Genomic DNA, 52,536 nt, shown 5'->3' on the forward strand with positions numbered 1-52,536 from the left:
CCGAAGAACTAGTGCGAGGGGTTGTTGCCTCGCTACCCTCGGTACATGCCGATCGCGCCGGAATACCTGCACCTGATCTACCCGGGCGAGGAGTTCCCCGCCTACCTCTACGGCCGCAACAGCCACGACCCCACCAAGAAGGGCCGCAGCGTCGGCGACCAGCTCCACGAGGGCCAGGATCTGTGCGACCGGCATAGCTGGCCCGTCGTCGGCGTCTTCGACAAGGACGTCGACCGCTCCGCCTCCCGCCACGCCAAGAAGGCCCGCGACGACTTCGAAGCCATGCTCGAAGGCATCGCCGCGAAGAAGTGCCGCATCGTCGTCGCCTGGGAAGCCAGCCGCTACTACCGCGACCTTGAGGTATACGTCCGGCTCCGCCGCGTGTGCATGGAGGCTGGCGTCCTGCTCTGCTACAACGGCGTCGTCTACGACCTCAGCAAGAGCGAGGACCGCCGGGCCACCGCACAGGACGCGCTCCAGGCCGAGAACGAAGCCGAGGCGATCCGCGACCGGAACCTCAGGACGCAGCGCCGCCTCGCCGAGAAGGGCAGGCCCGCCGGCCGTACCCCCTACGGCTATGTCCGCCGCTACGACCCCAGCACCGGCGACCTCATCGACCAGGTCCCGCACCCCGCGCGGTCGCGGTACGTCGTGGCGATGTTCGAGCGATGCGCGGCCGGTAGCACGCTCTACAGCATCGCCGCCTGGCTGAACACCGAGCCCGAGGCGCGGCAGACTTCCGGCAGGCCCTGGTCGCACGACAAGCTCACGATTCAGCTTCGGAACCGGGCGTACATTGGCCGTCGGGTCCACCAGGGAAAGGACATCGGCGAGGCACTGTGGGAACCGATCGTCCCCGAGGAACTCTTCTACGAGGTGCAGCGCATCCTGGACCGGCCCAGCCGGCGCACCCAGCGAGACTCTCGCGTCCGGCATCTCCTGTCGTTCATGGCCCTGTGCGGTGAGTGCGACAAGGCACCGCCGCACGTGTCATACAGGACCCCCGGCTCACAGCCCGTGATCGTGCCCGAGCTGGAGGCCAGGGCCGCCGACTACGACGACCCCCGCTGCGTGACCGTGCACCGCCTGTACATCGCCGGATACCGACCGACCATTCTCCAGGTGGTCACCGCGGTCGGCGAGGCCCACGACCCGATCAGCGACGCGGAGGCCGAGCGTCTGCGTGGCGAGGTCGAGCAGCGCGAACCTGACTTCGCCCGGTTCCGGCCGATCCCGCCGCCTATCCTGAAGCGGATGAAGTCCAACGGGAAGAGCAGCTACCTGTGCACCGCCCGAATGGACACCGGCATACGGGCGGACGAGCTCGAAGCCTACGTCGTGGAGGGCGTCCTGGAGTGGCTGAGGTCGGACGCCGCAGCCAAGGCGTTCGAACGCGACCACGATGACGCGGACATGGAAGCGGCCCGGGTGCAGCTCCTGCGCCTGCAAGCCCAGTTGGACGAGGCGCGCGAGCTGGCCGGGGAGTTCGGGCCGGACGGGGCACCGAAGCTGTCGGTGGCATCGCTGGCGGCGCTGGAGAGCCGCCTCCTCCCGCTGATCGAGGACGCGCAGGCGAAGGTCGAGGTGACCACTTCGGCCGGCATGTCGCCGTTGCTGCGAAGCCTGGCCGGGCGCCCGGATGCCGTGGCGCGGTGGGATGCGCTGGAGCTGCCTCAGCAGCGGGCGTTGCTGCGGGAGATCGTGACGGTGCGTCTTCACCGCGCGTTCGTCGGAGGTGCGCCCCGTATTGGGCCGGAGCGGATCCGGCTGTCGTTCGTGGGCCAGCCAGGGTTTCTCAGCGGCTGACGTCGCGGCCGCGAGACTGCTCGACTTCGGCAGGGTGCTGAGCGGGGAAGGGGATCACGACGTCCCGGCTGCGGTCGCGGCCCTGGGACGGGGTGGGCAGCCCGTGTTGCAGCAGTTCGAACGATGTCGCGAACGTGCGGGCGATCAGATCTGACCGCTCGGCATCGAACTGATCCTGCATCTTCCGCCGCTCGGAATCCAACTGGCGGGCCATGGCTGCGGCGGCCATCTCGGTGTCGCGCCGCATGCGCTCACGCTCGGCTGTTTGGGCGGCGCGGCCGGCGACGTATCGGTCGTACTCGTCGTCGGCCCGGCGGGTGGATTCGGCCAGGCGTGCCCGCTCGGCTGTGGTGTCGGTGACCCATCCGCGGATCAGGTGCAACGCAATGAGGGCGGAAGCTGTGAGGGCGAGGCATGCTCCGGCGATGGCGCGGGCAGGCTCTTCGAGCCACACGCCCCACAGGATGACTGTGATGCCGATCGGGAGGACGACCGCGGCGACGGCGGCGGTGGTCTTGGTGCCTGAACGCATGGGCCCCCACACTCACTTCATTGTTCGGCTGCCACACCCCCGCCGTGGTCAGAGTCGGGGGTCGATTGGTCCTGTTGCCTCCGGAGTCGCTCGACCACCCCGAGGAACATCTCGCGCCCGTAGGGGTCTGTGATGCCCAGTTCCTCCGCCGCCTGTGCGGGGGTGGTGGGATGTGAGCGTACCCGTGATGGTTGAGTTTCAGACAGTGATCGAAGCGTTTCAGGCGAGATCAGCCCGGCTTCTACGAATAGCTCGAAGGGGTTGACCCGGATCGCCTTGGCCAGCGGCTCGAAGAACTGGGGATCGGGCAGGCGCTTGCCGTCGAGCATGCGGCCGATGGTGGTTGGGCTCATGCCGGTATCGCGGGAGAGTGCTGCTTTGCCGCCGCGCCCGTCGATGTCGTAGCCAGCGCTGCGCGCTGCATCGGCGACTCGCGCGCCGAAGCGCTCTGTGGGGGTGGAGCCGTCGGTGGGTTGCGTCATAACCGCAGGTTAGCTCGCTAGCAGGCAAGTCGTCACGTACTTGCTTGCAGGCAAGGTTGCAGGTCAAGCCAGGGTTCGGCATTCGGCCAGCATATCGCCAGACTCGAACGTGTGCTCGGTTTTCATCATCACCCTTCCTCCATGCAAGCTTGCTTGCCAGCAAGCTAGGTATCAGCGTAGTGTTGTGGCCAGCGAGCAAGAAACGCTCGCTGGCCAGCAATGACCATGCCTGCAAGGGGGTGACCCATGCCTTACCGACTGCGCATCTCCCACCTGCTCGACATCGCTGCGCAGAAGGGCGACACCACCGGCTATGCCATCGCAAAGCGGACCGGCTTGAGCGAGCCGAGCGTGTCGAAGTTGCTCAACAGCAAGACCAAGCCTGGCGTGAAAACACTCCTCCTCTTCAAGGAGGCGTACGGCGGCACCGTCGACGACCTGATCGAGATCGAGGCAGCCGCGTGACGGCCGAAGAGCGCCGCGCGCTGCTCGGTGACGAAGCCGTCGAGTCTGCCCGAGCGCAGGCACGCCGCGCGATTGCGACCGCGCCTCCGTCTGCGGAGGTCATCGCTCGACTCCGCCGCATCCTGACCCGCCCGGCACTCGCCGCGGAGCCCATCGCGGCTCCCGCCTCGGCAACGCCGGCGCCTGCTCAGCCCCAAGCCGCCGACAAGCCGGCCGCCTGACATGCCGCGGGGCCGCCCCGGACGCGCATCCGGAAGCGACCCCAGTTCCACAGCACCTCACACCCATGGAAGCGAGGCTCTCTGTGAGCACCCACATTACCGATCGGCCACCGCGCCTGACGATGGGCGATCAGGCCCGGGAGATCGTCGCGCTGGCTGGTCTGGCGGCGGAGTACGCCGACATGCCCGCCGCGTTCATCACGGTCTCGGACGTCCCGGGCGCCCTGCACATCGACCTGCAGCTCGACTCGCCGCAGGACTTCGAGGTCTGGCGGGCGGCGCTCGGCATCGACCCGCAGTCGGTCCTCCTCCGCCTGAGCGGCCGGGACTCGTGGCTGTCGACGGAGGCGGGAGAGTACCGGGGCGTCTCGGTTGGACTCGCCGGCTTCGGCGTCGAGCTGACGCGGGAGCAGGCCGACGAGCCCCGCGAGCTGCGAGCGGCGGTGGCTGCATGAACGCCCCGCTGAGCCCTGAGGAGTTCGACGAGATCCGCGCCTCCGTAGCGCGCGCCCCGCACCCGGCGCCCGGCACGTGGGCGGAGGGCCTGCGGAAGCTGATCGGCGAAGTCGACCGCTTGCACCTGCTGCTGAACGCGCAGCCGGCCGCGCTGTCGGAGGCGCAAATCGAGGCGTTGTCCGACGCGGGGAACGGCGCGCTGAGCGACTTCTACCACGACCGTGCGTGCGCCTGCCGTGAGTACCCGGAGGGCTGCGTGACGGACCCGCGGTACCGGAAGGCGTTCGGCAACTGGGATACGGGCGCGTTCGGGATCGGCATGGCTGCGGTGATCGGGCTGTGGGAGTCGATGCGGGTGGCGACCGGCGGCGGTGAGCGGTCGTGATCTACGCCGCCGACGCCCTCGTGCTGCTTGCACTCGGCCTCGCCGCCCACTTCGGCGGCCGACTCCCTCACCCCCGCCCCGTCCGCCCCGCACGCGGCGCGCACGCCCGACGCCGCTTCACGATCAAGGGGAACGCCCGATGAGGCACATCACCGCCACCACCACCCCGGACCACCACGGCGTCGAGCTCGACATCAGCCGCGACGCCGAGCGCATCCTCGACCAGGTCGCCGCCCTCTTCTCCGCCGACCCCGACCGCGCCGAGGACATCCTCGTGCGCCTCGGCTCCGCCGTCGGACACCGGGACGACGCCCGCGCCGAAGGCGAGGACGCCCGCGCGGACTTCGCCGGCTCGCTGGCCGACTCCCTGCGCGACGAGCTGCTGCACGCCATGGGCGAGGTCGGAGCGCACCACCCGGTCACGGTCCGCCTGTCGGCGAACGAGGCTGCGGACCTCGCCGACGAGACCCGCGCGGCAGCCGACCGGACGGTCATGCCGCCAGCGCGGCCGGTGCACGACATCGACCGGGCCCCGTTGACCGGCGGCCGCGGCCGGGTCCCCGAGCAGCGCCAGGGCGGTGCTGCCGCATGAGCGACAACGACGACGTCAGCATGGTCGCGATCGACGGCACGGATGCCCTGGCGTTCCTGATCATTCGCCCCGGGAAGACCCAGGGGTCCGTCAGCATCGAGTCGGGTGCGCGCGGCATGACCCACGAGACCGCCGCGTACGTCCTGCGCCAGCAGGCGAACGTGTGGGACCGAGGCGCATTCCTCGCCGAGCACCGCGGCAACGTCCTGCGTGAGGCACGCGAAGCACTCAGCCACTTCTTTGAGGCCACGTCCGAGGACAAGCCGCGCCGACAGGGCATCGCGTTCTCGATCGGTGTGCTGCACGGGCTGGAGATCGAGCAGCCCAAGGGGCACCTCCGGGATGCCATGCCGCGCCGAGTCGGCGCCGAGAAGCGCCGGGACGTGCTGCTCGCGGCCATGAAGTTGGCGGGCGGCGAGTGGACGACCGGCCGGGTCAGGGCGATGTACAAGCGGCTGATGCCGCACAACCTGTACCGGGCGGCGATCCGTGGGGACTTTGCGGACCTGTGCCGGCGGGGCTACATCGAGGCGCACGACGGGCCGCGCGGCCGGTACTACGTCCTCGCTGGCAGCGCCGCCAATGCGGCGGTTGGGTTCTTCGAGCCCGGCCGGACCTACGGCGACGTGGCCGAGTGGGCGTTCCGCTGCGACACGATCACCACCAACCCGGCGGACGGCGAGAAGACCGCGCTCGGGTGGCGGCACTTCAAGGGCCGCTGGGAGCCCTTCGCTTACCACCAGGACGACTGGGAGACCATGCAGGTCTTCGGCTGGTGCACGCCCGAGGGCGGTGATGCCGATGCGTAGGACCGTCGACGCCCGGTTCTGGGCGAAGGTGCTCGGCGGCAACGTCGAGACCTGCTGGCTCTGGACCGCGCACGTGCTGGACACCGGATACGGCCAGTTCCGCGATGAGCACGGCCGCCTCGTGCGGGCCCACCGCTGGTCGTACGAGCAGCTCCGCGCGGAGATCCCCGACGGGCTCGTGCTCGACCACACCTGCCGCAACCGGCGGTGTGTGAACCCCTGGCACCTGGACCCGGTCACCAGCCGCACGAACACCCTGCGCGGCGAGGGTACGGCGGCCCGGAACGCGACCAAGAAGCGCTGCCTGCACGGCCACGCCTTCACCCCGGAGAACACCTACGTCCGGCCGAACGGCTGGCGCGAGTGTCGCGCCTGCCGCCGCGGCGAGGGCGCCGAACTGATCGAGGTGATCGCGGCATGACCACCAAGACCCGCGCCCGGCGTCGTCCCGGCGCCGAGCCCCAACCGCTGCGGCAGCCCCGCCTCGACGTGTGGCTGCTCGAACCCTGCCGCCGCACCGGCTGCGGCAAGGAGGCGCACGCCGGCCGGACCCCGGACGGCTGGACACGGATCACGGTCGGCGGCTCCGGTGAGCCGCCCCGCATCTACTGCTCCGGCCTGTGCGCCACGAAGGGCATCGCCCTCGCCGAGATCCGCACCGCCCCGAAGGGAGGGACCCGGTGACGACCACCGCGGAACCCACCACCGTCGAGGGGCCCGGCCTGTACCCGGACCTGCCGGCTGAGGAGTACCACGCCGATCCGTTCCGGGACCGTGGCGGCAGCCTGTCGTCGACGGGCGCCCGCAAGCTCGTGCCGCCGTCCTGCCCGGCGCTGTTCCGGCACTGGGCGGACACGCGTCAGCCCCCGAAGCAGGTTTTCGAGTTCGGCACCGCCGCGCACAAGCTCGTGCTCGGCCCCGGCCCCGCCCTGGCCCGCCTCGACGTCGACGCCTACACCACCAAGGACGCCAAGGCGAAGCGCGACAAGGCCCGCGCCGAGGGCAAAATCCCGCTCAAGGTCGCCGAACACGAGCAGCTCGACGGCATGGTCGCGGCTCTCCGGGCGCACCCCTACGTGCCGGCCCTGTTCGACCCGGTAAACGGATCCCCCGAGCAGTCCCTGTTCTGGACCGACGAGCAGACCGGCGTGATGCGGCGAGCCCGCCTCGACTGGCTGCCGACACTCGGCCCCGGCCGGCTGATCGTCGCCGACTACAAGACGTGCGTGAAGGCCGACGACGTCTCGATCGCGCGGGCCGTCGACGAGCACGGCTACCACCAGCAGGCCGACTGGTACCTGTCCGGGCTCCGGGCGTTGGGCCTGGCCGACGGTGAGACCGCGTTCGTCTTCGTGTTCCAGGAGAAGACGCCGCCGTACCTGATCAACGTCGTCGAGCTCGACATCGTCGCGCTCCACATCGGCGCCGCGAAGAACCGCCGCGCCCTGCAGACCTACGCCAAGTGCACCACCGACGGCGTGTGGCCGGCCTGGAACGACGACGTCCGCCTGCTCCCGCTCCCCGCCTACGCCGAGCGCCGAGACACCGAGGAGTACCTCACGTGACGACCTACCCCGACACCGCCCTCGCGGCGCCCCGTGGGGCCGCCTCGCAGGCCACGCAGATCGAGCAGTCCCGCGCGGTCGCCGAGGTGCAGGCCGCGATCCTGATGGCCAAGCAGTGCCCCCGCTCGGTGCAGCAGGCCATCGCCGACATGCAGCAGGCATGCCGCATCAAGTCGCTCGCCGACCGGGCGTTCTACAGCTACACCCGCGGCGGCTCGAAGGTGACCGGCGCGACGATCCACCTGGCCCGAGCGCTGGCCGCGATCTACGGCAACCTGCAGTACGGCGTCAGCGAGCTGTCCCGCGACGTCGCCGCCGGGCAGTCCGAGGTACTGGCCTACGCGTGGGACCTGCAGGCCAACACCCGTGTCGCGAACATCTTCATCGTCCCTCACCTGCGCGACGCCCGCGGGGAGAAGAACCCGCTGCCCGAGCTGAGGGACGTCTACGAGAACAACGCGAACCAGGGCGCTCGGCGGGTCCGTGAGGCGATCCTGTCGGTCCTGCCGGGCTGGTTCGTCGACGACGCGAAGGAACTGTGCACGGCCACGATCCGGGACGGCGGCGGCGTGCCGCTGCCGCAGCGCATCGCGAAGGCCCTCAAGACGTACGAGGACTTGGGCGTGACGGCGGAGCGGATCGAGCGGCAGATCGGCCGGGTGTCGGACAAGTGGACGGCGCACGACCTGGCCGACCTGACGATCACGCTGCGGAGTATCCAGCGGAACGAGACGACCGTCGAGGACGAGTTCCCGTCGCAGGTCACCTCCGCCGAGATCCTCACCCCGACGACCACCCCGGTCGCGGCTGTCACTCCGGCGCCGGACGACGCGGAGCAGCCGGCCGCCCCGGCCGCGGTGTGGCCCGAGACGGCGAAGCCCGGATCGGGGGCCCGCCGATGAGCCAGCACCCCGAGTTCTTCGACCGGTTCGTCGACCTCGCCGAGTGCGACACCGCCGTCACCATCCGCGACGGCGGCACCGTGGAACTGCGCGGCAGCGGCTGCCCCCTCGACATTGCCAGGATCCTGGCGGTGACCGCCGCGCGCCTGATCGCCGACGTCCACAACCACGACGACGAGGACGGACCGCACGACCACCCCGACGTCGACCCCGGATCGTGGGTCGACCGCGAGGGCCGTGTGTGGGAACCGATCGGCATGCGCGACGCCGTCGGTGAGGAGCTGCTCCGCACCCCGGGCGTCGTCGACTCCATGCCGCGCAGCGCCATCGACGCCGCGTTCGGCCCGCTCACCCCGGCTGGGGGTGACGGGGCATGAGCGTCTACTTCGACGACGGCACCGTGCGCCTGCTGCTCGGCGATGCCATCGAGCAGATGCGGACTCTGTCGGACGGCTCCGTGAACTGCATCGTGACCAGCCCGCCTTACTACGGGCTTCGCGACTACGGGACTCAGGGGCAGTACGGACTCGAAGCCTCGCCGGCCGAGTACGTCGAGCGGATGCGGCAGGTGTTCTCCGAGGCGCGGCGCGTGCTGGCCGACGACGGCACGCTGTGGCTCAACCTCGGCGCCTCACTGCACCGCGACTGACCCACCCCCCGAAAGCGCCCGCGGGCCGGGGTGACCGACACATCCCCCGGCCCGCGCAGGCCACGGACACCGCACACAGGAGAGACGCAGCATGGCCGACAAGGACAAGCGCACCTACATCACGGTGCACGACGGCATGCCTGATCACCCGAAGGTCGTGGCGGCGGGGGGCATGGCGGCGTGGCTGTACGTGTGCGGACTCGCCTACTGCTCCCGGCAGCTCACGGACGGGCGCATTCCGAGGGCGATGGTGACCCGTCTCGTCGACCTGCCGGAGCCCGAAGCACTTGCTTCGGCGTTGCTTCGCGTTGGGCTGTGGCACGCTTCGGGCCACGACTGCGATCGCTGCGAGCCGGTCGAGCCGGACGAGTACCGGGTGCACGACTACGACTTGCACCAGAAGACGGCCGACGAGGTCGCCGAGCTGAAGGAAAAGCGCGCAGCCGCAGGTCGGAAGGGTGGCGTGCGGTCCGGAGCGACCCGGCGCGCGGCCTCGAAGACCCCCCGCACCGAAGCAAACAGCGAAGCAAATGCTGAAGCACTTGCTTCGGGTTTGGTGAAGCAAACGCGAAGCAAAACCGAACCACCTACACCTACACCTCTCTCTCCTACGGAGAGAGAGCTAGCTAGCCAGCAGGACGTGCCGCGCATCGGTGAACGCCCCGACATCCCGGCCGCGTCGCTGCCCCTGATCGAGAAGCTCACCGCCTCCGGGATCGTCGTCGGCTGGGAGCTTGCTCCCGCCGAGTGGTTCCTCATCGAGGCCCTCATCGGGAAGTGCGGCATCGACGTCCTCGTCGAGCACGCCACCGCCGCGTTCCAGGCGGCTCCCCGCCGGCCGCGCTCCGGCCGGTACTTCCTGCCCGGCTGGAAGTCCCTGCCCGACGTGCCCGCTGGCGGCGGCAGTGCCCCGCTGCGCGCCGTGTCCGGCGGCTATCAGCCGTACTCCAACCCCACCGACGCCACGGCGTACGGGAACGGATGGTGACGACCGTGTCCACGAAGGAACCCATCCTGGTCGGCGAGGCCGCCCCGGACCGCAGCACCGAGACGGGCAGCGCCCTGGCCCGCATCATGGCGGGCGTCCAGCAGCGGCAGGCCGAGGGCGTCGAGCCCGGCCCGATCGACGACGAGCCCAGCCCCGACGAGCCCGGCCACCCGGAGTACCACCGTCGGCGGCGTGCCGAGTGGGCGCTCGACCGGTGGACCACGGCGACCCCGCCGCGCTACCGGAAGTCCGACGCCACCCACCCCGGCGTGACGGCGTGGGCGGACCGGGCGGCGGCGGACCCGGAGGACGCCGGGTCGCTGCTGCTGACCGGGCCGACCGGCACCGGCAAGACGTACCAGGCATACGGCGCAATGCGCCGGATCGCCGCCTCGGGGCCCCACCGGTACGAGCTGCTCGCCACAACGGCGGCCGACCTGTACGGGCGGCTCCGGCCGAACGGCTCGCAGGCCGGCACCGAGCACGAGCTGAAGCGGCTGGCCCGAGTGCCGCTGCTGCTGCTCGACGACCTCGGCTCGGCGAAGGCCACCGAGTGGGTCGAGGAAGTCACCTACCGGCTGATCAACGAGCGGTACAACGCGTGCCTCCCGACGCTGTTCACGAGCAACTTCCCGGCGCGCGCGAACCGGGACGACCGCGGGAACCCGCTCGGCCCGGACCTGGCGCAGATCCTCGGCGAGCGGATCGCGTCGCGATTGGCGGAGATGACGACCGTCGTCCCGATGGAAGGCGTCGACCGGCGCCGGGTGCGGCCGTGACCGCCCTCGACTGGGACGGGATGTCCGAGGCCGACACCGAGGCCCTGGTCGACCTGACCGACGAGGAACTCGCCGAGCTGTACGACCTGTACGGCGAGCCCGGACCGGAGCCTGACCCGGACCCACTCGCCGGGTACTCCCGGCCGGCGACCCGCGGCCCGGTGCACGTCGACCCGCAGCGCGAGGTCGTGACGGCCGCCGCGGTGGATGACTGGCCGGGCGGTGCCGCGTGACTCAGGACCAGGGTGTTTTCGTCGGCGCTGCTCTCGCCGGTTCCCCGACCGCCTGCGCGCTGCTCGTCGTGGCGGCGTGCGTGATCCGCGACCACTGGCGGGCCGTGCGCGGCTGGCTGGTCGTCGCCCTCGCCATCGCGGCTCTGCTCGCGGCCGCCGCCCTCATCGACTGACCCGCAACGAAAGGACCGATCGACATGACCGCCCGCACCTTCACGCCGGACCTCACCCACGAGGACGGCTCGATCACGATCACGATGCAGCGGTGCTGCAACGGATGCGGCCAGAAGCTCGGCGACGTCGAAGACCGTGACCTCGACGACCACGGCAACCTCACTGACGTCCGCGGCGAATGCGAGAACTGCCGCCCCGTCGTCGAGCTGGAGGCCGCGGGCTGCACCACGTGGCAGCTCACCCCGCGCAACTACGCCCGCATCGATCGCGAACTCGACAGGCTCGGCGTCTTCACCAAGCAGTTCACCGAGTCCATCGACGACCACGTCACCACCGTCGGGATGCGTATCGGCATCAAGCCCGGCCACGTCGTCGCCCGCTTCGGTGACTGGATCATCCGCCACCGCGACGGCGGGTTCACCGTCCACAAGGCGCCTGCCGACGCCTGACCCACCGCCCGATACAACGCGGCCGCCCCGGGCGGAATCCGGGGCGGCGCACCACGAGCCTACGAGGGAGACCCGATGTACCCGAAGCTCTTCAGCACACCCGGTCTGGCGAACTTCGCCGAGGCCGTCGACCAGGAACGGCAGCGGCAGCTCGCGAAGTTCGGCGAGCAGCGCCACCGGGATGGCACGAGCGCCGCCAATGCGTCCTGGGCTGACCACGCCCGCGCGCGGTGCCAGGAGGCCGCCGACGCGGAAGCCCAGACGTGGGGCGCGATCCTCTACGAGGAGTTCGCCGAGGCCATGGCCGAGACCGACCCGGCGCAGCTCCGCGCCGAGCTGGTGCAGATCGCCGCGGTGTGCGCCGCCTGGATCTCCGACCTCGACACCCGCGTCCGGCCCGCGCCGGCTGCCACCCGAGCGCCCGTCGCTTACCAGTCCCGCGGTGGCCGGCTGCTCCGGTGCCTGCGGCACGCGCCCGGCCGGTCGGTGCTCGACAGCGGCGACATGGTGCCGGTCACCTCCGACGACCTGCCCGACGGCGGGATCTGTACGTACCCCGACTGCGGTGTGGACGTGCTGACCGCCGCTCTCGACGACCGCATCGCCGCCGCCGTGGCGCAGGCCATTCCGGCGGCGGACCCGCAGTGAGTTCCGTCCTGTTCGCGATCGTCACCAGCCTCGACGCCCATCACAGGAAGGCCCGAACCGCCATGACCGAGCAGCCCACCGCCCCTGGCCTCCCGCCGACTGAGCCCTGCACGAAGCACACCGGCGACGACCGCGCCCTGTACGGGTGCAGTGGCCCGGACCCGGCGCAGGCCACGCCCGGCACCCCGCCGAGCGGACCGGCAGGCGCCAGCAGTGCGCACACGCCGGAGGCCGCGCAGACCGAGGACATCCTCCGCGACCGCGAAGCCCGCCGCGGAGCCATAGACGTCCTGCTCGCCCGAGGCGAACGCCGCCAGACCCTCACCGGCGACGAGGCCGCACTGCTCCGCAAGCTCGTGCTCGCCGACCGGGCGGACCTTGAGCACGAAGCAACCACCGCAGAGCTGGCCATCGAACGTGTCCGGCTACTCGGCCCCACCCTCGACTTCGAGGCGACCGACGTCTGCACGGCCGGCCCTGCCCGCGACGTGCTGCGCGACGCCTCCCGTCGAATCCGCACCGCCCTCGACGGCACGTGGCAGGTGACCGGCTGCGTCCTCCGCTCCCGCCTCGCGGCCGCCCTCGTGGTCGAGCACCGTCGCCGGGCCGCAGCACGGATCGTCGCCAGCCCGGAGGAACACTCCGCCGCCATGGCCGAGGTCGTCGTGCTCGCCCTCACCGACCCCGACCTGACCGGACCCGCCGATGCGTAGCGCCGTCCTGTCCCTGCTCATCGTCGCGGCACTCGCGGGCGTTGGCTGGCTCGTGCTGGCCGCGCCCGCCGCGATCGCCCCGCCCGTCCACGTGCCCACCACCCGGGAGCCCTGATGCCCGAGCCGATCACCGTGGCCGCCGACCTCCGCGCCCAACTGGCCGAAGCCGCAGAAGCGCTGTGCGCAGTCGGCAAAGCCGCCATCGTCGTACAGCCGACGCTCGACAAGCCCTACCCCCACGCCCCCCAGTGGACGCCGTGGACCCGCTGGATGCAGCGCCCCGCCCGGCAGGCATACAACCTCGGCACGCTGCTCCGGCGGCAGCTCGGTCTCGCCGTCCCGACGCCCCACTACCAGAGCAACGAGGCCACCCGCCTGTACGACGCCGCCCGGCAACACGCGAACGAGACCGTCGGCCACGCCGAAGGCTGCGAATGGCACACCAAGAGCCACGCCTACTGCACGTGCCTGCTGTGGCTCGCGGCCCGCGCCGGAGTCGACGCCGCCCTCGAAGCCCTCGGCGAGAACACGCCCTGAAACGACGGCGGGGCGCCCCCATCCGGCCAGATGTACGGGGCGCCCCTCGGCGGGACCAGCCTACGCCCCACCTGCACCAACAGGAGCGCCCGCCATGCAGAACACCGCCCGCACCACCACGCCCGACGGCGACCTGCAATACGTCCTCGACCACTGGGACCGGCTCGACGACCTGCTCGACTCCAACGCTGGCACCACCTGGCCCCCGCCCCGCCGTGAGCAGCCCACCGACAGCGAGGACACCGAGCCCCACCGCCACGCGCAGCACCTCAGGACCGTGCCGCTCGGCGAGGACCGCGTCGCCTACGAATGCGTGCACTGCGACTACGTCGGCGACGGCGGCGACCACACCGCCCGACCCGATCGCGACCCCGCGCAGCTCGGCGTCCGGCCCGTACCCATCCGGCTCGGCATCGTCGACACCGCCGTCGCCATCGAGACCGCCCTCGTCGCGTGCGCCGACGCCATCGCCCGCGAAGTCCAGCGCGAGCCGATGCCCATGCCGCGGCCCCGCCGGGCCGCCGTCGTCCGAACCCGCGCCGAGCGCGTCGAGTGGGAAGATCGCGCCCGCCGCATCGAGCAGGCCCGCGCCGACTCGGCCGACCCGAGGCGCTGGCACTCGACCGGCCGGCGAAGCGCCGTGCAGGCGGGGGAGTGGCTGCAGGACCGGCTCGCCGGAAGCCCCGGCCCGTTCCAGCCCCTGACCGACGGGCACCGGGCGCACATCGCCATCGCTGCTCGGGAGACGGCGCGGCTGCTCCGCATCGCGATCCGCGACGAACGCACGCAACGCGTCCTCGACGGCATGCCGTGCCCCGGATGCAAGGGTGAGCTGATGTTCCACCAGGGCGGCGGCGAGCCTGACATCGTGTCCTGCTCGGCCGGGCTGACCGAGTGCAGCGCGCGGGCGCCGTGGCACCCGGACACCCGGCGGCGGGAGTGGGACGGCGAGGGTCTCGTCGAGCTGTGGCAGAGGCTTGACCGGGCGATGGGCGAGCAGCGTGCCCGGCAGGTGCAGCAGGCCGAGGAAGAGCGGCGGGCGCGCCGGACGGAAGCGCGCCGGCGGCAGCGCGCGGCCGCGCGGGAGCGGGCTGGAGGGGCGGCGGCCGCATGACGATGGCCCCGACCTGGCAAGGTCGGGGCCATCGTCATCCTGGGCAACTACCGGCGAGACCGTGCCGACATGCCCGCCATCGCGAACACCGGCGACACGAACCAGCCGGCCTCCGGAGTGGTCGCGTGGCCGGTGACGATCAGCAACGAGCCGATCAACAGGCCCGAGAGCGCCAGTGCGACCGTGGGCCAGTCAAGCGACGGGCCCGCGGGCGCAGTGGCTGCGGTCGCAGCCAGTGCCCTACTCTCGTCCATAGGACGTTTTCCTTTCATGGGGTGAACAGTCCGCCAAGGCCCCTCCACCGAAGCCCGCGAAGCAGTCGGTGACCCGAGGGGCCTTTGTGCGTGCTCCCATTTTGCACGCTCTAGCTGCTCCAAATTGGCGGTGAGCAGCAGTTGAGCCGCGAATCGGCGCTCGCCGAGGCACTCGGCGTGGGTTCACTGGTTGGCATACTTTTACGTTGCGCACGTGAGGCTGGATGACCCGCTGCATACTTATGCCGACAGGCTCTCGGGAAACTTCTCAAGATTTTTCCGGGCCCTGACGGCGTTTCACGTGGAAAATTGCAGTATTCGTTCGGCCGTTCGAGCTGCGTGACCGCGGTGCCTGGCGGCGTCCATAATTTCGAAGACGTCAGCGGCCCCCGTCCTACCTCCACGTGGACGGGGGCCGCTGCGCCGTTCGCCTACTGCTCTTCGCCGTCGACCTCACGCGCGTCGTCGACCTGGTCGTCCTCCGACTGCTCCAGGTCGGTGCGCTTCCCCTGCCGGATGTTGGCCTGCCGCTCCGCCCAGTACTCGTCGAACCACGCGACGGGGTACTCCGGCCGGGTGCTACCAGGGCGGAACGACGGGGCAGGCCAGCCTTCGGCCGGGTTCTGAGCCAGGCGGTGGATGAGAGTCCGGCTCTTGCCGACACGCTCGGCGAGCTTCGGGATCGTCATGGTCGACTTCTCCACCTCCTGAGGTTCGGGGGGCGGCGGCATGGAGCCATCCTCTCAGCGAAGTGTGGACAATGTCCACACCTCGCGCTACGGTCGTACCGAACGCGGAAAACCCCGGCCGGCGCTGGAACGCCACATGGCCGGGGGGATCCGCCTGACCTCCCAGTCGAAGGGCAGATCCGCTATGGATCGTACCGACCTGCTCAGCAGCCAGCCCAGCCCCACGCCCCGCGCCGACGAACACCGCGACGACACCGGGACGATCGTCCTGCCCCGTCCCGGCCGCACCGTCGCCGCCGTCGGCCTCATCCGCGGGGGCGTCCTCGTCGCCCGAACCGCCGAGGGAACCGCCGGCCTCCGCATCACCCCCCGAGCCCTGCACGACGCGCGCCGCTCCCTGGCGACCGCCGAGCAGTGCCTCGCCCGACCCGGGGTCAACAGCCTCCGCCGCTGGCGCCTCGGCCTCACCGTCGACTCCGCCCGCGCCGCACTCCGTGCCGGGACCACCGCATGAGCGACACCACTGCGCACACGCACGGCCCGAACTTCGGCCGGCACGTGGCCGACTGCCCGCGGTGCGCCGAACTCAAGGCGGGCGCCGAGCCCGTCCGCTGGAACCGCCCGCGCACCGAGCGCGAGCAGACCGGCGGCTACCCCACCAGTCGCGAGATCACCGACCACTTCGCCGCCGGGAGCCCGCACTCCCGCGGCGACTGCGGCCCCGTGTGCACCTTCGGGGACTGGTGACCATGACCGCCGCCGAGGAACTCGCCGCCGCCGCCCGTGACTACGCGGAGAACCAGCGGTCCACCCCACCGCCTCCGCCGCCCCACGAGGCCGAGGGCCGCGACGAGCAGTAGCCGCCCGACCGGCCGGGCCCCGTCATCCCCCCCGCGGGGCCCGGCCACCCCCAACCGAGAGGAACCCCGTGACCGAGCGCCAGACGCTGACGCCGATGCAGCGCCGCTTCGTGTACGCGGTCGCCGCCGGCGCCCTCATCATCGCCGCCGTCGGATTCGCCGGCTCGTACACCGCCGTCACCGACGTCGCCGAGAACGAGGGCTTCGGCTGGTTCGCCCGCGTCCTCCCCGCCGGGATCGACGCGGGCATCGGCGTGCTGCTCGCGCTCGACCTGCTCCTGACGTGGCTGCGCATGCCGTACCCGCTGCTCCGCTACACGGCGTGGCTGCTCACGATCGCCACGATCGTCTTCAACGCGGCCGCCGCCTGGCCCCGCCCGATCGGTGTCGGCATGCACGCCGTCATCCCCATCCTGTTCGTCATCGTCACCGAGGCCGCCCGCCACGCCATCGGCCGGGCCGCCGACATCGTCGCCGACCGCTCGATGGACTCCATCCGGCTCGCCCGCTGGTTCCTCGCCCCGGCCGCGACGTTCGTGCTGTGGCGCCGCATGAAGCTGTGGGAGGTCCGCTCGTACGACGAGCTGATCCGCATCGAGCAGGACCGGCTCGTCTACCGCGCCCGGCTCCGCGCCCGCTACGGCCGCGCGTGGCGCCGCAAGGCACCCGTCGAGATGCTGCTGCCGCTCCGGCTCGCCCGCTACGGCGTGGCGCTCGCCGACGCTACGGCCGCCATCGACGGCGCTACGCCCGTCGCCACGCCGGCCGCTACCGCCACGCCCGCCCGGCCCCGCCGCCGTAGCGCTCCCGTCATCGACACCGCCACGGCGCCCGCCACACCCGAACTGCCCGCGGCCGCCATCGCCACGGCCGTCGACGAGCCGCCCGCCACGGCCCGCGAGCGCGTGCTCACCGGACTCGGCATGGACGCCACGGTCCCGCCGCCCGTCGAGCCGGACCCGGCACCGGAGCCCGAGGCCGCGCCGATCGTCACCGACTACCAGCCCGGCACCCCGCAGTACGTCGTCCACACCCTGTGGCTGACCCTCGGCCACCAGCCCGGCGGCCGGGACATCTCGACCGCCCTCGGCAAGGAGGGCCTGCCGAACAGCGAGCAGCAGGCCCGCAAGATCCGCGCGCAGGTCCGCCGCGAGGTCGCCGACCTTCCCGGACCGCGTGCTGCCTGACCCGTGGCCGCCTGTTGTTGTCGCCCGGCAGCAGCAGGCGGCACGCCTCCGACAGCACCGGCAACACCCGCCCGACCAGCACAAACGACGGCGACAACAACGACAACAACAACAGCCCGGAGGAGGGCAACACCCCGTGAGCGCCACCACCGCACCACAGACCGCCCCGGCTGCGTCGCCCACGACCGCAGCCGCGCCCGCGCCTCCGGCCCCCGCCGACGACCCGCACAGCAGCCTGACCGCGACCCTCGCCGCCGGCGGACCCGCCGTCGCCCTGATCTTCGGCTGCTGGCTGCTCCACGAGTTCGGGCCGTGGCTGCTGCTCGGCGCGATGCTGCTCGCCGCGGTCGCCCTGGCGGTCACCATCCGCATGTGGCTCCGGGCTCGCCGCCGCTCCCTCAGCCCGCGGCGGGCAGGCGGCGCCACGCGCGGCAGTCCCGCCACCCGTAGCGCGCGGCGTGGCGGCGGGGCGACACGGAGCGCCACCGCCACGGGCACCGGTAGCGGCCGCCGTAGCGCGGGCCGCAGCAGCGGCGGTAGCGCCACCCGGACCGCTCGTAGCGCGAAGCGTGGCGCCACCAGTAGCGGCCGTAGCAGCCGCGCCACGACCAAGCCCACCGCCACGACCGCCACACGCCCCGTGGCGCCCGCCCCGCGTAGCAGCGCCACGAAGCCGACCGCCACCGGTGGCGGTAGCGCCACCCCGAAGAAGCGCGCCACCGCCACCCGCACCCCGGCCGCACGCCGCGCAGCCCAACGCGCCGCCGCGGTCCGCCGGAAGAGCAACCCCACCACACCCAAGACCCCGCGGCGTCAGCGGACCACCACCGCGACCGGCCGGACGAAGACCGCGATCCCGCGCGCGGCCGCCGTGAAGGCGAGCCGGCTCGCCCGCACCCGCCGCGCCACCGTCCGCCACAGCAGCAAGGCGGCATCCGCCATGGCGCGCCGCATGCGCCGAGCCAGCACCAGCCGCGCCGCCGCCCGCGTCCGCCGCTACGGCACCGCCGCCTATCGTGGCGCCCGCCACGCCGGACGGACCGTCCGCCGCGCCGGATCCCCGTTCCTCGTCCACGGGTTCCTCGCCGCCGGACGCTCCCTCACCTGGGCGCGCCGCCACATGCTGCGCCTGGCCGCCGCCGACGGCGCGAACTGGTTCGCCCCCATCGCCCGGTGCGCCGCGCTCGGACTCGGTGGCGTCCTCCGCACCGGCCAGTGGGTCACCCGGCGCCGGACGGTCGCTGCCTGGATGCTCCGCCACCACGTCGCCACCAACGGCGGCACCCTCGGCGCCGCAGCCGCGCGCGCCGGACAACGACTCATCAGCCTCGCGCAGGCACCGACGGCACGCCCCGGCAAGCCCGTGCGGATCCTCGCACCCCACTCACCCGCCGCATTCCTGGGAGCAGCCATGGGCGCAAGCCAAGTCGACGCCATCACCGAGGCCATGGAGCAGTTCGTCGGCCAGTACGAGCCGCCGTCCGTCAACGACCTCACCGAGCACCTGCAGCAGTTCGCCCCGCTGTTCGAAGCGTTCGCCGGGTCCTTTGCCCGCCTCGCCGACCGCCTGCAGGACGACTACGCCGTCGAACCCGGCGTCGTCGACATGCTCCAGCAGCTCGGCAGCGCGAACGCCGGCATGACCGACCTGTGCAACGACGTCCTCGCCGCCTGGCGCACCGAGCAGGAAGCCGACCTCGTGCGGCACGAGGAGCCCCGCCCCAACGAGGGCGAGTTCTGGAACTACAAGTCCGACGGCGAGTGACCACCGCCGACTCCGCCAGACCACCGAGAAGGGACCGAGCAATGCCGAATGCCACCCAGCGGCCCGCTGACGCGTGGAAGCGCGGCCGCGCCGCCACGATGCCCACCGCCGGGGCGTGGGTGTGGGCGGCTGGCGCCGTCCTCAACAGCGCCGCCGACTTCACCCCGGGCAGCAACGGCAACATCGTGCTCGGCGGCGTCGCCCTGGCCGCCACCGCGGCCACCGGACTCGGCGCCTGGGCCAAGGGCGTAGAGGAGAAGCGCCAGGGCCTTCCCGGCATCAACATCTGGCAGGGCGCCTACCAGACCGCGTGCACCTGCGCCGCCGGGATGTGGGTTACCTGGGCCGCCGGCACCAATCCGTTCGGCCCGTACACCGTCGGGTCGCTCGTCGCCGGGACCCTGGCCGCCTGGCTGATGTACCCCTGGTACCGGCACTCCCGCCGCGCGGCCATCGCGCACGACGCCGCGAAGCGGACCGCGGAGGACGCGCCGACGGCCGAGGGCGACCTCACCGACTGGGAGCGCATCCTCGCCGACGCCGGACAGAAGGGCGTCCACGAAGCCGACCGCATCGAGACGCCCGGCGGGTACCTGCTGCGCCTCTCGCTGCCCGAACACGGCCGCGTCACGTACAAGACGATCGAGCAGTCCCTCGACCGGATCGCCGTCATCGCCGGCCGCCGACTCGGCCTGCGCAGCGGCGGCATCCGCACCGAGGAAGGCAGCAACCCGTCCGAGGTGCTGCTCCACATCACCGAGCGCGACGTGCTCGCCGAGCTGATCCCGCTGCCCCACGACCTCGCGCTGATCACCTCGAACGACCCGTTCGACATCGGGGTGTACGAGGACGGCACGCCCATGGAGTGGGACTTCCTCGCCCACGGGATGGTCGTCGGCATGACGGACGCCGGGAAGTCGAACTTCCTGAACGTCCTGGTCAAGAAGGGCGCGCAGATGGTCGACGTGCTGCTCGCCGTCATCGACCCCAAGGGCGGCCGCTTCATCAAGCCCTGGGTGCAGCCCCTGCTCGACGGGAAGATCCGCCGCCCCATCATCGACTGGGCCGCCACCAACACGGGCCCGCGCACCGAAGGCAGGCGCAGCCCCGACGAGTGGCACGCCATCCTCGACTACGGCTGCAACGAGATCGACCGGCGCTCGTCGCTCGGCCTCGGCGGCACCGAGAAGGCCACCACCTCACCCGAACTGCCCCGCATCGTGATCATCGTCGACGAGTGCACCGACGTCGTCACCGACCCCACGCTGCTCGCCAAGGTCACGTACATCGTCCGCAAGGGCAGGTCCGAGGGCGTCATCATCATCCTCGCCGGGCAGCGCGGCACCGTCACCATGTTCGGCTCCGGTGACCTCAAGAGCCAGATCCGCAACCGCGCCGGCCTCGGCATGACCAGCCAGACCGACGCCAACTCGGTGTTCCCCAACGCACCGAAGCTCGGCCGACTCGCGACCGCGCTCACCCACCAAGGCACCGTCCTCGTACAGCGCGGGCCCAAGGGCCGCATCCTGCCCGGCAAGAGCTACCGCATCGACCCCGAGCGCGACATCGAGCCCCTCACCGTTGCCCTCACCGGCCGACGCCCCGGCCTCCCCGAGGACGCCGCGGCTTACCACGGCCCTGCCTACACCGGCCGCTGGTCGACCGACCGCATCCGGCACCTCTACGCCACCGATACCGCCCACCTGCAGAGGACCGACACCCCCATGCCCGCCGCCCCGAAGCCCGACACGCCCGCCCACCCGGGCGGATCCACCATCGGCAGCACCGCGGCCCGCCTCGGCCTGCCGCCGTCCCGGATCCTCAGCGACCTCGGCATCGGCAAGACCGTCCCGCCCGAGCCCGAGGTGTCGCCCGAGGCCGAGCAGCTCGCCGACGAACTCGGCCAGTTCCTCCGCGAGCAGGCACCCGCCCCCGAGCCCGCGGGCCCGGTCGACGAGCGCCGCGTCTACATCCGGCGCCTGGTCTACGAGGCCGGCGCCGACGGCGTGCCCACCACCGAGATCTTCGCCCGCCTCCGCGGCAAGTACGGCGAGGGATGGAACCGCACCGTCGTACAGACCTGGCTCAGCGACGACGTCGCCGCCGACCGCATGCACCGCCCCCGGCAGGGCGTGTACGCACACGGCCCCAAGCCGACCACCACCTCGACGAACTGACCGGGGGACACCCATGGACCCGCACCGCACCGAGCCCGCCCCGCTCCTGCCGACCGCCGTACACCCCGCCACCGACATCGCCACCGCGCCCGACGACACCCGCGTCATCGGCTACCAGCAGTACGCCGGGATGCTCATCCCCGTCATCGAGCAGCGCCCCGACCCGTGGGCCTACGCCCGCCCCGCGCCCCGCGACCTGACGCCCCGCCCGCTCATCGACCCGATCGCCGCACGCCTGCTCGCCGGAGGCGTCGGCCTCGGCGCAGCGGGCGCCGGCGTCGGCTGGGGACTCGGACAGGTCGTCGCCGGCCTCGCCGTCCTCGTCAGCGGCGGCAGCCTGCTCGCCCTCGCGCTGCTGCTCGCCGTGATCCGGCTGTCCGGCAGCAGCTCGTCGACGACACACACCGAGACCCACATCCACAGCCGCGGCATGTTCAGCCGAGCCAACACGACCATCCACTGACCAGGGGGAGCCATGCCCAGCACCGCCCGCGCCGCCGCCCGCAGTCGGCAGGCACTCGGCACCACCGGCAGCCTGGTCGCTGTCGTGCTCGTGCTCGGCGTCGTCCGATGGCTGCAGCAGCACCAGGCCGTCGCCTGGTCCCTGGCCGCGCTGCTGCTCGCCGCCGCGGCCGCGAAGGTCACCGTCGCGGTGCGGAAGTACCGCAAGCGTCGCCGGAAGGGCCGGGCGACCGGGAAGTACCTCGCCCTCGACGCCGGGCGGTTCGAGCAGGCTGTCGCGGCCCTCATGTCGACGAGCGGCGCGACCGGCACGCGCATCATCGGCGGCTCCGGCGACCTCGGCGCCGACGTGATCGGCTACACCCGCAGCGGCCGCAAGGTCGTCGTGCAGTGCAAGCGGTACGACCGGAAGCCCGTCGGCAGCCCGGACGTGCAGCGCTTCGTCGGCACGGCCGTCCCGCACCACCACGCGGACGTCGCCGTGCTCGTGACGACCAGTCGGTTCACCGTGCCCGCGCTGCGGTACGCCAGCGAGCACAGCGTGCTCACCGTCGACGGCGAGCAGCTCGCCGAATGGGAGCGGACCGGGTATGTCGGTTGGTTGTGAGGGACGCGCTCGAAGGCCGATGTCCCGCCGCGACGGAGAATGGCGGTGGGACATCGTGCGTACACGTCTCCTGAGCTATGGCCGACCAGGCTCTTGGCCGTTTCGCGAGGCCAACTCAATTCCGCGGATTCCGCGGAGCCATGTGGCCAGCATGTAGAGAGCGCCAGCGCATCCCGCGCACCAGCCCCACCCCTCGGTCACCAGGGTGTGGAACCCGTCGTGTGCTTGGATGTAAATCACCAGAGCACCCACGCATACGGCGATGGCCGAGTTAGTCCTTGTCTTTGCCACGAGCAACCAGTCGATCGGACGCCACAGCGGCGAGGCAACATCGTGGGCGCGGAAGCGAAGCGCCGCGAGCACAAAGCCCGCCGCATCTACGACCCTGCCGAATCCCCCTACGACAACGCCTGCTTCAGGAGCGCCCGCCAGGTGCGCGCGCCACTCGTCAGCGACCCCACTGCGGCGCTCACCAGCGACAATCACGGCCAGATCAGTCAAGCGCGAACTGAGGGAGTTAGTGAAGGCGTTTCGCAGCCACTTGGCTACCCGCGCAGACGGCACCTGCGCTGCCTGGCTCTCGTATCGGCCCCAATCCGCAACGTACTTGCTAGTCAATTCCTCCCAGCGACTTTTCAGTACCTCGTGCTCGGCGAAGTGCAAACTCAGGAATTTCATTCGGTCGCCGATTTCTACGGACCGTACGACGCCGCCCTTATGGGAGGCCCAGCCAGGGTTTGCGATGGCCAAGCGTTCCGCCTCTGCGTTCAGTTCCTTGAGCTCCCGCTGCCACCTGGCGAAGGAGACTTGCACCGCAAAGTGAGCTTCAGTTGCCGCGCTGCGGCTCGCTTTCGCTGTGTCCATGGCTCGTGCCATCTTGAAAGTCGGGAACGCCTCAACCTGCAAGGCCACGATTGGTAGCACCACGACAGCCATGCGTACCACCGTGGTGAGTGTTAGGTCGTGGGTAATATCACGCAATGCCACAATGAGGGAAACCGCCGAGACCCCCAACGCAATAACGTATGTCACCCGTAGCAAGTTGTAGCGATGTTTCTGGAGCAAACTCTTCACGCCACGCCTCCGGAGAAGCGCGGGATCCCAAATCGACGGGCGTGGCGCGCATCAAGGGCGGTGGTGGCCTGAAGGCGACCAGCCCCCGTCAACGAGTAGTACGTACGGGGAGGGCGACCGGGGTGGGGCTCGGCCTCGATCCTGGTCTCGACCCAGCCGAGCCCCTTGAGTCGGTCGAGGATTGGGTACACGGTGCCGGAGCCGAGGTCTGCCTCACGGCAGATGCTGAGGCCCCATGCCGGCGAGTCGTCCGTCGAGGCTAGGAGAACCTCCAGCACGGCGATCGTCGGCTTCGTCAGCCTTGGGACTGTCATGCCGTCAGTCAACCATGTGTCGAGTACGAGTGTCGAGTACGAGAGATGACCCGCCGTCGGTCGGCCCGTCAGACGTTTCTACATGTCCAACGAGCGATACCGGCGGTCGATCCGCCAGGTGCGGAAACGGTGCAGCAGGCCCGGCGGCGGCGGATCGAGATCAGGCATGCCATCCAGGTAGCCCTTGGCGTTCTCGATGAAGTGCTCGACGGTGTCGACAAGATCAGCATTCCGGCGCACGTACACAGCGCGCAGCCGTGTGGCCTCGGTCCCGTTGGACAGCACTTCCGCGACCCAAGCATCCAAGTCCGAGCGCACCCCGTTGAGCACCGACAGGAAGCTGTCGGCGGTAGCGGCCTCAGTAGCAGTCACCGAGAGCCGCAGCACCGACTGCTGGTGCCACAGGGCCTTCATGGAGTCGGTGAGCGCGGCTTTCGCTTCCGACGGCGTCTCAAAGGGCTGCGTCGGGTGGGCCAGCATCACCTCAGTCACGGCGGCGAAGTGGGCCATGGCACCCCGGGCCTGCTCAACGGCGCCAAGGAACGCGGCATAGGCGTCGCGACGGACCTGCCAAGCCGCCTCATAGCGCTGGCCTCGGGCCTGGACGATGACCGCTTTCAGCGCCGCCTTGGCCTGCACTCTCGCGCCGGCGACCCCGATGATGGCGCCGAGAGCCGTGGCGCTGGCGCCGATGTAGGCGCCCTTGATGGTTGGGTCCACGGCCGAAAGTGTGCCGCACTGCCAAAGGGGCGCAGCGCCCGCCCAGGTAAATCGGCGCACCGATACCTCAACCTGACTTGACGTACAGCGATCACGTGTCGCACCCTTGGGGCAGACCGGCATGCCCGGAAACAGGCATTGCAACGGCCCCCGCCCACCAGCGGGGGCCGTTCGCGTTTCCAGACCCCCGCCGTCCGGTGGGCCCCAAGCGCACGGACGTAGACCCGTGGGGGCGTCTCTGTCCACCGCGACCGGACGGCGGGCCCCTAACACCTGAGGAGTCACCATGCACCGTGCCGCTGGCGCGGCCCTCGTCGCCCTGCTCGCCCTCGGCGGGCTCACCGCCTGCGCGGACGACGACAAGCCCGACCCCAAGCCGACCCACACCACGACACCGCGGCCGTCTGCGACGCCGACACGCCCGAGCCCCAGCTCGACGCCCACGCCGACCGCTGAACCCAGCGCCGAGCCCACGCCCACCGCGCCCGAGAGCGGCGGCGTCGCAGGCACGGTGTAGCGGCGCTCCTCACTCGATCACGACCTGGACAATCCGCCCCCCGGTCGCCCCGGCGTACGGGATGCTGCACCCCACACCATCGAGGGGGAGCAATGCCCGAGCCCAGCTACACCGACATCGAGCGCGCCGTACGCACCGAGAAGCGACAGCTCTGGACTGCCTGGTTCTGCGGCGGCGTCATCTGGCTGATCATCGCCTACGCCACCAAGGACGTACCGGTGCTGAGCGTCATCACGCAGGTACTGTTCTTCGCGCTCGGCATCGCCTTCACCGTCATCGCGATCAAGATGAGCCGGGCCCTCAACCGCAAGGCCAGCACAGCCCGCCGGCGCGTCCTCGGCGACGACTGACCCCCCGACACCCCGCGGCCCCGCACCCCACCGGGTACGGGGCCGCAGCCGTGCTCGCCCCCACCCGAGAGAGGTCCCCATGCCCGCGTACCTCGACGTGCTCCTGATCCCGCCGTTCAGCGGCGACGGGGAACGCTTCGCGCTCGTGCTCTCCGGATGGGACGGCCCGCCGCTCCCCGACGAGTACACGCAGCGCATCAAGGAGATGACGGGCGCGTACGCCGTGCTCGTCTTCGCCCACCCGGTCGCACTCGGCAGCCCCGACGTGGTCATGCCAGAGGCAGCCCCACACCCGCTCGACCAAGCAGACGGCGCCATCACCCTCAACGTGCACGGCGCCCCCGACCCCACCGAAACCGCCCGATACATCGAACGCGCCATCGGCCGGAGGCGGGGCCCAGGCAGCGCTGACCGGTCGTAGCGTCATGGCCGGGAACCCGCGCAACGGCCGCCCGTACAGATCACTCACCGCCCGGCAGCGCGCCAAGGGCCTGCCCTGCTGGTGGTGCGGCCAGCCCATCGACTACACGATCGTGGGCCTCGCAGCCCAGCGCAGCGCGGCCGCGTTCACCCTCGACCACGAGCTGCCCCTCAGCCGCGGCGGCGACCTGCTCGACGAGGCCAACGCCCGGTCAGCGCACCGTCGCTGCAACAGCGCCCGCGGCAACAGGCTCTCCGCCGCGCCGACCAAGACCTCGCGGAGGTGGTGACCATGGCCATAGGCAACATCCCCGTCACCATCCAGTGCCCGGCCTGCGACGCCACACTGCAGATCCCGACGAGCGCGCGGCAGACCGGCCTCGGCTACGCCGTACTCGACATCGACACGTCCGCCGTACGAGCCCACATTGCGCGGCACGAGCGGAGCCTCCGCTACCGGCTCACGCGATGGCTGCGCCGTCGAACCCGCCGCACCGCGACCGTGCGCCTGGTCAACAGCGAGGCCCGCTTCACCCCCGACCAGCCCCTCACTCCGTACTTCACGGGCGACGAAGCGCCCCCGTCCGAACCTCGGCCATGATGTCGGCATGACGACGTACAACGGGCCTGCCACGGTCGTAGCCAGTGGCACGGAATACCCAGTCACGGCCGAACTCACCATCTCCACCGACGGCGCCATGAAGGAATGGCGCGGCACCATCACGGCCCAAGACGAGGCAGCCGCCTGGGAGATCTTCAACACCGACAGCCCCAAGCTGCGCATCGATCCTGATGGTCAGGAACGCGACTTCATCACCTGGACCTACGACGCTGATGCTGCAGACGTGAGCATTCACGGCAGCGGTCCCGCGCCCTTCGGGAACTGACCCCATCCACCCGGCCGGGAGGGCGGTGACACACCGTGCTCTACGTCGTCACCGGCCCACCCGGCGCGGGCAAGTCGTCATGGATCCGAGCCCACGCCAAGCGCCGGGACGTGGTCATCGACCTCGACCTCATCGCCATCGCACTCGCCGGCCCCGGCAACGACGACCGTGACTACAGCGAGACGCTGCTCAAGGTCGCCCACCGCGCACGGCAAGCGGCGATCCACGAGGCCGAGCGGCACCTCGACCAGGCCGACGTCTACCTCATCCACACCATGCCGCAGGCCAAAGCCCGCGCGCACTACCGCAGACTCGGCGCCCGCATCGTGGTCGTCGACCCCGGCCGGCGCATCGTGGAGCAGCGCGTACGGGACATGAGACAGCCAGGCATGGACGCAGTCGTCACCCGCTGGTACTCGCAGCAGGCACGACAACGCGGCGCACAGACGACCGCAGCGCAGGCCTCGCGCGATTGGTAACTCAACGCGAACAGACGCGACACGAGGGGAGTCACCATGCGTCACGCCTCCTCAGCACCCCTCGGCAGCACTCGGAACCGTGATCGACGCGGCTTCGGCTCGCACGGAGGGGGCATGGGCATCCCGGCAGGGGTAGCGGTACGCGCCACCCATCGCAGGTCCCGAGGCTCGGGGCGTGAGAGTGGATCAAAAGTTCAGCGAAGGGGCGGGCGACCCAAAACGCCCTTGTCGCCCGTCTTTTTGCGTGAGCCGAAGCGATCTTGACCCATCCTCCGATGGATGCACAATTAGTGACTCTCCGTGATGCCCGTGCGCCATGCATGCATGTCACGCTGTGTCACTCGGCTCCCGCTATTTCCCCGACCGTAGGTGGTTGCCCAAATAGCGAGCGGGGGTGGCGACCGTGGGTGAGGTCGAGCAGGCCACCCGCGACGAGGTGATCGCCCTGAGGGTGTCGACCGTCGCACCCGGGTCCGTCGCCGTAGCGATCAAGCTTGCTCGCGAGATGGACGGCGCCGAAGGGGGCCCCCTCGCCCGAGTCGCCCACGAGTGGCGCGCCGTCATGGCTGACCTGCGCAGGCTCGCGCCCGCCGACCGGAAGGGGGATGTGGTCGATGGCATCAACGATGACCGAGCAGAGCGCAAGGCCCGACTCCGGGCCATCACATCCTCCGGTGAGTGAGCCCCTGTTCGGCCACCAGCGGCCTCGCATCACGACTGTCCCGTCGACGTTCGTTTCCAGTGCCGGGCAGGAGGCGATCGACCTAGCGCGACACGCTGGGCTGAAGCTCGACCCGTGGCAACAGCTGGTGCTGCACCAGGGCATGGGAGAGAACGCGGCGGGCGATTGGTCGGCGTTCGAGGTCGGGGTCAACGTGCCGAGGCAGAACGGCAAGGGCGGGATCATCGAGGCCCGCGAGCTGTGGGGCCTGTTCGTCGGCGGCGAGGAACTGATCCTCCACTCCGCGCACGAATTCAAGACCGCCAAGAACGCCTTCCGCAGGATCGAGCGCCTTATCAAGGGGTGCCCTGACCTGCACAGACGCGTCAAGCGGTACTGGCAGACGACCGGCGAGGAGTCGATCGAGCTGCACACCGGGGAGCTGCTCCGATTCATCGCCCGCTCGAAGGGGTCGGGCCGTGGCTTCACGGGGTGGACCAACATCCTCGACGAGGACATGATCCTCGGCGACGACGAGATGGATGCGCTGCTACCGACCATGGCGGCCGTGGCCAACCCGCAGATCTGGTACCTGGGGTCCGCGGGCATCGGGGCCCTGTCGGTGCAGCTCGGGCGGCTACGACGCCGGGCGCTGCAAGCCCTGGAGAAGGGTGTGCCGGATCCGAGTCTGGCCTACTTCGAGTGGTCCATCGACCCGCACGTCGACGAGTGCCGCCCGGACTGCGCGGACCATGATGACGCGGGCAGCGACGAGGCGATCCTCAAGGCGAACCCGGCGACCGGCTACCGGCTGTCGCTGGAGAAGTCCCGCAACGAGCGCCTGACCATGAGCACCGAGGGCTTCGCTCGCGAGCGGCTGGGGGTCGGCGTGTACCCGTCGGAGGAAGAGGACACCTGGTCGGTCATCGACGAGGACGCGTGGCGGGCGCTGGAGGACGGCACAAGCCGCCCCAGCGACCCGGTGGTGTTCTCCATCGACATGCCACCCGAGCGCTCACACGCAGCGATCTGCGTGGCCGGGCGGTCTGGCAAGTCGGTGCATGTCGAGGTCGTTGAGCACCGACCGGGCATCGGCTGGGTCATCCCGCGGGCCGTCGAGCTGGCCCTGAAGTGGGACCCGGCGGCGTGGGTCATCGACGGCGGCGGCCCAGCCGGGTCGCTCATCTCGGGACTGCAAGACGCGCTGAAGGCGGCGGCTGCCGAGCAGGGTGTCGACCTGAAGGCGCTGGAGGTCACGACCCCGAAGGTGCGCGAGATCGGGCAGGCCACGGGCCAGTTCATCGACTCCGTCGCTGACCAGACGACCGTGCACCTGGGGAACGCCCCGCTGACGACGGCGCTGGCCGGCGCCGAGCTGCGCCCCCTCGGGGACGCGTCCGCGTGGGCGCGGCGCGGCGTGGACGTCGACATCAGCCCGCTGGTCGCCGGGACGCTGGCCCGCTGGGGTCTGGTCACGCTGCCGGAGGAAGAGGATGAAGGAGCGCCGAACCTGTGGTGAGCGACGAGGAGAAGCGCCGCGCTGTGCCGTGGCTGACGCTGCTGGAGACGGCGTTCCTGCTGCTCGGACTGGTGGGCGTGGCGATGGTGTACGTCCCGGGCGCAGTGATCCTCGGGGCGGTACTGGGCGTGTGGGCCTGCGAGCGGGCCGCCGCCGACAAGAAGCGTGCTGCGGTGGTGCGGCGCGGTGATGGGGCGGGAGGTGAGCGGCAGTGAGCCTGTTCGGGCTGTTCGAGGATCGGGCGAGCATCGAGAGCCCTGCCACGTCGCTCACCTCCACATCGCTGCTGGAGTACCTCGGCGGCCAGCAGGTGGACTCCGGGATCTCGGTGTCGGAGAAGTCCGCGCTGCACATGCCGGCGGTGTGGCGTGCGGTGTCGGTGATCGCGGGGGTGGCGTCGGCGCTGCCGATGCCGGTGTACAAGACGGGCACGAAGGAGCGGGCCGAGTCGCCGCTGCTGGCTGATCCGCACCCTGATCTGACGCCTCTCGAACTGTGGCGGCTGACGTACGGGCACCGCGTCCTGTGGGGCAACGGCTACATCCAGAAGGTCCGGAACAACGCCAAGCAGGTCAAGGAGCTGTGGCCGCTCACACCGGACCGGGTGCAGGTTGACCGGGAGCGGCCGACCGAGGGCAACCCGAGCGGCAAATGGTTCTGGGTCACGGACGACTGGGGCGCGGTGTGGCGACTGACGCCGAACGACGTCCTGCACATCCCGGGCCTCGGGTACGACGGCATCACCGGTTGCTCGCCGGTCCGGCTCGCGGCGCAGGGCATCGGCCTTGCGCAGGCGGCGGAGAAGTCGGCGGCCCGCCTGTTCGGCTCGGGCAACATGATCGGCGGCGTGCTGCAGACCGAGCAGCGTCTCAACCCGGACCAGGCCGAGGCGCTCAAGCAGCGGTGGAAGTCCAAGATGGCCGGCCTGCAGAACAGCCACGAGGTCGCCGTGCTCGACAGCGGCGCGAGCTTCAAGCCCGTGACCATGCCCAACGTCGACGCGCAGTTCCTGGAGTCCCGGGAGTTCCAGGTCACCGAGGTGGCCCGGATGTTCGGCGTCCCGCTGTTCCTGCTGATGGAGACCGCCAAGTCCACGAGCTGGGGGACCGGCCTTGAGCAGCAGGCACAGGGCTGGGTCACCTTCGACCTGGCGCCGACCTGGCTGACCCCGACCGAGCAGCGGGTCACGAAGGAACTACTGCCGGGCACGCAGCAGTACGCGAAGTACCAGCTCGGTGGCCTGCTCCGCGGCGACAGCGCGGCGCGTGCCACGTTCTACCGGGCGATGCGCGACGTCGGCGCCTACTCGGCGAACGACATCCTCGACCTCGAAGACCGGCCGCCGATCGGTGCCGAGGGCGACCTGCACCTGCAGCCGCTGTACATGGCGCCGCTGGGATCCGACCCGCTGGCCAACAGCTCAGGTGGTGGCGCGGCCGGCGGCTCCAACGCGGCGCGCGCGGCCGCCCTGATGGCGGAGGCACACCGTCTCCTGCAGACCCCTGACGAGCCCGAGGAAGGCAGCCAGACATGACCCTGACGAGGACAACGAGTGAGGAGCGCCGCCGTCTGCCGTTGTCCACGGCAGAGGTCTCCGTACGCACAGACGAGGGCGACACGGTCGGCGCCCGCTTCAACGGCTACGCCGCGGTGTTCAACTCGCGGACCGCGATCGGGAATCCCCTCCGGTGGGGGTTTTACGAGGAGATCGCACCGGGCGCGTTCACGAAGACCCTGCAAGAGGGCGACGCCCGGATGCTCATCGACCACGACTCGTACTACGTGGTCAGCCGCGTGTCGGCCGGCACGCTGGATCTGGCCGAGGACGGCAAGGGCCTGGCGGTCGACTCGGCCCTCGACCCGGAACTGTCGTACGTCTCCGACCTGAAGGCGAACGTCCGCAACAAGAACATCACGGGCATGAGCTTCGGGTTCTACGTCATCAAGGACGACTGGACGTTGGAGACCGTCGAGACGTCCGACGGGCAGAGCGCCGAGGTCGAGGTGCGGCGCATCCTCGAAGCCCGCCTGATCGAGGTGTCGGCCGTGACGTTCCCCGCGTACGTCGACACCGAGGCCGAACTTGCCAGCGTCTGCAGCGCACTCGTGCACCGCGGCGACCGCGCCGCGATCGAGAAGCGCGCGGCGTTCCGTCCCGAACTTGGCGACCTGCTGCAGGTCGTCGACCCACAGGGGACCCGGCGGGACACCGCCGCCCCCGCCGATAAGCAGGAACAGGTCACCGACCGCGAGCCGGGTGAGTCCACTCGCGAGGACACGACCGAACCCGAGGCCACGACCACCGAGCCGGCAGCGACCACTCGGCGGAACGACGACTCGGTCGACATCCGTATGCGGGCCCTGGCGGCGCGCTACAACCTGCCCCGCCGATAGCCCGTACTCACCCCGCCGACCCGGCCACGGCCGGGCGTTCGGCATGCCCTGAAGGAGCACCCACCCATGAGCGAGCGGCTCAAGAAGCTGATCGACGAGCAGAACACCCTGTGGAACCGCATGCAGGAGATCCAGTCCGCAGGCGAGGCCGAGGGCCGTGACTGGACCGCCGAAGAGCGGACCAACTGGGACGCCGCCGAGGCACGGCTCACCGAAGTGTCCGGCGACATCGACCGCCTCAACCGCGCGGCGCACCTCAACTCCATCGACCGCGGCCAGATCGTCACCACGACCGGCGACCAGGACGACCGCCGTGAGGGCGGCGACGACCGGAAGAAGCGGTACGCCGACGCGTTCGGCCTGTACATGCGCGGCGGCATGGACCGCCTTTCCGTCGAGCAGCGCCTGCTTCTCGCCGACGGCCAGGTCGACATGCGCGCCATGGGTGCCAACGTCGACACCGCTGGCGGCTACCTCGTGCCCGACGAGTTCCGCGGCACGATGACCGAGGCGATGAAGGCGTACGGCGGGCTGCTGAACCTGGCGACCGTCATCCCGACGTCGACCGGCGCCGACCTGTCGTGGCCGACGAACGACGACACCGGCAACGAGGGTGAGATCCTCGGCGAGAACCAGCAGGCCGGCGAGCAGGATGTGCAGCTCGGCGGCCGGAAGCTGAAGGCGTTCACCTACAGCTCGAAGACCGTGCGGGTCGCGCTGACCCTGCTGCAGGACTCGGCGTTCAGCCTCGACACGTGGCTCCCGAAGAAGCTGGGCGAGCGCATCGGCCGGCGCGCGGCCCGCTCGTTCATCACGGGCACCGGCGTCGACCAGCCCGAGGGCATCACCACGAACGTCACGGTCGGTAAGACCGGCGCCAACGGCCAGACCACATCGATCATCTACGACGACCTCGTCGACCTGGAGCACTCCGTCGACAGCGCCTACCGAGCAAACGCGAAGTACCTGATGGGCGACACCGCGCTGAAGGTGATCCGCAAGCTCAAGGACGGCCAGCAGCGCCCGCTCTGGGTTCCGATCCCGGCACCCGGATTCCCCGCCACGATCAACGGGTTCGAGTACGCCCTCGACAACGGCATGCCTGCTCCGGCCGCGAACGCCAAGAGCCTGGTGTTCGGCGACATCGCGGCTGGCTACCTCATCCGGCAGGTGCTCGACGTGCAGATGATGCGGCTCACCGAGCGCTACGCCGACTATCTGCAGGTCGGGTTCCTCGGCTTCGCCCGCTTCGACGGCATGGTCGACGACACGCAGGCGATCCGCGCGTACGCGCACTCCGCGACCTGATCCATCCCAGCCCCATGGCCCGGAGCCGCGTGGCTCCGGGCCCGGCACGACATGAGAGGAGCGCGTCGTGAGGGACGCGTACAACAACGTCACAGAGCGCGAGACGCTGGCGATCGTCGCGCGTACCGCCTCGGCGAACGGCACCTCGGTGGACCGCAACGTCAACGGATGCATGTACCAGGACGCCACGGTCGTGGTCCACACGGGCACGATCACCGACGGCACCCACACCATCGAGGTGCAGGACTCCGACGACGGAACGAACTTCACGGCCGTCGCCGACTCCTTCCTGCAGGGAACCGAGCCGGCGATCGCGGCGACGGACGACAACAAGATCTTCGAGGTCGGCTACAAGGGCGGGAAGCGGTACGTCCGGGCCATCGTCACCGCGGCGGGCACCACGTCCGGCGGCATCTACGGCGCGACCGTGCTGCTGTCGAACCCGCGGGTCGCCCCGGTGGTGCACCCCTGATGGCGCGCATCCGCGTACTGGAGGGGGTCGCCGGCGACGACTTCTCGTGGGCGCCGGGCGACCTGGTCGACCTGCCCGATGACGAGGCTGCGGCGTGGGCCGACGGGCACCGCGCGCAGTGGGCCGACGCCGAGCCGGAGGCCGGGCGGGTCGAGGCACACCCGCGCGTCGTCACCACCAACGGCGACGAACTGGTTGTCGTCGAGGCGGTCGTCGAGCCGGTCGAGGACACGGGCGCCGACCCGGCCCCGGTCCGCTGGCTCGTCACCGTCGAGGCTCCGACCGCCGCGCCGAAGGACGGCGAGGACGACGTGCCCACCAGCGGCGAGCCGTTCGACCCGAGCGAGCACAACGCGGCCGACGTCCTCGGCTACCTTGCCACCGTTGGCGAGGCCGAGGCACTCCGTGTGCTCGACGCCGAGGCTGCGAGTGCGGCCCCCCGCAAGGGCATCGCGAAGGAGCGAGACGCGGTCCTGGAGCAGGCCCGCGCCCGCGACGCCGAGCAGGCCGCCGACGAGCAGCAGGCAACGGAGAAGGCCGCACAGGTCTCGCGCGGTGGGGGTCGCGGCGACGAGCACGAGACCCGGTGAGAGGGGTGGTGAGCCATGCCGTTCGATCTCGGTGACACCGTCCGTCTGGAGGCCGAGTGCCACAACGCGGGAGGCGTGGCTACCACCGCCGCCACCGCGACGCTGACGGTCACCTTGCCGGACGGCACGACCACCACGCTGGCCGTCCCCGCGCCGGGCGCGGCCGGGCAGTACCGGGTCGATTACGTCCCGGAGCAGCCCGGCCGCCACGCCGTGCGCTGGGTGTGGACCGACCCGGCCTGCGCGTACACCGACGCGTTCGACGTGCGCGAGCAGACCCCGCCGATGATCCTGTCGCTGCGGGACATGAAGAACCACCTCCGGATTACCAGCACCAGCACGGACGACGAACTGCGCGGCTGGATCGAGAGCGTCACGGAGGACATCGAGGGCTTCGCCGGGGTGTGCGTCCGCCGCACCTTCACCGAGCGCATCGACGTCCCGGCTCACGGCTCAACCACGCTGATGCTCCGCAAGCCGCCCGTGCTGTCGCTGACGTCGCTGGTGGCGATCCGCTCGGGCGGCCCCGCCTACGACCCCAGCGAGTTCGACGTCGACTCCTCGGGCGTAATCGAGCGCCTCGACGGCGGCCGTATCTACGGGCCGCTCCGCGCGGTCTACGTGGCCGGCCGGACCATCATCCCGCCGACGATCCGCGACGCCTCCAAGCTGATCGTGCAGCACCTGTGGCGCACGAAGTACGGCGGCAGCCGAGCGACGGCAGGCGCGGGCGAGGACTTCCTCGTGACGGAACCCACCGGCGGGTTCGGGTACGCGATCCCGAACCGTGCGCTGCAGTTGCTGGAACCGCACCGCCTGCCGCCGGGGATGGCCTGACATGGCAACGTCTGCGGCACCTGCCGCGATCGACGCGCTGCTCGCGATCCTGACCGCGGCAAAGGCACGGCCCGACTCGGCCCTCGCCGACGCCGAGGTCATCGACGGGCCCGCGATCACCACGCTGCCGGGCGAGGCGGTCTACGTCGGCTACCAGCCCGACGGCGACGCGGCAGTCGGCATCGAGCAGCAATTCGCCTCGGCCGGGGCCCGCCGCCGCGACGAGGCCCTCACGATCAGCGGCTACATCGAGGTGAACTCCGGCGACACCGAGATGAAGCCGATCCGCGACCGGGCGTTCGCGATGCTCGCCGTCATCGAGACCGAGCTGCGCGCCACCGACCTGACCCCTGACGCGCCGACGCTGGGGGGCGCGGTGCTGTGGGCGCACCTGACCGCGGGGAACCTGCGGCAGTACCAGAGCACTGAAGGCGTGACGGTGGGCCTGGCGTTCACCGTGTCCGGTCAAGCCCGGCTCTGACCCATCCCGTTCGCAGCCTGCCGCTGGCGGGCTGCTCGCCATGCCCTGAAGGAGATAGAGCCCATGGCACGAGTCCGATTCGTCGGCCCCGAGCCGGTCACTGTGCCGGAACTCGGTGACCGCGTGGTGGAGCCCGACGAGGTCGTCGAGGTCCCCGATCAGCGGTTCGAGGCCTACGTCTGCCAGACCACCAACTGGGAGTCCGTCGAGGAACCCAGGTTCGTCGACGAGCCCGCGCCCGCACCCGCGAAGAAGACTGCGGCCAAGACCCTGAAGGGAAGTGACGACTGATGGGCATCGGATCCGGTCTCGGCGCGCAGCTCGGTTGGGCGGCCGAGAGCAGCTACGGCACCTACGTGGCGCCCAGCAAATTCCCCGAGTTCACCAAGGAGTCCCTCGTTCTGCGGAAGCAGACCGCCCAGAGCGCGGGGATCGCGGCGGGTCGGCTGCTGGCTGGGGCCTCGCGCCGGGTGGCCACCACCCGGGACGCCGGCGGCTCCATCGACCTGGAGGTCCCGAACAAGCTGTTCGGCTTGATCCTTCAGGCGCTGATGGGCACGACCGTGACCCCGGTGCAGCAGGGTGCCGGTCCGGCGTACCTGCAGACTCACACCCTGGCGGACGTGGCGGGCAAGTCGCTGACGATCCAGAAGGGCGTGCCGCTGACGACGGGTGTCGTCACGGACAAGACGTTCGTCGGCTGCAAGGTCATCAGCGCCGAGTTCTCGTGCGAGGTCGGCGGCATGCTGGTCTGCACGCTGGAGATCGACGCGAAGGATTGCGACGAGACGCAGACCTTGGCGGTCGCGTCGTACCCGGCGTTCTCGCCGTTCCACTTCGCGCAGATGGCCTGCAAGATGGGCTCGTTCGGGACGGAGACCGCGCAGGACGGCATCCGCAAGGTGTCCGTGAAGATCGAGAGGCCGCAGGCCACCGACCGCTACTACGCGGGCGCGAACGGGCTGAAGAAAGAGCCGATCTCGAACGAGCTGGTGAAGATCAGCGGCACGATCGAGATGGACTACGTCGACACCACGATCGACGACCTCCACACCAGCGACGCCGGCACCAGCTTCGTGTGGGAGTTCATCGGCCCGACCATCGCGGCGACCTTCAAGGAAACGATCAGGTTCACCCTGCCGGTGATCAAGTTCGACGACGCTCCGCCGCAGGTCGAAGGGTTCGCGGTTGTCAAGCCCAGCTTCAATTTCACCGGCCTGTACGACGGCACCAACCTGCCCAAGATCGAGTACATGAGCACCGACGTCACGCTGTGAGGTGACCACGTGCGCGACGTACGGATCACCGGCACCGGCCAGTTGCTCGAACTCCAGCGGAAGCTCCGAGCTGCTGGCCACGAGAACATCCGGGCGTCGATGCAGCGCCGAATCCGCAGGGCCGCCGAGCCGCTGCGGGACGGGCTGCAGGACCGGGTGCGCACCCTGCAGATCCGGAGCCAGGGCCGCCGGGTACCCGGCGGCCCCAGCCCGAACACCCGACCCCTGCGCATCACCATCGCCAACGCCATCCGCATCAGCGTCCGGAACACCGGCACCCCGGGCGCCCGGGTATGGGTCGACAAGTCCGCGCTCCCGCCCGGCATGCGCAACGTCCCGGCCCGGCTGGACGAGGGCCGCCTCCGGCACCCGGTGTTCCGCAACCGGCGGCGCTGGGTGTCGCAGTACGCCGACCCCTGGTGGGACTCGACCATCCGCAAGCACCGGGCGCGCATGGAGCGCGAGGTCGAACGGGTCCTCGACGACGTCCGCCAGCGCCTGAACTGACAGCCCCCTCGAAGGAGAGAAGCCCCCATGATCGTCACGTACACCCCCGACGGCGGCACCCCCGAGCAGGTCTCCACCGAAGACCTGTCCGCGATCGAGTCCGCCGTGATCGAGTCGGCGACCGGCCTGGAGTGGGACGACGTCGAGCGCGCCCTGAAGTCGCAGTCGCCGACTGCGATGCGTGCAGTGCTGTGGGCGTTCCGGAAGCGGGCCGAGCCGACGCTGCGGTTCTCCCAGTGCGACGTCCCCGGCTGGAAGCGCCGGCTGAAGGCGCGGCTGGAGTCGTCGGAGATCGTCGAACTCGTCGAGGCACTGCGCGACGACGATGAGGCGCCCGAAGGGTCCGCCGCCTTCGAGGCGATGCTCGGCCACCTGCGCACCCTGGCGCAGGACCCCGCCGACGTCGAGCGCGCCATGCAGCAGACGGCCCCAAAAGCGCCGGCCCCGGCCGTCGTGGCGGCCGAGGCGCCCGCGGCCGACGAGCCGACGGACCCGGAGGAATCAGCGGCGACATCCTGACGTACCGCTGGCTGCTCGCTCACCTGCTGCACATCCGGCCGTGGGAGATCGACTGCCTGTCCCGCGAGGAACTCGCCTCCGCCATCGCCTGGATCAAGGTCCACATTTCCCAGCAGGCTCAAGCACCCGGGGGTGAGTAGTGGCTACGACCATGACGTTCGTCCTGGAGGGCCGGGATCGCCTGTCCCGCGTCCTCGACGGCGCGGGCAAATCGGCGTCGACGCTGGAGAAGCGGCTGCTCGCTGTCTCGGCGGCGGCGCCGGCCGCTGCCGCGCTGGCGCCACTGATCGCGCAGACCGGTGCGGCGGCGGTCGCGGTGGCTGCGTTCGGTGCGGCGGTAGTCCCGCAGGTGCTCGCGCTGGGTGAGGCGTCGGAGGCGCAGAAGAAGTACGAGAAGGCGGTCGCGGACAGCGGAGCCCGCTCGAAGGCGGCCGTCGACGCGCAGGAGGACTACCTGCGGACGGTCGCCGACATGCCCTCCGACACTCGCCGCGCGGCCGCCGCACTGGGTGAGCTGAAGGACTCGTACAAGGGCTGGTCGGACGCCCTGTCCGGCGACACGATGCCCGTGTTCACGCACTCCCTGGCAGTCGCGGAGAGCGTGCTGCCGAAGCTCACCCCGATGGTGAAGGGCGCCAGCGCCGAGCTCGACCGCTTCATGACGCTGGCGGCCGGCGGCGTCGAGAGCGACTCGTTCGACCGGTTCGCGGACCGGTTCGCGGACTTCTCCTCCGGGTCGCTGAAGAGGGCGAACGACGGGCTCGTGCACTTCACGCGGCTGCTGGCCACTGGCTCGGCCGACAGCAGCATCAGCCGGTTCATGGACTACGCCAAGGCTCAGGGCCCGGTCCTCGTGGACACGCTGCGGCAGATCGCGTCCGCCGCGGTGAACCTGTTGACCGCGGCGGCGCAGTCCGGCACTGGGCTGCTCGCGCTCGCCGGGGCGCTGGCCGGAGTGGTCGCCGCGCTCCCGCCCGACTTCATCGCGCTGCTCATGCAGGCCGCGCTCGCCCTTCGCGCTGTGCGGATGGCGATCAGCGGGGTGCAGTTGGCGGCGGGCGCTTTCGCGCTGGTGCGGACGCAGATCGTCGCGGCCAGTACGGCGGCGATCGGCGCGTCCGGCAGCATGGCCACGCTGCGCGCTGCGTTCATGGCGATGTCGCTGTCGGCTCGTACGGCGGTCGCGGCGACGGGCATCGGCCTGCTGGTGCTGGCGCTGGTGAAACTCTCCGGCATTGGTCGGCAGTCGCCGCCGGACATCGACCGGATGACGACGGCCCTCGGCCGGCTCGCGCAGACCGGCAAGGTGTCTGGCGAGGCAGCGCGGGTTCTGGGCTCGAACCTGTCCGGGTTGTACGACGCGGTGCGGTCGTCGACCGACCCGTCCGGCGTCGACAAGTTCCAGCAGTCCTTGGTCAAAATCTTCAGCCTGGGCATGGCCGACTCGACCCCGGTGAAGGAAGCCGCAGCCAACCTCGACAGCGTCGACAAGGCGCTCGCGAACCTCGTGCGAGGCGGGCACCCGGAGCAGGCCGCGGCCGCGCTGGAGATGCTGAAGACCGCCTACGGCAAGGGCGGCCACGACGTCGCCGGGATGACCGAGAAGCTGGACAACTACCAGTCCGCGCTCGACGACGCCCGCTTCGAGCAGGAGCTGACGGCCCGCGGGATGGGCCTGTTCGGCGAGCAGGCCATCCGCGTACAGGGGCAGCTCGACGCGCAGAAGCGGTCGGCCGATGGTTTGAGGCAGGCCATTCAGGCGCTGAACGACGTGAACCGCAGCGCCTATGACGCGCAGACGAAGTTCGAGGCCGCGATCGACGCGACGACGAAGTCGATCGCGGACAACGGCGCGACCCTCAACGTCCACACGGAGAAGGGCCGCGCCAACCGCGACGCACTCAGCCAGCTCGCGGCGGCCACCGACGACCTGGCGGCGAAGAAGCGCGAGGAAGGCGCGTCGTGGACTGAGGTCGGAAAGGTCTACGACCGGGGCCGCGAGAAGCTGATCGCTGCCGCGATGCAGATGGGCGCGACCAAGGCGGAGGCCAAGCGGCTCGCCGACCAGATCCTGCAGGTCCCGAAGGAGAAGACCCTCACGATCCGCGGCAAGCTCGACGACCTGCAGGCCAAGTTGGCTCAGGCGAAGGCCGAGTTGAACCGGGTGCCGGACTCGCGCAAGGCGAAGGTTCAGGCACGGATCGACCAGCTTGAGGACGCGATCCGGCGGGCGCGCGGCGAGGTGGCGTCCCTGGACGGCAAGACGGCCACGGTCCGGATCAACACCTACAAGCGGACGTACGACTACGGCGCGGTGGCGGCCGGCACGGCACGGTCCGGTCTGGCCACGGGTGGCCCGGTGCGGGGCCCGGGTACGGGTACCTCGGACGATGTGCCGATCATGGCGAGCAACGGCGAGTTCATGATGCGGACCGCCGCCGTCGATAAATACGGCTTGGCCTTCATGGAGGCCGTGAACTCCGGCCGCCTGCAGAAGTTCGCCTCGGGTGGCCGGATCCTCCGCAGCCTGAGCAAGTCGTCGGTGTCGTCGATCCGAACGGATACCGGGCACGCCGCGGTGGTGAAGCTGACCGGCAGCGCGTCGCAGATCAGCGCGATGGCGGCCGAGCTGATCGGGGACATCGAGCGGGCGTTCAAGGGCAAGAAGTCCAAGATCGATGACCATCTCGTCACGATGATCGAGAAGGGCAACGCCCGGCTGAAGAAGCTGGCCTCGGACCGCGACAAGATCGCCGCGAGGATCAAGGAGGCGAAAGCGTTCGCGGCGTCGGTCACCTCCAACGCGAAGTCGGGGGCGGCCCTGTCGACGCTCGACGCGGAGGGGCTCAGGGCGGGCGGCGGCAGCATCCTGTCCGGGCTGCAGTCCAAGCTCGCGAACATCAAGCAGTTCCAGTCCTACATCTCCATCCTCGCGAAGCGCGGGCTCAACCGCGGCTTGCTGCAGCAGATCTTGGAGATGGGCCCCGAGCAGGGGCTGCCCTACGCGTCCACGCTGGTGAGCGCGTCCGCGTCGATGCTGAAGAGCATCAACTCTGCGCAGGGCAACATCAACAAGGCGTCCACCGCGCTGGGCAACAGCGGCGCGGACATCCTGTACGACTCGGGCAAGCAGGCCGGCAAGGGTCTGCTCGCGGGCCTCGCCGCCCAGCAGAAGAGCATCGAGAAGCTGATGCTCTCCATCGCCACGGGGATGCAGAAGTCGATCCGTCGGGCGCTCGGGATCAAGTCTCCGAGCACGATCTTCCGGCAGCTCGGCCGGTACACCACAGAGGGCCTGGCGCTCGGCCTGACCGACCGGACCTCGATGGTCGCGGGCGCCGTGGCTCGGGTCACCGACGTCGTCGCCGGGGCGTCGATGGCTGTGCCGGTCGGCGCGACCATGGCGGCCGGCGCAGGAGGCGGCGGCGGGAACATCTACATCACCGTGACCGGGGCCCTCGACCCGACCGCCGTCGCGCGGCAGATCGAGCAGATCCAGCTCAAGTACGGGCGCCACCAAGGAAGGAGGGCCGGGTGAGGTGACTCTGCTCCTGGTCGACGTCGGGTTTGGTGGGACGGTCACCGACCCGGACGACATCCCGTGGGTCGACATCCATCGGTACGTGGACCTGGAGACGGGGGTGAGCATCCAGCGCGGGGCGTCGGACGAGTTGTCCGACATCCAGCCGGCGACGTGCTCGCTGACGCTGGACAACTTGGACGGGAGGTTCACCGCGGACCTGTCGACCAGCCCGTACGCGCCGAACGTGGTGATGAACACCCCGATCCGGATCGCGGTCGCCACGATGGACGCGCCGTCCGGGGCGGCGCCTTGGCCGCTCGGCCAGCTCTGCGACGACTTCGACGACGACCGGATCAACGCCAGCCGGTGGACCGTGGCCGGTTCCGTGACCGAGACTGGCGGCCGGATCCGGATCCCGGCGGCCGCCGGAGTCACGTCCAGCCTGACGTCAACCAGGCAATGGACGCTCACCGGCAGCTTCACCACGGTGCGGGTGTCCACCGCCCCGGCGCCGACCGGGGCCAGCACGTGCACCGCCTCGTTCATGGTCAACGCGGTGACCGCCGGGACCCGCATCGGGTTCATCGTCAACACCGTTGCCGGCACGCTGCAGTGCCGGTCGGAGGTCGGTGGCAGCGACGCGGGCGCGACGTCGGACACGTGGGACCCGGTCGGGTTGCAGTACCTGCGGATCCGGGAGACGTCCGGCACGGTCTACTGGGAGGCGAGCAGCGACGGTTTCGGCTGGTTCGTGCTGCGCAGCATCAGCACCCCGTCGTGGGTCGGCACGAACCAGGTCACGCTGCAGCTTGCCGCGACGCGCACCGGCGGCACCACGACGTTCGCCGAGTTCGACCTCGTCGGAGCAGTCGTCCATCCCCGCTTTTTTGGGATGGTCAATGAGTGGCCTTCGGTCTGGGAGGGTCTGCTCAGCAAGGTGACCATCACGGCCACGGACATGTTCAAGTGGCTCAACCTGCAGCCCGAGTTGAGAGCGCTGCTGACGGAGGAGATCCTCCTGCTCGGCCCGGTCTCGTACTACCCGATGGCCGAGCCTGAGGGGTCGACGAGCGTCGGTGACCTGTCTGGCGCGACCACCACCGCGCTGGCCCTCGCGCAGGCCGGATCGGGCGGAACGCTCGCCTTCTCCGGCGCGGACGGCCCACCGGCCACCGGGCAGCAATGCCCCGTCTTCACGCCCGCCTCAGCGAGCGCCGGGCGGTACCTGACGGCGGACCTCGGCATGCAGTTCGCCAGGGACACCGGCGTCACCCCAGTGGTGGTGGAGGCCTGGTTCCGGACGACGACCGCCGGCCGCACGGTGTGCGCGCTGCGGTCGACCGACAACGCGTACCGGATCGCCGTCGGCCTGGACGGCACCGGCAAGCTGCAGGTCGTCACGGCCGGCCCGAGCACGGGCACCGTCACCGCCACGTTCACCACGCCCAACCTCGCGGACGACGCCTGGCACCAGGTTGTCTACAACGAGACCGGCATGGAGATCTACGTCGACGGCACGCAGTACGGCCCGATCACGGTCGCCACTTCCCACGACCTGCGGCGCCTGTCCGTGGGCTCCGATTTCGGCGCCACTCTGTGGTCCGGGGCGATTGCGCACGTCGCGGTCTACACCCTCGTGAACAGCCTGTTCGTGGCCATCGACGCGTCCGACCACTACGAGGCTGGCTCCACCGGGTACGCCGGCGAGCCCGCCGATTTCCGGATCGAGCGCCTCGGCTACTACAGCGGCATGTCCACCGCCACGGCGTTGGGCTTCACCTTCGACCCGGTCGCCAGCCAAGGGCCGGGCGGCGCCCGCGCGCTGGACATGATGAAGGCCGTCGAGACCACCGAGGGCGCGAAGTTGTTCGCGGACAGGGACTGGGCGGGCGTGTCGTTCCAGTCCCGGGACCTGCGGTACAACCCGACTCCCGAGGTGGTGCTGTCCTATGTCGATCTGGTGACCGCCGAGATCGAAGCCAGCCTCGACGACCAGAAGATGATCAACACCGTCGTGGCATCCAGGCCGGGCGGGGCGACGCAGCGCGTGGTCGACCAGGCATCCCGTGCCCGGTACGGGCCGAAGGAGAAGTCACTCGACATCCTGAAGACCAGCGACAACAGCGTGCTCGACGCCGCGAACTGGCTCGTCAGCCGGTACGCCAACCCCCGCGGCGAGATCCGCGAGGTGCCGATCGAGGCGTACTCCATGGGCACCGCGATGTACCGCGACCTGCTCGACCTCGGCCTGTCCGGAGTCATCACCGTCACCGACCTCCCGGCTCAGTCCGCGACCCCCGAGCAGACCCTGTTCATCGAGGGCTACACCGAGGACATCCACTCCCGAACGCACCGGATCCAGTTCCACACCAGCCGCTCGGTCAACGACTCGGTATGGGTGCTCGACGATCCGCTGTACTCCGTGCTCGGGTCCACGACCCGCCTCGCCTACTGAGAGGGGGCCACCGTGCCCGTGCCCGTACCCATCCCTGTCGTGAGGGCGGAGGCCTTCTACCTGCCACCGCCGACCCGCCGTCCGGACCTGTGGGTCGCGGTCCCGCCGGCCGAGCGCGTGTGGCGCTGGTACGAGCTCAAGGTGCAGCGCCGGATGCAGCCACCTGCTGGGATGCTCATCGGGCAGCGCACCTGGGCGCGGATCGACCACAACCGCTGGGTCGCCGACTGCCCCTGCCAGTCCGCGCAGATCGTCACCCCGGCGGATCCGCGGTTCGCCTGCCCCGAGTGCGGCAACGGCTGGATCGAGGTCGTGTTCCCCGAGGACGTCGACGCGGTGGAGGCCTCCGTCGCGGACGAGCTGCCGCACGAGCGGAACTGGTGGAACGCCGACGACCCCAGCGCCTGGAACCGCATCACCGAACCTGACCCCCCGGAGGTGCCGCAGTGACGTTCGCCCCCCGCACCTGGGTGGTCGGCGAGGTCGTGACCGCCGCCCTCCTCAACCAAGAGGTGCGCGACCAGATCGGCAGCATGCTCGCCGCCTGGACGTCCTACACCCCCACCTGGACCGCATCCACCAACCCCGTCCTGAACAACGGCACGGCCACCGGCGCCTACATGAAGATCGGCCGGACCTGCCACTGCCAGTTCCAGATCACCGCCGGCTCGACCACAACGTTCGGGAGCGGCGGCTACATGGTGGGCGTGCCTTTCACCTCGGCCGCCTCGGGTCTGGTTTCCATGGGTGCCGGGCGGTTCACCGGCTCGCAGACCTGGTACGGCGTGGTCACCCTCGGCAGCAACGTCGCCGCCTGCAACGTGATCTTCCCCCTGACCACCGCCAACACCACCGGCGCGAACGCAGCCTCGAACGCCCCGGAGAGCTGGGCCAACGGCCACACACTGCGCGGGTCGCTGACGTACCAGACCGCCAGCTAACCGCACCGCCAACCGTCGCCCCCGTGCCGCAGGCCGGGGGTTTCCTCATGCCCTGGGAGGGCACCGTGGCCACACCGCTCACCCCTGATCAACTGGTCGACGTGCTCCGGGCCGAGGGCGTCCACGTCGCCGAGTACCCCGGCTGGCGCACCCGGCAGCGCGACGGCGCGACCGGCAAGACGTTCGGGCCGGTGCACCTGCTGCTCAACCACCACACTGGCGGCCGGGACTCCTTGAAGCTGGTCGCCGAGACCGGGCGGCCGGACCTGCCCGCGCCGCTCGCCCACACGCACCTGGCGAAGACCGGCCTGGCCACGCTGTGCAGCGCGGGCCGCGCGAACCACGCCGGGCTCATGGGCGCCGCGGCCTACAACTCCTTCGCCAGCGAGGCCACGGCGCACCCCGCGCCGACCGCCGCATCCGGCACGGTCGACGGCAACGACTGCGCGTACGGCATCGAGACCGAGAACCTCGGCGACGGCAAGGACGTCTACCCGCGCGCCCAGTACGACGCCCTCGTCCGCTGGAACGCCGCGCTCTGCCGCCACTACGGCTGGTCCGCCCAGTCATGCGCCGGGCACCTGGAGACCAGTGTCGAGGGCAAACCCGACCCGAAGGGGCCCGTCGAGGGCTACGGCTCGCGCGGTCGCTTCAACCTCACGATGAGCCAGCTCCGTGCGGACGTCGCCGAGCGCCTCACCCACCCCGCCAACTGGAGTCCCGAGGAGGACACCGACATGCCCCTGACCGATGCCGAGATCAGCAAGGTCGCTCAGGCCACCGCCCAAGCGGTGTGGGCGAAGAAGCTCACCAACCCACACCGCCCGAATGGAGACGGCACGCCGGGCCAGACCACGGCGTCCGCCCTGCAGACCTCGGAAGACGGCCACTCCGACGCCGTCATGGCGCAGCTCAAGGCCCTCCGCGCGGAGGTCGCCGGCCTGACCGCCACGGTGACGACCCTGGCCGGCCAGCTCGGCGAGGACGTCGACACCGACGAGGTCATCGCCGCCGTCGAGAAGGCCATCGCGGCGGCGGTAGTCAAGGTCGACGTATCGATCACCGGCTCCGACGCCCACTCCTGACTCACCGGGCGCGCCCGCGCCTGGTGCCCGCACCTCACAGAGAGAGCCCGCTTATGAAGATCTCCAGCATCGCCAAGTCCATCGTGTCCGGCCTCGCGGCCGGATCCGCGGCCGCGGTCACCGCCGCGCAGGACAACGTCATCACGACCGGTGAGGGCGTCACCATCGTCCTGGCCGTCCTCACCGCGTGGGGCATCACGTTCGCGGTGCCCAACCGCACGAACCCGGACGCCTGATGCCGTGCCCGGCGGCCCGGCGGGTCGCCAGACGGCTGGGCCGCCGGGGCGCGATCCTCACCTGCTACGGGTCCGTGTGGGCCGTGTACGGGTGGGCGCAGCTCATCACCCCTCAGCCGGATCAGCGTGGACTCGGTCCGGCGCTGCACGTCATGCCGCTGGTCGCGTGGGCGTGGCTGTGGGTGGTGTCGGGCGTCATCGCGGCGATGGCCGCGTGGCTGCCTGAGGGTAGGGATTGGCCCGGATTCCTGTCGCTGCCGCTGATCGTCCTGCCGTGGACGGTCAGCTACTTCATGTCGTGGGCCGTCGGGGATGCCCCGCGGGGGTGGGTGTCCTCGGTCGTATGGGCCGCAATCGCGGCGCCCGTGCTGGTCGTTGCCGGGTGGGACGAGCCCACTCGGCACAAGAGAGTGGGTGTGGTCCGGTGAGCGTGGACACCTGGGTGAATGCGGCGATGGCGGTGGTCGGCGCGTCGGGTGCCGTGGTCGCCGCTCGTTCCGCGCGCAGGACCAAGCGGCAGGAGCGGCGGGACGACTTCACCGTCGTCACGGACCGCATGGAGAAGGACATCGAGCGGCTGGAGAAGCGGGCCGACGAGTCCGACCGGGAGGCCGAGGCCCTGCAGGTCCGGGTCACCACGCAGGACTTCACCGTCCGGTACCTGGTCGGCTGGATCCGCGACATGGTCGGCCACATTCGGGCGTCCGGGTTGGAGCCTCCGCCGCCTCCGCAGCCGATACCTGATGAGGTCCGGCCGTACCTGCACGACGTCGGGGTATGACCGCGGTCGATCGAGCCGGCTGTCGTACCGGCGGCGCACGAGGGCAGGGCGTCCGAGTACGCGTGACGATGCGCCCCCGTCCCGGCTTCGGCCGGTGGCGGGGGCGCTTTCGTCATGTCGAGGGCCACACGATCGTGATGGCCTGCGGCCCACCGTGCCAGAGGAACAACGACGGACTGTTCGGGTTCCTGAACCGCTTCACAGCCGAAGTCATCGTCAACTCCATCGAGCGGCAAGATCCCCTCGTTCTGCGACGAGTTCACCAACCAGATGAAGAAGCCAATCCTCGTGCTCAACGCATCGTTCCCGGTGCGCAAGTTCGCCCAGAGATGGGCTACGAGCCGTACAGCGACACGGACAACTCGGCTTCTACAGCGCCACTCACTGGACCGGCATGCACCGGACGGAGGGCGTGAACGCCGAGTTCAACTCGCCCTGGAGGTCCGACACAACGGATTGGTGCCAACATCCGCGCCTGGGTGTCGGTGGCGCCCCGTAAACTTGTGCCGGGCGATTCGCACAAGTGAGTCGTCTGCACATAAGTGCGCCCTCGCGCGGGATTGGGCCCCGCGCGAGGGCAACAAGAACCTGGAGGTGCAACTCCGTGGTACCTAGTGTGTACCCTAACCTGCCCTCCCCGCGTGGCACTACACCGGGGTGGTCTCCGTTCGATGACATCCGCCGTATGGACGCATACGGCCGCGAGTACTGGGGCGGCCGGGACATGCAGCCCCTGATGGAGTACGCGCAGTGGCGCGACTTCAATGCTGTGATCAAGAGGGCAGAGGCGTCGCTCGCCCTCGTGCAGGGCGAATCCGCAGCTCAGAAGCATTTTGCGCAGATGCGCAATATGGTGCCGATCGGGTCCGGCGCGCAGCGCAGCACGCAGAACTATCACCTCACGAGGTTCGGCGCCTACCTCGTGGCTATGGCCGGCGACGACACCAAGGAAGCGGTCGCGCGGGCGCGCGTCTACTTCGCGGTGCGGACGCGTGAAGCCGAGCTCACGGCGTTGACGACCGAGGAGATCCGGATCACCGCCCTGGCGCGGGCCCGGGAGATGGTCGACTACAAGGTCTTCCGCGACATGATGGCCGAGAACGCCACGGACTACGTCCCGAGCAGCCGGGAGTCCAGCATCTTTTTCGCCACCATGCAGAACAAGCTCTACCTGCACCTCACGGGTATGACCGCCGCCCAGATCAGGAACGCCCGGGAGCTGCAGACCTGGGAGGGCCGGGAGGAAGGCAAGCCCGAGCCCAGTCCGAAGTCCGCGGCCCGCAAGGTGGCGAAGAACTACCTGACGGCCAAGGAGTTGAGCAAGCTCAACAGGATGGTCGGCCGCCTTTGCCTGACCGCCGAGGAAGTCGCCGAGGACGGGCTGGCTCTATCCCTCGCACAGTGGGACGGCCTACTGGACAACGAGTTGACCATGGCGTCCCGTCGAATGCTCGCCGCCTGAACCTGCCCGAACGGCGCCCCGCTCTCCTCCTGGAGGGTGGGGCGCTTTCGTCATGCCCGGTCCCGCTCGGGATGGCAGCGCGGGCAAGGCTCGACCTCGGGCATGCCGAGTGCGATGTCGAGTTCCTTGCGGCTCAGCCACCCGCCGGCGCCGTTCGTGCAGTCGCCGCGGTGGAGGACTGCCTTGATGGGCCCGCGGTCGGGGACGTGCTGCAGGCGCCAGCCGTCGCGGCCGCGCGGGAGGTTCTGTTGCCTCGGCGGCGCGACAATGCTCGGCTCCGGCGGAGCGGACCCCTCGGCTTCGCGGATCTTCGCGTCGACCGCGTCGAGCTGGAGCTGCAGGTACAGGCGGATCACCCGCAGACGGTCCGGATCCGGAGGGAGGTCGTTCACATGTTCGACTGTACGACGCGTGCGGCCCACCGGCCAACGGCCGGCTACTGCCCCGCGTAGCCCTCGCCGTACGCCGCCTTCCGCAGCGCACGCCGGTACTCGTAGGACTGGCCAACCTCTTGGCCGTCGGCCTCGATCGCGGCCTGCAGTTCGGCGGCCGCGGCCTCTCGCGCGGCCTGGAGCCGGTCCCCCTCCGCGCGCTCCGCGTCCGTCCACTCCAGGACGTGCCGGTCGATGCTCCGCTGGTGAGCAGCCACGGCTTCGCGGGCGGCGTCGGAGGTTCGCTGCAGCTCAGCGAGGGTTTCGGGGATGGTGATGTCGGCCATGAGCGGGACCCTACGGCGAGGGTCTGACAGTCATGCCTCGGAATGTCGGAGCCGTGTGGCACCGTGGTGAGCGGTCCCGCCGTGCTACGTCCCCCGTCACGGCGGGGCTGTTTTCTAATGCGCGCGCAATAGACTTCCGCCCCATGCGCCCCAAGATCGAAGCCGTCGCGTTCGACGTCGGCGAGACCCTGATACGAGACGACCGCATGTGGGCGGGTTGGTCGGACTGGCTCGGCGTCCCGCGGCACACCCTGTCGGCTCTCGTCGGCGCGGTCGTCGCGCAAGGCCGCGACAACGCGGACGCGCTGCGCCTGGCCCGGCCCGGCCTCGACGTCGAGGCTGAGGCCATGGCGCGTGAAGCGGCGGGCGCGGGCGAGCAGCTCGACGACAGCGACCTGTACGAAGACGTGCGTCCCGCGCTGTCCGTGCTCCGCGCGGCCGGGCTGCGGGTCATCATCGCCGGGAACCAGACCGCTCGTGCGGGTGAACTGCTGCGCGCCCTCGACCTACCCGCGGACGTCATCGTCACGAGCGGCGAGTGGGGCGTCGCCAAGCCGCAACCCGCGTTCTTCGAGCGGCTCGTCGACGTGGCCGGCTGCCCGGCGGACCGGATCGCGTACGTCGGCGACCACCCGGCGAACGACGTGTTCCCCGCGGCGGCGGCCGGGCTGCGCACGGTGCACCTGCGCCGCGGACCGTGGGGTCACCTGTGGGCCGACGATCCCGAGGTCATCGCCGCCGCCGACTGGCGGGCCGACAACCTCGCCGACCTGCTCGGGATTGTCACGACTTAGTGCAGCAGCCCCTCACCCACAGCGGGGGAGGGGCTACCGTTCGGAGTGGCTGCACCGAACGGAGTAAGCGTATGCCCGGACACACCGCGGGCGACATCGGCAGGCGTATCGCGACCGCCCGCCGTGCACGCCGCATGACGCAGGCCGAGCTCGGCCACGCCTCCTACGTCTCGTACCATACGATCCGCTCGATCGAGCGGGGCGCCCGCATGCCCAGCGACGACACCCTCGACTCGATCGCGGCGGCCCTGCACACGGACCCGTCACGGCTGCTCGGCGGCTACCGCCCCACCAGGCCCGTGCACGACGCGCTGCCTGCCCTGTCCGAGGCGATCGCCGCGTACGACGTGCCCGACGACGGCCCGGTCCGGCCGCTGGCCGAGCTGCGGGTCGCCGTCGACGAGGTCGTCGGGTGGCGCCTTGCCGCGCAGTACCTGCGGATCGCGACCGCGCTCCCGCCTCTGCTCGCCGAGCTGCTGCGCGCACTGGACATTGCGGCGCCGGGCGACCGGCCGGCCGTGGCCCGCATGCTCGTCGCGGCGTTTCGGGCGGCGGACGCTGTCGCGTACAAGAACGGCGCCCGGGATCTGTCGGCCCGCCTCATCGAGCTGATGCGCTGGGCCGCCACTCCAGCCGAGGACCCCCTCATCCTCGCGGGCGTTGCGTACGTCCGTACCGAGACGTTCTTCGCGGCCCGTGCGCACGCCGCCGGGCTCCGGGCCCTGCAGCACGCGATCGACGCCGCGCCTTCACCGGACGCGCCCGCGGCTGCGGCCGCTGTCGGTGCGCTCCATATGCGGGCCGCCGTCATCGCCGGGCGGGCCGGAGACGGGGCCGCCGCCGACGCCCACCTGACCGAGGCCCACCGCCTCGGCGACAGCGTCGCGGAAGGCACGTACAGCGGGACCGCGTTCGGCCCGTGCTCGGTGCGGATCCACGAGGTGTCGGTCGCGGTCAGCCTCGGCAGTGAGCACTCCGGCCGCGCGCTCGACGTGGCCCGCGAGTGGAAGCCCGGCAGCGAGGTGCCGGCCGAGCGGCGCAGCGGCTTCTACATCGAGCTGGCCCGCGCGCAGTTGTGGGCCGGGCTCCGTGACGACGCGTTCGAGTCCCTGAAGGTCGCCCGCCGGATCGCGCCGCAGCATGCCCGCGAGCACCCGTGGGCGCGCGAGGACGCGGCCACGCTCCGCCGCCTGGCCCGATCCGACAACGAGTCGCTCACGTCGTTCGCGGAATGGGTCGGCGCGGTCTGACGGTCAACGACGTCGGCTGCTACCACGTGTAGCAGTTGAGGCACTTCCCGGCGGACACCATCGGGGCATGGACGCACTGGTCGCCACGGTCCCGCCCGCTCCTCCCGACATCAGCATCGCCCGCCTGCACGGTGAGGCCTGCTACACCTGCGGCGCAGCCCTATGCCCGCTCACACCGGCAGGCGCCGTCCGCGTGCGGATAGAGGGCGGCTGGCGGGTCTGGCCCGTCGTAGCCTGCTCGGCGCACGTGGCTGGCGGTGTGAAGTGAGCGCCGACCTCACGCCGGTTGGCGACACCGGCGATTCGCTGCGCGCTGGCGGGTACGACGCTCAGGGCTCCATGACCATCAAGGTGTGGAAGGTCGCGCCGGGCGGGGAGCGGTATCTGGTCTCTGCCCGGGTCGTTGGTCGCGTGCCGGGTGAGCTGCCGCCGCAGTCCGGGATGGACAGCGCCTGGCCGGTGTGCACGTGCCAGACGTGTACAGAGAATGCCGCCTCGTGATTACGGACGGGCTGCCGGATCCGGCGACGCTGAACCCGCTGCAGCTCGACGAGGTCGCGTGCGCGTTGTGCGCGCGCCTGTTGGAGGAGATCCGGCAGGACCGGTTGATCGGCCGGGTCGAGGTAGGCCAGGGCTTCCGCCGGCGGATAGCTGAGCTGTGGGCGTGCGCACCGACCTGCGCGGAAGCGGTCCGCCGGTGATCGGTTGGGCATCTGTAGCTGCCCTGTGGCCTTCCGGTGACGATCGATAGTTGCACGCGCCCCACACCGGGCTTCATGATCAGTTGAACAGTGAAGCGACTGGGACGCCCAGCGCCCGCGCGATCCGCAGCACATGGTCCACCGATGCCGAGTGGGTCGCGTTCTCGGTTCGCAGGACGCTGTCCCGCGAGATCCCCGCACGGTGAGCGAGTTCCTCTTGTGAGATCTCGGCGCCCTCGCGGAGAGACCGCACCTGGTGCCCCAACCGCCGCCGCTCCGTGAGGAGCCACGCGGGCAAGGGGTCGGGAGGCACCCCACGAATGTCACGGGTGAGTGATCATCTTGTCAGTAGCAGATTTGCAACATCATGAGCGCAGGTCAGCGGCACCGCCGCGAGCTGCGGGCGCCTGACCGGCACCGCAGTGACGTCACCCCTTCGAGTGACGGTCGTTGTCACATGCAACGGTGACAGCCATAATTAGAACACCTGATCGGATAGGAACCCTGTGTCCAAGCCGCCCCGCCCGCCTCTTTCGGACGCCCAGAAGACTCGCCTTGCCATGGCGGAGCAGGACGCCGACGCGGCACGAAAAGCCGACCTCGTAGCGATGGACCCAGCCAGCCTCGTTATCCTCGTCGAGCAGCTTCGGGGCACCCTGGACGACCTCGTTCGGCTCGTCGGTGAACTCACAGACCGCAAACCGTGCCCCTGATCAGGCGACACTCCAGTCAGTAACCACAACCCCTAGCCACATTTCTCGCCG

76 protein-coding genes are annotated in these 52,536 nt (G+C 70.5%); 66 read left to right on the top strand and 10 right to left on the bottom strand.

The window, feature by feature from the left end:
- The first annotated feature begins 45 nt into the window (after positions 1-45).
- On the top strand, positions 46-1,806 hold the full coding sequence (locus ACIP9H_RS40240; protein ID WP_401963918.1) for a recombinase family protein: 1,761 nt from the start codon (positions 46-48) through the stop codon (positions 1,804-1,806).
- On the opposite strand, the gene ACIP9H_RS40245 is transcribed toward ACIP9H_RS40240, so the two are convergent.
- Together ACIP9H_RS40245 and ACIP9H_RS40250 are read right to left on the bottom strand one after the other, a co-directional pair.
- Positions 1,796-2,338: a hypothetical protein gene (locus ACIP9H_RS40245; protein ID WP_401963920.1), complete on the bottom strand. Its 543-nt coding sequence runs from the start codon at positions 2,336-2,338 to the stop codon at positions 1,796-1,798. The genes ACIP9H_RS40240 and ACIP9H_RS40245 overlap by 11 nt on opposite strands.
- A gap of 17 nt (positions 2,339-2,355) precedes the next feature.
- Entirely contained in the window at positions 2,356-2,820 is a 465-nt protein-coding gene (locus ACIP9H_RS40250) for a helix-turn-helix domain-containing protein (RefSeq protein WP_401963922.1), read from the bottom strand.
- A gap of 246 nt (positions 2,821-3,066) precedes the next feature.
- Here ACIP9H_RS40250 and ACIP9H_RS40255 point away from each other — a divergent pair, with 246 nt between their 5' ends.
- The 21 genes from ACIP9H_RS40255 (at position 3,067) to ACIP9H_RS40355 (ending at position 14,499) form a co-directional block, all read left to right on the top strand.
- Positions 3,067-3,285: a helix-turn-helix domain-containing protein gene (locus tag ACIP9H_RS40255; protein ID WP_401963924.1), complete on the top strand. Its 219-nt coding sequence runs from the start codon at positions 3,067-3,069 to the stop codon at positions 3,283-3,285.
- A 304-nt stretch (positions 3,286-3,589) separates the two neighbouring features.
- On the top strand, positions 3,590-3,961 hold the full coding sequence (locus ACIP9H_RS40260) for a hypothetical protein (protein WP_401963925.1): 372 nt from the start codon (positions 3,590-3,592) through the stop codon (positions 3,959-3,961).
- A complete protein-coding gene (locus ACIP9H_RS40265) occupies positions 3,958-4,347 on the top strand; it encodes a hypothetical protein (RefSeq protein ID WP_401963927.1) in 390 nt (129 codons plus the stop codon). The genes ACIP9H_RS40260 and ACIP9H_RS40265 overlap by 4 nt, the downstream gene beginning before the upstream one ends.
- A 139-nt stretch (positions 4,348-4,486) precedes the next feature.
- On the top strand, positions 4,487-4,939 hold the full coding sequence (locus tag ACIP9H_RS40270) for a hypothetical protein (RefSeq protein ID WP_401963929.1): 453 nt from the start codon (positions 4,487-4,489) through the stop codon (positions 4,937-4,939).
- Positions 4,936-5,748 carry a hypothetical protein gene (locus tag ACIP9H_RS40275; RefSeq protein ID WP_401963931.1) on the top strand — a complete coding sequence of 271 codons (813 nt, stop codon included), beginning with the start codon at positions 4,936-4,938 and terminating at the stop codon, positions 5,746-5,748. Before ACIP9H_RS40270 ends, ACIP9H_RS40275 begins: the two co-directional genes overlap by 4 nt.
- Positions 5,741-6,169 carry an HNH endonuclease gene (locus tag ACIP9H_RS40280; protein ID WP_401963933.1) on the top strand — a complete coding sequence of 143 codons (429 nt, stop codon included), beginning with the start codon at positions 5,741-5,743 and terminating at the stop codon, positions 6,167-6,169. The genes ACIP9H_RS40275 and ACIP9H_RS40280 overlap by 8 nt, the downstream gene beginning before the upstream one ends.
- Complete coding sequence (locus ACIP9H_RS40285) at positions 6,166-6,432, top strand: hypothetical protein (RefSeq protein WP_401963935.1); 267 nt, start codon at positions 6,166-6,168, stop codon at positions 6,430-6,432. Before ACIP9H_RS40280 ends, ACIP9H_RS40285 begins: the two co-directional genes overlap by 4 nt.
- Positions 6,429-7,313, top strand: coding sequence for a PD-(D/E)XK nuclease-like domain-containing protein (locus tag ACIP9H_RS40290; protein ID WP_401963937.1), 885 nt, complete (start codon positions 6,429-6,431; stop codon positions 7,311-7,313). The genes ACIP9H_RS40285 and ACIP9H_RS40290 overlap by 4 nt, the downstream gene beginning before the upstream one ends.
- Positions 7,310-8,215: a hypothetical protein gene (locus tag ACIP9H_RS40295; protein ID WP_401963939.1), complete on the top strand. Its 906-nt coding sequence runs from the start codon at positions 7,310-7,312 to the stop codon at positions 8,213-8,215. Before ACIP9H_RS40290 ends, ACIP9H_RS40295 begins: the two co-directional genes overlap by 4 nt.
- A complete protein-coding gene (locus ACIP9H_RS40300) occupies positions 8,212-8,592 on the top strand; it encodes a hypothetical protein (protein ID WP_401963941.1) in 381 nt (126 codons plus the stop codon). Before ACIP9H_RS40295 ends, ACIP9H_RS40300 begins: the two co-directional genes overlap by 4 nt.
- Positions 8,589-8,864, top strand: coding sequence for a DNA methyltransferase (locus tag ACIP9H_RS40305; RefSeq protein WP_401963943.1), 276 nt, complete (start codon positions 8,589-8,591; stop codon positions 8,862-8,864). The genes ACIP9H_RS40300 and ACIP9H_RS40305 overlap by 4 nt, the downstream gene beginning before the upstream one ends.
- 91 nt (positions 8,865-8,955) lie before the next feature.
- Positions 8,956-9,852 carry a hypothetical protein gene (locus ACIP9H_RS40310; protein ID WP_401963945.1) on the top strand — a complete coding sequence of 299 codons (897 nt, stop codon included), beginning with the start codon at positions 8,956-8,958 and terminating at the stop codon, positions 9,850-9,852.
- A gap of 5 nt (positions 9,853-9,857) precedes the next feature.
- On the top strand, positions 9,858-10,631 hold the full coding sequence (locus tag ACIP9H_RS40315) for an ATP-binding protein (protein WP_401963947.1): 774 nt from the start codon (positions 9,858-9,860) through the stop codon (positions 10,629-10,631).
- Positions 10,628-10,864 carry a hypothetical protein gene (locus tag ACIP9H_RS40320; RefSeq protein WP_401963949.1) on the top strand — a complete coding sequence of 79 codons (237 nt, stop codon included), beginning with the start codon at positions 10,628-10,630 and terminating at the stop codon, positions 10,862-10,864. Before ACIP9H_RS40315 ends, ACIP9H_RS40320 begins: the two co-directional genes overlap by 4 nt.
- Positions 10,861-11,037: a hypothetical protein gene (locus tag ACIP9H_RS40325; protein ID WP_401963951.1), complete on the top strand. Its 177-nt coding sequence runs from the start codon at positions 10,861-10,863 to the stop codon at positions 11,035-11,037. Before ACIP9H_RS40320 ends, ACIP9H_RS40325 begins: the two co-directional genes overlap by 4 nt.
- 24 nt (positions 11,038-11,061) lie before the next feature.
- Entirely contained in the window at positions 11,062-11,487 is a 426-nt protein-coding gene (locus ACIP9H_RS40330; protein ID WP_401963953.1) for a hypothetical protein, read from the top strand.
- A gap of 75 nt (positions 11,488-11,562) precedes the next feature.
- Entirely contained in the window at positions 11,563-12,135 is a 573-nt protein-coding gene (locus tag ACIP9H_RS40335; protein ID WP_401963954.1) for a hypothetical protein, read from the top strand.
- Positions 12,132-12,848 carry a hypothetical protein gene (locus ACIP9H_RS40340; RefSeq protein WP_401963955.1) on the top strand — a complete coding sequence of 239 codons (717 nt, stop codon included), beginning with the start codon at positions 12,132-12,134 and terminating at the stop codon, positions 12,846-12,848. Before ACIP9H_RS40335 ends, ACIP9H_RS40340 begins: the two co-directional genes overlap by 4 nt.
- Positions 12,841-12,963 carry a hypothetical protein gene (locus tag ACIP9H_RS40345; RefSeq protein WP_401963957.1) on the top strand — a complete coding sequence of 41 codons (123 nt, stop codon included), beginning with the start codon at positions 12,841-12,843 and terminating at the stop codon, positions 12,961-12,963. Before ACIP9H_RS40340 ends, ACIP9H_RS40345 begins: the two co-directional genes overlap by 8 nt.
- Positions 12,963-13,385, top strand: coding sequence for a hypothetical protein (locus ACIP9H_RS40350; protein WP_401963959.1), 423 nt, complete (start codon positions 12,963-12,965; stop codon positions 13,383-13,385). Before ACIP9H_RS40345 ends, ACIP9H_RS40350 begins: the two co-directional genes overlap by 1 nt.
- A gap of 94 nt (positions 13,386-13,479) precedes the next feature.
- Positions 13,480-14,499, top strand: a complete 1,020-nt coding sequence (locus tag ACIP9H_RS40355) for a hypothetical protein (protein ID WP_401963960.1) — start codon at positions 13,480-13,482, stop codon at positions 14,497-14,499.
- Positions 14,500-14,546: 47 nt separating this feature from the next.
- Here the strand turns inward: ACIP9H_RS40355 and ACIP9H_RS40360 are convergent, their stop codons facing one another.
- Both ACIP9H_RS40360 and ACIP9H_RS40365 read right to left on the bottom strand, forming a co-directional pair.
- Positions 14,547-14,753: a hypothetical protein gene (locus ACIP9H_RS40360; protein ID WP_401963962.1), complete on the bottom strand. Its 207-nt coding sequence runs from the start codon at positions 14,751-14,753 to the stop codon at positions 14,547-14,549.
- Positions 14,754-15,184: 431 nt separating this feature from the next.
- Positions 15,185-15,442, bottom strand: coding sequence for a hypothetical protein (locus ACIP9H_RS40365; RefSeq protein ID WP_401963963.1), 258 nt, complete (start codon positions 15,440-15,442; stop codon positions 15,185-15,187).
- Between the two features lie 184 nt (positions 15,443-15,626).
- Here ACIP9H_RS40365 and ACIP9H_RS40370 point away from each other — a divergent pair, with 184 nt between their 5' ends.
- The 8 genes from ACIP9H_RS40370 (at position 15,627) to ACIP9H_RS40405 (ending at position 22,500) form a co-directional block, all read left to right on the top strand.
- Positions 15,627-15,956, top strand: coding sequence for a hypothetical protein (locus ACIP9H_RS40370; RefSeq protein WP_401963965.1), 330 nt, complete (start codon positions 15,627-15,629; stop codon positions 15,954-15,956).
- Complete coding sequence (locus ACIP9H_RS40375; RefSeq protein ID WP_401963967.1) at positions 15,953-16,189, top strand: hypothetical protein; 237 nt, start codon at positions 15,953-15,955, stop codon at positions 16,187-16,189. The genes ACIP9H_RS40370 and ACIP9H_RS40375 overlap by 4 nt, the downstream gene beginning before the upstream one ends.
- Before the next feature lie 181 nt (positions 16,190-16,370).
- The gene (locus ACIP9H_RS40380; protein WP_401963969.1) at positions 16,371-17,489 is read left to right on the top strand and encodes a DUF2637 domain-containing protein; all 1,119 of its coding nucleotides are present in this window, start codon (positions 16,371-16,373) and stop codon (positions 17,487-17,489) included.
- 17 nt (positions 17,490-17,506) lie between these two features.
- Entirely contained in the window at positions 17,507-17,629 is a 123-nt protein-coding gene (locus tag ACIP9H_RS40385; protein ID WP_401963971.1) for a hypothetical protein, read from the top strand.
- On the top strand, positions 17,626-19,254 hold the full coding sequence (locus ACIP9H_RS40390) for a hypothetical protein (protein WP_401963973.1): 1,629 nt from the start codon (positions 17,626-17,628) through the stop codon (positions 19,252-19,254). The genes ACIP9H_RS40385 and ACIP9H_RS40390 overlap by 4 nt, the downstream gene beginning before the upstream one ends.
- 41 nt (positions 19,255-19,295) lie before the next feature.
- On the top strand, positions 19,296-21,431 hold the full coding sequence (locus tag ACIP9H_RS40395) for a hypothetical protein (protein ID WP_401963975.1): 2,136 nt from the start codon (positions 19,296-19,298) through the stop codon (positions 21,429-21,431).
- Positions 21,432-21,444: 13 nt separating this feature from the next.
- Positions 21,445-21,894 (top strand): hypothetical protein, encoded by a 450-nt coding sequence (locus ACIP9H_RS40400; RefSeq protein ID WP_401963977.1) that lies wholly within the window; start codon positions 21,445-21,447, stop codon positions 21,892-21,894.
- Positions 21,895-21,906: 12 nt separating this feature from the next.
- Positions 21,907-22,500 carry a restriction endonuclease gene (locus tag ACIP9H_RS40405; RefSeq protein ID WP_401963979.1) on the top strand — a complete coding sequence of 198 codons (594 nt, stop codon included), beginning with the start codon at positions 21,907-21,909 and terminating at the stop codon, positions 22,498-22,500.
- A gap of 75 nt (positions 22,501-22,575) precedes the next feature.
- On the opposite strand, the gene ACIP9H_RS40410 is transcribed toward ACIP9H_RS40405, so the two are convergent.
- From ACIP9H_RS40410 to ACIP9H_RS40420, 3 genes are all read right to left on the bottom strand, one after another.
- A complete protein-coding gene (locus ACIP9H_RS40410) occupies positions 22,576-23,574 on the bottom strand; it encodes a hypothetical protein (RefSeq protein WP_401963981.1) in 999 nt (332 codons plus the stop codon).
- Entirely contained in the window at positions 23,571-23,888 is a 318-nt protein-coding gene (locus ACIP9H_RS40415; RefSeq protein ID WP_401963983.1) for a PadR family transcriptional regulator, read from the bottom strand. The genes ACIP9H_RS40410 and ACIP9H_RS40415 overlap by 4 nt, the downstream gene beginning before the upstream one ends.
- A 78-nt stretch (positions 23,889-23,966) precedes the next feature.
- Complete coding sequence (locus tag ACIP9H_RS40420) at positions 23,967-24,608, bottom strand: hypothetical protein (RefSeq protein ID WP_401963985.1); 642 nt, start codon at positions 24,606-24,608, stop codon at positions 23,967-23,969.
- A gap of 286 nt (positions 24,609-24,894) precedes the next feature.
- Between ACIP9H_RS40420 and ACIP9H_RS40425 the strand changes: the two genes are divergently transcribed.
- The 30 genes from ACIP9H_RS40425 (at position 24,895) to rhuM (ending at position 48,309) form a co-directional block, all read left to right on the top strand.
- A complete protein-coding gene (locus ACIP9H_RS40425; protein ID WP_401963987.1) occupies positions 24,895-25,125 on the top strand; it encodes a hypothetical protein in 231 nt (76 codons plus the stop codon).
- 92 nt (positions 25,126-25,217) lie between these two features.
- Positions 25,218-25,475, top strand: coding sequence for a hypothetical protein (locus ACIP9H_RS40430; RefSeq protein WP_401963988.1), 258 nt, complete (start codon positions 25,218-25,220; stop codon positions 25,473-25,475).
- 79 nt (positions 25,476-25,554) lie between these two features.
- On the top strand, positions 25,555-25,896 hold the full coding sequence (locus ACIP9H_RS40435; RefSeq protein ID WP_401963989.1) for a hypothetical protein: 342 nt from the start codon (positions 25,555-25,557) through the stop codon (positions 25,894-25,896).
- A gap of 4 nt (positions 25,897-25,900) precedes the next feature.
- A complete protein-coding gene (locus ACIP9H_RS40440) occupies positions 25,901-26,185 on the top strand; it encodes an HNH endonuclease (protein WP_401963991.1) in 285 nt (94 codons plus the stop codon).
- Between the two features lie 2 nt (positions 26,186-26,187).
- A complete protein-coding gene (locus ACIP9H_RS40445) occupies positions 26,188-26,496 on the top strand; it encodes a hypothetical protein (protein ID WP_401963993.1) in 309 nt (102 codons plus the stop codon).
- A gap of 7 nt (positions 26,497-26,503) precedes the next feature.
- Positions 26,504-26,782, top strand: coding sequence for a hypothetical protein (locus ACIP9H_RS40450; RefSeq protein ID WP_401963995.1), 279 nt, complete (start codon positions 26,504-26,506; stop codon positions 26,780-26,782).
- A 35-nt stretch (positions 26,783-26,817) separates the two neighbouring features.
- A complete protein-coding gene (locus ACIP9H_RS40455) occupies positions 26,818-27,261 on the top strand; it encodes an AAA family ATPase (RefSeq protein ID WP_401963996.1) in 444 nt (147 codons plus the stop codon).
- Positions 27,262-27,664: 403 nt separating this feature from the next.
- Positions 27,665-27,943, top strand: coding sequence for a hypothetical protein (locus ACIP9H_RS40460; protein WP_401963998.1), 279 nt, complete (start codon positions 27,665-27,667; stop codon positions 27,941-27,943).
- Positions 27,944-28,085: 142 nt separating this feature from the next.
- Positions 28,086-29,441: a terminase gene (locus ACIP9H_RS40465; protein WP_401964000.1), complete on the top strand. Its 1,356-nt coding sequence runs from the start codon at positions 28,086-28,088 to the stop codon at positions 29,439-29,441.
- Positions 29,438-29,656, top strand: coding sequence for a hypothetical protein (locus ACIP9H_RS40470; RefSeq protein ID WP_401964002.1), 219 nt, complete (start codon positions 29,438-29,440; stop codon positions 29,654-29,656). The genes ACIP9H_RS40465 and ACIP9H_RS40470 overlap by 4 nt, the downstream gene beginning before the upstream one ends.
- Positions 29,653-30,975: a phage portal protein gene (locus ACIP9H_RS40475; RefSeq protein WP_401964003.1), complete on the top strand. Its 1,323-nt coding sequence runs from the start codon at positions 29,653-29,655 to the stop codon at positions 30,973-30,975. Before ACIP9H_RS40470 ends, ACIP9H_RS40475 begins: the two co-directional genes overlap by 4 nt.
- Positions 30,972-31,835, top strand: coding sequence for an HK97 family phage prohead protease (locus tag ACIP9H_RS40480; RefSeq protein WP_401964005.1), 864 nt, complete (start codon positions 30,972-30,974; stop codon positions 31,833-31,835). The genes ACIP9H_RS40475 and ACIP9H_RS40480 overlap by 4 nt, the downstream gene beginning before the upstream one ends.
- Positions 31,836-31,901: 66 nt before the next feature.
- Positions 31,902-33,143 (top strand): phage major capsid protein, encoded by a 1,242-nt coding sequence (locus tag ACIP9H_RS40485; RefSeq protein ID WP_401964007.1) that lies wholly within the window; start codon positions 31,902-31,904, stop codon positions 33,141-33,143.
- 67 nt (positions 33,144-33,210) lie between these two features.
- Positions 33,211-33,615 (top strand): hypothetical protein, encoded by a 405-nt coding sequence (locus ACIP9H_RS40490; protein WP_401964009.1) that lies wholly within the window; start codon positions 33,211-33,213, stop codon positions 33,613-33,615.
- Positions 33,615-34,205, top strand: coding sequence for a hypothetical protein (locus tag ACIP9H_RS40495; RefSeq protein ID WP_401964011.1), 591 nt, complete (start codon positions 33,615-33,617; stop codon positions 34,203-34,205). The genes ACIP9H_RS40490 and ACIP9H_RS40495 overlap by 1 nt, the downstream gene beginning before the upstream one ends.
- Positions 34,206-34,220: 15 nt before the next feature.
- Positions 34,221-35,042, top strand: a complete 822-nt coding sequence (locus tag ACIP9H_RS40500) for a hypothetical protein (RefSeq protein ID WP_401964012.1) — start codon at positions 34,221-34,223, stop codon at positions 35,040-35,042.
- A gap of 1 nt (position 35,043) precedes the next feature.
- Positions 35,044-35,523, top strand: a complete 480-nt coding sequence (locus ACIP9H_RS40505; RefSeq protein ID WP_401964014.1) for a hypothetical protein — start codon at positions 35,044-35,046, stop codon at positions 35,521-35,523.
- Positions 35,524-35,586: 63 nt separating this feature from the next.
- Positions 35,587-35,814, top strand: a complete 228-nt coding sequence (locus ACIP9H_RS40510) for a hypothetical protein (protein ID WP_401964016.1) — start codon at positions 35,587-35,589, stop codon at positions 35,812-35,814.
- Positions 35,814-36,800 carry a phage tail tube protein gene (locus ACIP9H_RS40515; RefSeq protein WP_401964018.1) on the top strand — a complete coding sequence of 329 codons (987 nt, stop codon included), beginning with the start codon at positions 35,814-35,816 and terminating at the stop codon, positions 36,798-36,800. Before ACIP9H_RS40510 ends, ACIP9H_RS40515 begins: the two co-directional genes overlap by 1 nt.
- Before the next feature lie 9 nt (positions 36,801-36,809).
- The gene (locus ACIP9H_RS40520) at positions 36,810-37,307 is read left to right on the top strand and encodes a hypothetical protein (RefSeq protein WP_401964020.1); all 498 of its coding nucleotides are present in this window, start codon (positions 36,810-36,812) and stop codon (positions 37,305-37,307) included.
- A gap of 27 nt (positions 37,308-37,334) precedes the next feature.
- Positions 37,335-37,826: a hypothetical protein gene (locus tag ACIP9H_RS40525; protein ID WP_401964022.1), complete on the top strand. Its 492-nt coding sequence runs from the start codon at positions 37,335-37,337 to the stop codon at positions 37,824-37,826.
- 151 nt (positions 37,827-37,977) lie between these two features.
- Complete coding sequence (locus ACIP9H_RS40530) at positions 37,978-41,364, top strand: hypothetical protein (protein WP_401964023.1); 3,387 nt, start codon at positions 37,978-37,980, stop codon at positions 41,362-41,364.
- 1 nt (position 41,365) lies between these two features.
- Positions 41,366-43,804 carry a LamG-like jellyroll fold domain-containing protein gene (locus ACIP9H_RS40535; RefSeq protein ID WP_401964025.1) on the top strand — a complete coding sequence of 813 codons (2,439 nt, stop codon included), beginning with the start codon at positions 41,366-41,368 and terminating at the stop codon, positions 43,802-43,804.
- A 39-nt stretch (positions 43,805-43,843) separates the two neighbouring features.
- On the top strand, positions 43,844-44,254 hold the full coding sequence (locus ACIP9H_RS40540) for a hypothetical protein (protein WP_401964027.1): 411 nt from the start codon (positions 43,844-43,846) through the stop codon (positions 44,252-44,254).
- Positions 44,251-44,745 carry a hypothetical protein gene (locus tag ACIP9H_RS40545; protein ID WP_401964029.1) on the top strand — a complete coding sequence of 165 codons (495 nt, stop codon included), beginning with the start codon at positions 44,251-44,253 and terminating at the stop codon, positions 44,743-44,745. The genes ACIP9H_RS40540 and ACIP9H_RS40545 overlap by 4 nt, the downstream gene beginning before the upstream one ends.
- A gap of 23 nt (positions 44,746-44,768) precedes the next feature.
- Entirely contained in the window at positions 44,769-45,830 is a 1,062-nt protein-coding gene (locus ACIP9H_RS40550; protein ID WP_401964030.1) for an N-acetylmuramoyl-L-alanine amidase, read from the top strand.
- 53 nt (positions 45,831-45,883) lie between these two features.
- Entirely contained in the window at positions 45,884-46,066 is a 183-nt protein-coding gene (locus ACIP9H_RS40555; RefSeq protein ID WP_401964032.1) for a hypothetical protein, read from the top strand.
- Positions 46,066-46,494, top strand: coding sequence for a hypothetical protein (locus ACIP9H_RS40560; RefSeq protein WP_401964034.1), 429 nt, complete (start codon positions 46,066-46,068; stop codon positions 46,492-46,494). Before ACIP9H_RS40555 ends, ACIP9H_RS40560 begins: the two co-directional genes overlap by 1 nt.
- Entirely contained in the window at positions 46,491-46,847 is a 357-nt protein-coding gene (locus ACIP9H_RS40565; RefSeq protein ID WP_401964036.1) for a hypothetical protein, read from the top strand. The genes ACIP9H_RS40560 and ACIP9H_RS40565 overlap by 4 nt, the downstream gene beginning before the upstream one ends.
- 685 nt (positions 46,848-47,532) lie before the next feature.
- Positions 47,533-48,309: a RhuM family protein gene (gene rhuM, locus ACIP9H_RS40570; RefSeq protein ID WP_401964038.1), complete on the top strand. Its 777-nt coding sequence runs from the start codon at positions 47,533-47,535 to the stop codon at positions 48,307-48,309.
- 50 nt (positions 48,310-48,359) lie between these two features.
- On the opposite strand, the gene ACIP9H_RS40575 is transcribed toward rhuM, so the two are convergent.
- Positions 48,360-48,701 (bottom strand): DUF6233 domain-containing protein, encoded by a 342-nt coding sequence (locus tag ACIP9H_RS40575; protein ID WP_401964040.1) that lies wholly within the window; start codon positions 48,699-48,701, stop codon positions 48,360-48,362.
- Positions 48,702-48,745: 44 nt separating this feature from the next.
- The gene (locus ACIP9H_RS40580) at positions 48,746-49,027 is read right to left on the bottom strand and encodes a hypothetical protein (RefSeq protein ID WP_401964041.1); all 282 of its coding nucleotides are present in this window, start codon (positions 49,025-49,027) and stop codon (positions 48,746-48,748) included.
- Positions 49,028-49,170: 143 nt separating this feature from the next.
- Between ACIP9H_RS40580 and ACIP9H_RS40585 the strand changes: the two genes are divergently transcribed.
- The 5 genes from ACIP9H_RS40585 (at position 49,171) to ACIP9H_RS40605 (ending at position 51,772) form a co-directional block, all read left to right on the top strand.
- On the top strand, positions 49,171-49,821 hold the full coding sequence (locus ACIP9H_RS40585) for an HAD family hydrolase (RefSeq protein ID WP_401964043.1): 651 nt from the start codon (positions 49,171-49,173) through the stop codon (positions 49,819-49,821).
- Between the two features lie 71 nt (positions 49,822-49,892).
- On the top strand, positions 49,893-51,071 hold the full coding sequence (locus tag ACIP9H_RS40590; RefSeq protein ID WP_401964045.1) for a helix-turn-helix domain-containing protein: 1,179 nt from the start codon (positions 49,893-49,895) through the stop codon (positions 51,069-51,071).
- Positions 51,072-51,138: 67 nt separating this feature from the next.
- A complete protein-coding gene (locus ACIP9H_RS40595; protein ID WP_401964046.1) occupies positions 51,139-51,339 on the top strand; it encodes a hypothetical protein in 201 nt (66 codons plus the stop codon).
- Entirely contained in the window at positions 51,336-51,572 is a 237-nt protein-coding gene (locus ACIP9H_RS40600) for a hypothetical protein (RefSeq protein ID WP_401964048.1), read from the top strand. Before ACIP9H_RS40595 ends, ACIP9H_RS40600 begins: the two co-directional genes overlap by 4 nt.
- Positions 51,569-51,772 (top strand): hypothetical protein, encoded by a 204-nt coding sequence (locus tag ACIP9H_RS40605; RefSeq protein WP_401964050.1) that lies wholly within the window; start codon positions 51,569-51,571, stop codon positions 51,770-51,772. Before ACIP9H_RS40600 ends, ACIP9H_RS40605 begins: the two co-directional genes overlap by 4 nt.
- A gap of 79 nt (positions 51,773-51,851) precedes the next feature.
- Here the strand turns inward: ACIP9H_RS40605 and ACIP9H_RS40610 are convergent, their stop codons facing one another.
- Positions 51,852-52,085, bottom strand: a complete 234-nt coding sequence (locus tag ACIP9H_RS40610; protein WP_401964052.1) for a helix-turn-helix transcriptional regulator — start codon at positions 52,083-52,085, stop codon at positions 51,852-51,854.
- A 247-nt stretch (positions 52,086-52,332) separates the two neighbouring features.
- Between ACIP9H_RS40610 and ACIP9H_RS40615 the strand changes: the two genes are divergently transcribed.
- Positions 52,333-52,485, top strand: a complete 153-nt coding sequence (locus ACIP9H_RS40615; RefSeq protein ID WP_401964054.1) for a hypothetical protein — start codon at positions 52,333-52,335, stop codon at positions 52,483-52,485.
- Positions 52,486-52,536: the final 51 nt, after the last annotated feature.

The sequence above is a fragment of the Streptomyces sp. NPDC088732 genome (genome assembly GCF_044751205.1).
GTDB lineage: Bacteria > Actinomycetota > Actinomycetes > Streptomycetales > Streptomycetaceae > Actinacidiphila.

Excerpts from the sequence above, each read along its gene's own strand:
- ACIP9H_RS40240 (WP_401963918.1), top strand. The coding sequence starts at position 46 with ATGCCGATCGCGCCGGAATACCTGCACCTGATCTACCCGGGCGAGGAG.
- ACIP9H_RS40245 (WP_401963920.1), bottom strand. The coding sequence starts at position 2,338 with ATGCGTTCAGGCACCAAGACCACCGCCGCCGTCGCCGCGGTCGTCCTC.
- ACIP9H_RS40250 (WP_401963922.1), bottom strand. The coding sequence starts at position 2,820 with ATGACGCAACCCACCGACGGCTCCACCCCCACAGAGCGCTTCGGCGCG.
- ACIP9H_RS40255 (WP_401963924.1), top strand. The coding sequence starts at position 3,067 with ATGCCTTACCGACTGCGCATCTCCCACCTGCTCGACATCGCTGCGCAG.
- ACIP9H_RS40265 (WP_401963927.1), top strand. The coding sequence starts at position 3,958 with ATGAACGCCCCGCTGAGCCCTGAGGAGTTCGACGAGATCCGCGCCTCC.
- ACIP9H_RS40270 (WP_401963929.1), top strand. The coding sequence starts at position 4,487 with ATGAGGCACATCACCGCCACCACCACCCCGGACCACCACGGCGTCGAG.
- ACIP9H_RS40275 (WP_401963931.1), top strand. The coding sequence starts at position 4,936 with ATGAGCGACAACGACGACGTCAGCATGGTCGCGATCGACGGCACGGAT.
- ACIP9H_RS40280 (WP_401963933.1), top strand. The coding sequence starts at position 5,741 with ATGCGTAGGACCGTCGACGCCCGGTTCTGGGCGAAGGTGCTCGGCGGC.
- ACIP9H_RS40285 (WP_401963935.1), top strand. The coding sequence starts at position 6,166 with ATGACCACCAAGACCCGCGCCCGGCGTCGTCCCGGCGCCGAGCCCCAA.
- ACIP9H_RS40300 (WP_401963941.1), top strand. The coding sequence starts at position 8,212 with ATGAGCCAGCACCCCGAGTTCTTCGACCGGTTCGTCGACCTCGCCGAG.
- ACIP9H_RS40305 (WP_401963943.1), top strand. The coding sequence starts at position 8,589 with ATGAGCGTCTACTTCGACGACGGCACCGTGCGCCTGCTGCTCGGCGAT.
- ACIP9H_RS40310 (WP_401963945.1), top strand. The coding sequence starts at position 8,956 with ATGGCCGACAAGGACAAGCGCACCTACATCACGGTGCACGACGGCATG.
- ACIP9H_RS40330 (WP_401963953.1), top strand. The coding sequence starts at position 11,062 with ATGACCGCCCGCACCTTCACGCCGGACCTCACCCACGAGGACGGCTCG.
- ACIP9H_RS40335 (WP_401963954.1), top strand. The coding sequence starts at position 11,563 with ATGTACCCGAAGCTCTTCAGCACACCCGGTCTGGCGAACTTCGCCGAG.
- ACIP9H_RS40345 (WP_401963957.1), top strand. The coding sequence starts at position 12,841 with ATGCGTAGCGCCGTCCTGTCCCTGCTCATCGTCGCGGCACTCGCGGGC.
- ACIP9H_RS40350 (WP_401963959.1), top strand. The coding sequence starts at position 12,963 with ATGCCCGAGCCGATCACCGTGGCCGCCGACCTCCGCGCCCAACTGGCC.
- ACIP9H_RS40355 (WP_401963960.1), top strand. The coding sequence starts at position 13,480 with ATGCAGAACACCGCCCGCACCACCACGCCCGACGGCGACCTGCAATAC.
- ACIP9H_RS40360 (WP_401963962.1), bottom strand. The coding sequence starts at position 14,753 with ATGGACGAGAGTAGGGCACTGGCTGCGACCGCAGCCACTGCGCCCGCG.
- ACIP9H_RS40365 (WP_401963963.1), bottom strand. The coding sequence starts at position 15,442 with ATGACGATCCCGAAGCTCGCCGAGCGTGTCGGCAAGAGCCGGACTCTC.
- ACIP9H_RS40370 (WP_401963965.1), top strand. The coding sequence starts at position 15,627 with ATGGATCGTACCGACCTGCTCAGCAGCCAGCCCAGCCCCACGCCCCGC.
- ACIP9H_RS40375 (WP_401963967.1), top strand. The coding sequence starts at position 15,953 with ATGAGCGACACCACTGCGCACACGCACGGCCCGAACTTCGGCCGGCAC.
- ACIP9H_RS40395 (WP_401963975.1), top strand. The coding sequence starts at position 19,296 with ATGCCGAATGCCACCCAGCGGCCCGCTGACGCGTGGAAGCGCGGCCGC.
- ACIP9H_RS40400 (WP_401963977.1), top strand. The coding sequence starts at position 21,445 with ATGGACCCGCACCGCACCGAGCCCGCCCCGCTCCTGCCGACCGCCGTA.
- ACIP9H_RS40405 (WP_401963979.1), top strand. The coding sequence starts at position 21,907 with ATGCCCAGCACCGCCCGCGCCGCCGCCCGCAGTCGGCAGGCACTCGGC.
- ACIP9H_RS40415 (WP_401963983.1), bottom strand. The coding sequence starts at position 23,888 with ATGACAGTCCCAAGGCTGACGAAGCCGACGATCGCCGTGCTGGAGGTT.
- ACIP9H_RS40425 (WP_401963987.1), top strand. The coding sequence starts at position 24,895 with ATGCACCGTGCCGCTGGCGCGGCCCTCGTCGCCCTGCTCGCCCTCGGC.
- ACIP9H_RS40430 (WP_401963988.1), top strand. The coding sequence starts at position 25,218 with ATGCCCGAGCCCAGCTACACCGACATCGAGCGCGCCGTACGCACCGAG.
- ACIP9H_RS40435 (WP_401963989.1), top strand. The coding sequence starts at position 25,555 with ATGCCCGCGTACCTCGACGTGCTCCTGATCCCGCCGTTCAGCGGCGAC.
- ACIP9H_RS40440 (WP_401963991.1), top strand. The coding sequence starts at position 25,901 with ATGGCCGGGAACCCGCGCAACGGCCGCCCGTACAGATCACTCACCGCC.
- ACIP9H_RS40445 (WP_401963993.1), top strand. The coding sequence starts at position 26,188 with ATGGCCATAGGCAACATCCCCGTCACCATCCAGTGCCCGGCCTGCGAC.
- ACIP9H_RS40450 (WP_401963995.1), top strand. The coding sequence starts at position 26,504 with ATGACGACGTACAACGGGCCTGCCACGGTCGTAGCCAGTGGCACGGAA.
- ACIP9H_RS40465 (WP_401964000.1), top strand. The coding sequence starts at position 28,086 with ATGGGAGAGAACGCGGCGGGCGATTGGTCGGCGTTCGAGGTCGGGGTC.
- ACIP9H_RS40480 (WP_401964005.1), top strand. The coding sequence starts at position 30,972 with ATGACCCTGACGAGGACAACGAGTGAGGAGCGCCGCCGTCTGCCGTTG.
- ACIP9H_RS40485 (WP_401964007.1), top strand. The coding sequence starts at position 31,902 with ATGAGCGAGCGGCTCAAGAAGCTGATCGACGAGCAGAACACCCTGTGG.
- ACIP9H_RS40495 (WP_401964011.1), top strand. The coding sequence starts at position 33,615 with ATGGCGCGCATCCGCGTACTGGAGGGGGTCGCCGGCGACGACTTCTCG.
- ACIP9H_RS40500 (WP_401964012.1), top strand. The coding sequence starts at position 34,221 with ATGCCGTTCGATCTCGGTGACACCGTCCGTCTGGAGGCCGAGTGCCAC.
- ACIP9H_RS40505 (WP_401964014.1), top strand. The coding sequence starts at position 35,044 with ATGGCAACGTCTGCGGCACCTGCCGCGATCGACGCGCTGCTCGCGATC.
- ACIP9H_RS40510 (WP_401964016.1), top strand. The coding sequence starts at position 35,587 with ATGGCACGAGTCCGATTCGTCGGCCCCGAGCCGGTCACTGTGCCGGAA.
- ACIP9H_RS40515 (WP_401964018.1), top strand. The coding sequence starts at position 35,814 with ATGGGCATCGGATCCGGTCTCGGCGCGCAGCTCGGTTGGGCGGCCGAG.
- ACIP9H_RS40525 (WP_401964022.1), top strand. The coding sequence starts at position 37,335 with ATGATCGTCACGTACACCCCCGACGGCGGCACCCCCGAGCAGGTCTCC.
- ACIP9H_RS40530 (WP_401964023.1), top strand. The coding sequence starts at position 37,978 with ATGACGTTCGTCCTGGAGGGCCGGGATCGCCTGTCCCGCGTCCTCGAC.
- ACIP9H_RS40555 (WP_401964032.1), top strand. The coding sequence starts at position 45,884 with ATGAAGATCTCCAGCATCGCCAAGTCCATCGTGTCCGGCCTCGCGGCC.
- ACIP9H_RS40560 (WP_401964034.1), top strand. The coding sequence starts at position 46,066 with ATGCCGTGCCCGGCGGCCCGGCGGGTCGCCAGACGGCTGGGCCGCCGG.
- rhuM (WP_401964038.1), top strand. The coding sequence starts at position 47,533 with ATGGACGCATACGGCCGCGAGTACTGGGGCGGCCGGGACATGCAGCCC.
- ACIP9H_RS40580 (WP_401964041.1), bottom strand. The coding sequence starts at position 49,027 with ATGGCCGACATCACCATCCCCGAAACCCTCGCTGAGCTGCAGCGAACC.
- ACIP9H_RS40585 (WP_401964043.1), top strand. The coding sequence starts at position 49,171 with ATGCGCCCCAAGATCGAAGCCGTCGCGTTCGACGTCGGCGAGACCCTG.
- ACIP9H_RS40590 (WP_401964045.1), top strand. The coding sequence starts at position 49,893 with ATGCCCGGACACACCGCGGGCGACATCGGCAGGCGTATCGCGACCGCC.
- ACIP9H_RS40595 (WP_401964046.1), top strand. The coding sequence starts at position 51,139 with ATGGACGCACTGGTCGCCACGGTCCCGCCCGCTCCTCCCGACATCAGC.
- ACIP9H_RS40615 (WP_401964054.1), top strand. The coding sequence starts at position 52,333 with ATGGCGGAGCAGGACGCCGACGCGGCACGAAAAGCCGACCTCGTAGCG.